We start from the raw sequence: 57,671 nt of genomic DNA on the forward strand, positions 1-57,671 counted from the left end.
TGCTGCGCCTGGACCGCGTGTACCTGCGCAATGCCGACAGCCACGCGCCGAGAATCCTCAGCAACAAGCCCTGGACCCACCTGTCCGATCACCTGCCGCTGGCGGTGGAAGTGCGGTTGTAGCAACGATTCGGCATAGCCACGCGGCGGGAAATCGCCATTGTCGATATACCGACTTAAAACTTGTCATTATTCAATAAGTTAATTGGTCAAACAGGCATTTTTCGATCCTTTCACGATTTCTTGACGCAAGTGCCGTCCTCTCCTTAGCTGAACAGTAATCACCAGATGGAAAATCTCGTGCCGGGCCTCTAGCTCGCGCCCTCGTGCGCGTTCCAAGAAGCTGGCGCGCTGGTTTGGGTCGCCCCCTGTTCTTGTCGTACAGCTCGTGACATCAGGCCAGGTCTTGGGCTGTTCATCTCATACATCAACAGGAGATCCGCCATGAAAAGCACCTCGAATCCCTCGCGCTTCGACGCTTTTTTCTGTGCGGTTTCCACGTCGCTGCTCTTGGCAACCCCGGTGGAAACCTTCGCCTTCGAATCGCAGGAGGGTGAACCCTTCGCCCCTGTCCTGGCGCAGCCCGAGGTGCCGCGATTGTCGCTCGATCCGGTCAGCGCCAGCGGCCTCAACCAGGGCCTGCTCAGCGCGTTCTCCGAGCGCATGGGTGAACGCCACGGCCAGCCCGACGGCGACCATATCGCCAGCCAGTGGGCGCAGTTCTTCCCCGGCGCGCCGCGCCAGGGCGCCCAGCCGCCGGCGCAGGTGGAGGCGCCCAGCCAGCAGATGATGATCGGCCCGGACCTGTTCGTGCGTGAAACCAGTGGCGGCAACGTGCACCGCGCGGGGATCTTCGTCGGCCACAACAACCTGCAGAGCACCTTCAACGGCATGCGCCCGCTTTTGGGCGACAAGCAGCGTGACGCGGTCAACCTCAGCGGCGAGAGCCTGGGCGTGTACTGGAGCATGACCCACGAGCAGGGCTGGCACGTGGACGCCGTGGCCATGGGCACGCGCATCGACGTCAACGGCCGCTCCCAGGCCGGCCAGCGGCTCGACGACAGCGGCCACGCGATGACCTTCTCGGTGGAAGGCGGCTACCCCATCGGCCTGGGCGCCGGCTGGGTGATCGAGCCCCAGGCGCAGTTGATCAACCAGCAGTTCTTCCCCGGTAGCCAGGTGCAGGAAGAAACCCTGCAGGCCTTCGACAGCCAGCCCAGCTGGAGCGGCCGGGTCGGCGCCAGGCTGTCGGCGCGCTACGAAGTGCGCGGCATGCCCATCGAACCCTATGTGCGCACCAACGTCTGGTACGACTTCAGCAACGCCGACCCGGTGAAGCTGGACCAGGTCGACAAGATCTCCAGCTCGCGCAGCGCCGCCACGGTTGAACTGGGCTTGGGCCTGGTGGCCCGGGTGACGCCAAACGTGGCGCTGTTCGTCAGTGCCGACTACAGCTCCGATGTGGATGACAATGACCTGAATGGGTTGATTGGTAGCCTGGGGGTCAGGATGCGTTGGTAGACGACCACCGCACTCCTGTAGGAGCGGCCTTGTGCCGCGAAAGGGCCGCAAAGCGGCCCCGGCGATCGACGCGTAAACGCTGAAACCCTGGGGCCGCTTTGCGGCCCTTTCGCGGCACAAGGCCGCTCCTACAGGGAGAGAGGAAACCATCAGGCCGGCTTCATCACCAACACCCCCAACGGCGGCAGGTTCAGCGCCAGCGACAACGGCTGGCCATGGCTGGCGATCACCTCACTGGCCACCGCCCCCAGATTCCCCACGTTCGACCCGGCATACAACTCGGCATCGCTATTGAGCAATTCTTGCCAGTGCTCGCCAAACGGCACGCCAATGCGGTAACCCTCCCGCGGCACCGGGGTGAAGTTGGCCACCACCAGCAAGGGCTCGCCCTGGCTGCTCCAGCGCAGCCAGGCATACACGCTGTTTTGCGCGTCGTCGCCGATCAGCCACTGAAAGCCCTGGGCCCGGCAGTCCTGCTCGTGCAGCGCCGGCAGTTCGCGGTACAGGCGGTTGAGGTCGGCCACCAGCTTCTGCACGCCCTGGTGCTCGGAGTACTGCAGCAGGTACCAGTCCAGTTGCTGGTCGTGGTTCCACTCGCGCCACTGGCCGAACTCGCAGCCCATGAACAGCAGCTTCTTGCCCGGATGGGTCCACATGAACGCCAGGTACGCCCGCAGGTTGGCGAACTTCTGCCAGCGATCGCCGGGCATCTTGTCGATCAGCGAATGCTTGCCGTGGACCACCTCGTCGTGGGAGATCGGCAGGATGAAATGCTCGGAATAGGCGTAGATCAGCCCGAAGCTCATTTCGTTGTGGTGATAGGTGCGGTGCACCGGGTCGTTCTGGATGTAATGCAGGGTGTCGTGCATCCAGCCCATGTTCCACTTGTAGGCAAAGCCCAGGCCGCCCTGCTGCACCGGCTGGCTGACGCCGGGCCAGGCGGTGGACTCCTCGGCGATGATCAGCGCGCCCGGCGCTTCATGGGCCGCGACGCCATTGAGGTGGCGGATGAAATCGATGGCCTCGAGGTTCTCGCGCCCGCCGTGGCGGTTGGGCACCCATTCGCCGGCCTTGCGCGAATAGTCGCGGTAGAGCATCGAGGCCACCGCGTCCACGCGCAGGCCGTCGATATGGAAGTGCTTGAGCCAGTGCAGCGCCGAGGCCAGCATGAAGCCGCGCACCTCGTTGCGGCCGAGGTTGTAGATCAGCGTGTTCCAGTCCTGGTGGAAGCCTTCCAGCGGGTTGTCGTATTCGTACAGGGCGGTGCCGTCGAAACGCGCCAGGCCATGCTCGTCGGTAGGAAAATGCGCCGGCACCCAGTCGAGGATCACGCCGATGCCGCCCTGATGGCAGGCATCGACGAAGAAGGCGAAGTCCTCGGCGCTGCCATAGCGCGAGGTCGGCGCGAACAGCGACAGCGGCTGGTAGCCCCAGGAGCCGCCGAAGGGGTGCTCCATGATCGGCATCAGCTCGATATGGGTGAAGCCCAGCTCCTGCACGTAGGGCACCAGGCGCTCGGCCAGCTCGCGCCAGTTGTAGAAGCGCGCGACTTCGCCGACATCGTCCAGCTCGCAACGCCAGGAGCCGGCGTGCAGTTCGTAGATCGACAGTGGCGCGCTGTAGGCGTGGCGCTGGGACCGCTGCTCCATCCACTGGCCGTCGCGCCAGTCGTGGGCCAGGGCCCCGGCCACCTTCGAGGCAGTGCTCGGCGGAAGCTCCGTGGCGCGGGCCAGGGGGTCGGCCTTGAGCGGCAGCACGCCGTCCGCGCCCAGCACTTCGAACTTGTAGGTCTCGCCCACGCCGAGCCTGGGCACGAACAGCTCCCACACCCCGGCGCTGTGGCGCAGACGCATGGGGTGGCGGCGACCGTCCCAGTTGTTGAAATCGCCGACCACCGAGACCCGCCGGGCGTTGGGCGCCCACACCGAGAAGCAGACGCCCGCGACACCGTCGGCAACGGTCGGCTGGGCGCCGAAACGCCCAGACAGGTCGCGGTGATTGCCTTCAGCGAACAGGTAGAGGTCCATGTCGCCCAATTGCGGGCCGAAGCTGTAAGGGTCCTCGGTGACCTGCTCGCCGCCGGCCCAGCCGATCTGCAGCAGGTAGGCCCGTGCTTCATCGAGGTGCGCGGTGAACAGCCCCGGTACGCTGCCCTGCACCATTTCGGCAAGTACCTGCCCATCGTCGCGCGCCAGCAGTCGTGCGTTCAGGGCATTGGGCAGGAAAGCGCGGACGAACAGGCCGCCCGCGCCGTCGCCATGGGGGCCGAGCACGGCAAATGGATCGGCGTGCTCGGCGCGGGCCAGGGCATCGAGGTCCCGTTGCCGAAGGCCGCCGTTGTCACGCGTGGTTGCGTTCATTTATGACTCTCCCCAGGTACTGATCAGTCCATGCAGGCCATGCAAAGGCACGGCCAGCCAGCTTGGCCGGTTTTCGGCTTCATAGGTGATTTCGTAGGCGGCCTTCTCCAGGCAGAACAGCTCCAGCGCCGCGCGCTCGCCCTCGGCCTGCTGCCAGGCGTGGGGCATGGCGGCGGTGGCCAGCCCGTAGGCTTCGACGAAGGCGTGACGCGACTGGTGCAGGTACTGCCGGGCGACCCGCTGCCGGGCCTGGCGCGCCGCGTCGGACAGGTCGACCGCCGAGGCGCTGCGCAGGATCATCGCAGCAGCATAGTCGAAGGAGCGCAGTACGCCGCTGACATCCTTGTACGGGCTGTGTTTCGCCCGCCGCTCGTCGAGCGGGCGCGCCGGCTCGCCCTCGAAATCGATCAGGTAGGCGTCGCCCTGCACCACCAGCACCTGGCCCAGGTGCAGGTCGCCGTGCACGCGCATCAGCAGGCCGCCCCGGGCCTGCCGGGCGAGGTTGTCGACGTGCTGCTGCAAGCCTTCACGCTGTTGCTGCAGGTCGTCGACCAGCGCCTGGCTGTCGCGGTCCAGGGTGTCGCGGTGCTGGGCCAGCAGGTCGAGAGCACGGGTCAGCTCGGCGCTGATCTGCCGGCTCCAGCGCTCGCTGTCCCGGGCATCGCTCGGACGAGACTGGAACGCCACATCATCACTCGGCGCGGCCAGCAGCAGGTGCATCTCGCCCAGGCGTTGGCCGAGCAAGGCGGCAAAACCTGTCAGCTCGGCCAGGGCATCGGTATGCGCCTCCGGCTCGGCGCTGCCGGGCTCCATCTGGTCGCGGATCGCCCGCTCCAGGGTGTTCTGCGTCCAGTCCCAGGCATCGCCCTGGTTGCTCAGGTAGCCCTGGGCGATCATCAGCAGATGGGGCTGGCCACTGTCATCGACACGACTGACCCAGGCCAGCAGGGGCGAGATATTGGCAAAGCCCGCGGCGGTCAGGTACGCGCTCATCTCGAGCTCCGGATGCACCCCTGGGTTCACCCGGCGAATCAGCTTGAGCACCAGGCTGCCGCCGACCACCACCGAGCTGTTGGACTGCTCGGCGCCCAGGTAGCGCACCTCGCTCTGCTCATCGAGCTGCAGCGCGGCCAAGGCCTCGGTGCGATGGAAATGCAGCTCGCCCAGGCCATCACCACAGGGCAGGCGCAGGCCCTCCTGGCAGCCCTTGAGCACGGCGCGAATGAACGGTTCAAGCACGAAGGCGTCGGTGATCAACCCCACCTGGCGGCCACGACGCACCCGCGACAGCGCCAGTTGCTGAGGCAGCGCCGCGTTGATCTGCTCTTCGGGCAGCAGGCCAAAGGGCAACTGGTAGTGAGTGACGACGCCCTCGCTGTGCACCTCCAGCTCGGCGAGCAGCACCGGCAGCGCCGTGGTGGCGAAGCGCACGCCATAGCTCAGGCGCACCTGGTCGATCGGTCCTTCCTTGCCGGCAAACCAGCGGCGCTTGGGCAGGTACTGCGGCAGGATCGCGCCTTGCAATGCCTCGCGGGCCGGCGTTTCGAGCAACTCCTCCATGCGCTTGCGCAGCACCAGGGTGGTCAACTCGGGCAGCCCCTCGGCGGGCTGGACATGCCAGCTGGGCATGCGGTCGTGGCTGGCCAGCAGGAACCAGTAGAAGCCATAGGGTGGCAGGGTCAGCAGGAACGGCAGTTGGCCGATGGGTGGGAAGGCGCTGCCGCCGAGCATCTCCACCGGCACCTTGTCGGCGTACTGCGCCAGGTCCAGCTCCGCCGCCTGGGCCGCCCGCGAGACGTTGGCCACGCACAGCACGATTTCGCCGTTGCCGTCGGCATCGGTGTATTCGCGGATATACGCCAGCACCCGGCGATTGCTCGGCGTGAGCATCTTCAGGCTGCCACGGCCAAAGGCCTTCTGCTGCTTGCGCACCGCCAGCAGCCGGCGGTTCCAGTTGAGCAGCGAATGCGGGTCGTGGGCCTGGGCCTCGACGTTGATGGTCTGGTAGCCGTACAGCGGGTCCATGATCGGCGGCAGCACCAGGCGCTGCGGATCGGCCCGGGAGAAACCGCCGTTGCGGTCCGGCGACCACTGCATGGGCGTGCGCACGCCGTCGCGGTCGCCCAGGTAGATGTTGTCGCCCATGCCCAGCTCGTCGCCGTAGTACAGGGTCGGGGTGCCGGGCATCGACAGCAGCAGGCTGGTGAGCAGTTCGATGCGCCGCCGGTCGCGCTGCAGCAGCGGCGCCAGGCGTCGGCGAATGCCAAGGTTGATGCGCGCGCGGCGGTCCTCGGCGTAGTAGTTCCACAGGTAGTCGCGCTCGCGGTCGGTGACCATCTCCAGGGTCAGTTCATCGTGGTTGCGCAGGAAGATCGCCCACTGGCAGTTGGCCGGGATCTCCGGGGTCTGGCGCAGGATATCGGTGATCGGGAAGCGGTCCTCCATGGCCAGGGCCATGTACATGCGCGGCATCAGCGGGAAGTGGAAGGCCATGTGGCACTCGTCGCCGTCGCCTTCGCCGAAGTACGGGCGGGTGTCTTCCGGCCACTGGTTGGCCTCGGCCAGCAGCATGCGGTCGGGGTAGTTGGCGTCGATCTCGGCGCGGATCGCCTTGAGCACGGTGTGGGTTTCGGGAAGGTTCTCGTTGTTGGTGCCGTCGCGCTCGATCAGGTACGGGATGGCATCCAGGCGCAGGCCGTCGACGCCGATGTCGAGCCAGTAGCGCATCACGCCGATCACCGCCTTGAGCACTTGCGGGTTGTCGAAGTTCAGGTCCGGCTGGTGCGAGTAGAAGCGGTGCCAGAAGTACTGGCCGGCGACCGGGTCCCAGGTCCAGTTGGACTTCTCGGTATCGAGGAAGATGATCCGCGTGCCATCGTATTTCTGGTCGTCGTCGGACCACACGTAGAAGTCCCGGGCCTTGCTGCCGCGCCTGGCGTGGCGGGCGCGCTGGAACCAGGGATGCTGGTCGGAGGTGTGGTTGATGACAAGCTCGGTGATCACCCGCAGGCCGCGCTTGTGCGCCTCGGCGATGAAGCGCTTGGCATCGGCCATGCTGCCGTAGTCCGGGTGCACGGCCTTGTACTCGGCGATGTCGTAGCCGTCGTCGCGCCGGGGCGAAGGGTAGAACGGCAGCAGCCAGAGGGTGTTGACGCCAAGTTCGGCGATGTAGTCGAGCTTGCCGATGAGCCCTGCGAAATCGCCGATGCCGTCGTTGTTCGAATCGAAGAACGATTTCACGTGCAACTGGTAGATCACCGCGTCCTTGTACCACAGCGGATCGTCGATGAAGGCTGCCGGGCGGGAACGCTTGGCCATGTGCGACTCCTTTCAATTGCAGATTTGCTTGCTCGGCCTTGCACGATCCCTGTGGGAGCGGGTTCACCCGCGAAACAGACACCGCGGTGCATGGCACCGGCTTTGCCGGTGTTCGCGGGTGAACCCGCTCCCACAGGGATCGCGCAAGGCCATCACTGGGCCCTTTCGATGCGCCAGATACCAAACGGCTGGTGCCACGGTTCGATGCGCATCCACTGGGTCTTGCCATGCCAGGTCCAGCGGTGGCCATTCATCAGGTCCTCGCCCTGGGTGTCGGCGTTGTCGTCCAGCCCCAGCTCCCACAGCGGCAGCTCGAAGCTGGCCTCCTGGGCGTTGTACGGGTCGAGACTGATGGCCACCAGGATCACGTTGTCACGCTCTGGCGTGCGCTTGGCGAAATACAGGATCTGATCGTTCCAGCAGTTGAGGAACACCACCCCCAGGTGAGTCTGCAGGGCGCGGTTCTGCCGGCGGATGCGGTTGAGCTGGGCGATCTCGGCGACGATGTTGCCGGGCTGGGTGAAGTCGCGCGGGCGGATCTCGTACTTCTCCGAATCCAGATACTCCTCCTTGCCCGGCAGCGGCGTGCCCTCGCACAGCTCGAAGCCCGAGTACATGCCCCACAAGCCCGAGCCCATGGTCGCCAGCGCGGCGCGGATGAGAAAGCCGGGACGGCCCGAGGTCTGCAGGAAGAATGGGTTGATGTCCGGCGTGTTGACGAAGAAGTTGGGCCGGTAGCATTGGCTCCACGGCGGCTGGTTGAGCTGCTCGAAGTACTCGCGCAGTTCCTGCTTGCTGTTGCGCCAGGTGAAATAGGTGTAGCTCTGCGCATAACCGACCTTGCCCAGGCGCGCCATCATCGCCGGGCGGGTGAAGGCCTCGGCGAGGAAGATCACCTCGGGGTGCTGACTGCGCACATTGGCGATCAGCCATTGCCAGAACGGCAGCGGCTTGGTGTGCGGGTTGTCGACGCGAAAGGTCTTCACGCCCTCCTCCACCCAGCCGACCACCACGTCGCGCAAGGCCAGCCACAGGCTCGGCACCGATTCGGGGGCGTAGAAGTCGACGTTGACGATGTCCTGGTACTTCTTCGGCGGGTTCTCGGCGTAACGGATGCTGCCGTCGGGGCGCCAACTGAACCAGCCGGGGTGCTCCGTGAGCCAGGGGTGGTCCTGGGAGCACTGGATGGCGAAATCCAGGGCGATCTCCAGGCCATGCTCGGCGGCGGCGGCGACCAGCCGGCGGAAGTCCTCGCGACTGCCCAGCTGTGGGTGGATGGCATCGTGCCCGCCCTCCGGGCTGCCGATGGCGTAGGGACTGCCGGGGTCGCCGGGCTCGGCCTGCAAGGCGTTGTTGCGGCCCTTGCGGTGCTTCATGCCGATGGGGTGGATCGGCGGGAAGTACAGTACGTCGAAGCCCATGTCGCGGATCATCGGCAGGCGCTGGTGCACATCGTCGAAGGTACCGTGGCGTTCGGCATCGTCGGTGATCGAGCGCGGGAACAGTTCGTACCAGCTGGCGAACAGCGCCGCCTCGCGGTCCACATCCAGGGGAAACTCGCGGCTGCGGGTGAGGTAGCTGCGGTGCTCGGCCTCGGCCATCAGCTGGGCCGCGTCGGGGTGCAACAGCAACATCACCTGGTCATCCACCGGCAAATCCGGCAGGCGCTGTTGCAAGGTCTCAAGCTGCTCGCGCAGCAACCCGTCGCTGCGCTCGATGCCCTGGCCCAGCAGCAGCCGGCCCTCCTCCAGTTCGAGCTTCACATCCACACCGGCGGCGTACTTCTTCTCCAGGTCGTGGCAGTAGGTGGCGAAAGGGTCGATCCAGGCCTCGATGCTGAACAGGTGCAAGCCCAGCTCGGTGGGGGTGAAGTCTGCCAGCCACAGGTCGTTACCCGGCGAGTGCATCGCCACGCAGTGCCAGCGCCGACTGTGGGCCTGGCGCCAGTTCAGGCTCACCGCCAGGCGGTCGTGGCCATCGCTGTAGACCTTGGCCGTCACCTCGACCTTGTGCCCGCGCACCGCCTTGGCGGCGAAGGTGCCACCGTCGAGTACCGGGCTTGCGTCCTCGATCACGATGCGCGGCGCCAGCAGCGCCTGGGACAGGCTGATGGCCTGGTCCGGGTGATCGTTGGCCATGGGCACGCTTTCGAACGGCTCTTTACCAGACATCGACCTGCTCCCCTGGGCTGGTGGCGGTAAGGGTTCAGAGCCGTGTTGGCGCGCGGGGGTTCAAAAAAAATGAGCGTCGGGCGCAGGCCTGGGTCAAAGCCTGCGACACCTCTTCATTCATCCCGCGAGGCCAGGCCCATGAACATTCCCATTCCACCGGAGACACCCGACCCGAACATCGACGACCCGACCTTGCCGCCGCCGGTGCCCGAGGAGGATCCGGACGAGCTGCCGATCAAGCCGACCGTGCCGCCGACCGTGGGCGACCCGCCGAGCGAGGAGCCGCCGGTGAAAGGTAGAGGATAGACAAGGTTGTGGAATGTTGACCGCCTGAACCGGCAAGCCCGCTCCCACAAGTGCCGTGTCGCCTGCGTGGGAGCGGGCTTGCCCCGCGATGAGGCCGGTCCTGACAGCACAAAGCTGCGCCCGATGCACCTGGCATTTCTGCCAGTGGCGCCCGCTCATAAAGCCACGTAAAGAGAAGCACCGCCCTCTGACGGTCACCTCCGGCATGCGCTCGCGCCTCTACATCGCCTTCCATCTGCAATGGATCCTCGCCTGCTTCCTTGAACAGAGCTTGCACCGGATCCGGCCGAACATCGCCATGGACGAACTGGGCGCCGACAGTTTCGACGTGGTGGAGCTGCAAGCCATCGTGGAGGAGACATTCGGCATCTTCATCCCCGATCAAGTCCAGACCTACACCACCTTTGCCGAACTGGTTGACCTGGTCTTCAAGGCGATACCTAGCCCCCCAGCTCCTCCACGCTGATCTCGCGCATCCGGAACTTCTGCACCTTCCCCGTCACCGTCATCGGAAACTCATCGACGAAGCGGAAATGCCGCGGTGTCTTGAAGTGTGCCAACCGCGCCTTGCACCACAGCTGCAGTTCCTCGGCACTGGCACTGTGCCCGGGGTGCAGGCGAATCCACGCCACCACCTCCTCGCCATACTTGCTGCACGGAATCCCCACCACCTGCGCCTCGGCCACCGCCGGGTGGGTGTGGAAGAACTCCTCAAGCTCGCGCGGATAGATGTTCTCGCCACCGCGAATGATCATGTCCTTGTTGCGCCCGACGATGCGCACGTAACCCTCGTCGTCCATCACCGCCAGGTCGCCGGTGTGCATCCAGCCGGCTGGATCGATGGCGTCATGGGTGGCCTGCAGGTTGTCCCAGTAACCGAGCATCACGCTGTAGCCCCGGGTGCACAATTCGCCGATCTCGCCCCGGGCAACGATGCGCCCGTCGGCGTCCACCAGCTTGGTCTCCAGCTGCGGCTGGGTGCGGCCCACGGTGGTCACGCGAAGCTCCAGGCCGTCGTCGGGTCCGGTCTGCAGCGACACCGGGCTGGTCTCGGTCATGCCATAGGCGATCTGCACCTCGGCCATGTGCATCTGCTCGATGACCTTGCGCATCACCTCGATCGGGCAGGTGGCGCCGGCCATGATGCCGCTGCGCAGGCTGGACAGGTCCAGCGCGGCGCGGCTGGGGTGGTCGAGCATGGCGATGAACATGGTCGGCACGCCATAGAGGATGCTGGCCCGCTCCTCGGCCACGGCGCGCAGGGTGAGTTCGGCGTCGAAGGCGTCGTTGGGGTAGATCAGGGTGCTGCCATGGGTGATGCAACCGAGGTTGCCCATGACCATGCCGAAACAGTGGTACAGCGGCACCGGGATCACCATGCGGTCGTGCTCGGTCAGGCCCAGGCTCTCGCCGACCATGTAGCCGTTGTTGAGCAGGTTGTAGTGGCTCAGGGTCGCGCCCTTGGGGGCGCCGGTGGTGCCGGAGGTGTACTGGATGTTCACCGGCTGGTCGAACTGCAGGCCCTGTTGCCGGGCCTCGTAGGCGGTGAGCTGCACCTGCCCTGCCCGCCCGGCCAGCGCGGTCCAGGGCAGGAAGCCCGTGGGCGGCTCGACGGCCAGGCTGATCACCCCGCGCAGCTCGGGCAGGCGCTCACTGGCCAGCTCGCCCAAGGCATGGACCGCCAGCTCAGGTACCAATTCCTGCACCATCGCGTGGTAGTCGGAGGTCTTGAAGGCATCGGCGCACACCAGCCAGCGGCAGCCGGACTGGCGCAGCACGTATTCAAGCTCACCCACCCGATAGGCCGGGTTGATATTGACCAGGATCCCGCCGACCTTGGCCGTGGCCAGTTGCAGGATGCACCACTGGGCGCAGTTGGGCGCCCAGATGCCGACCCGCTCGCCGACCTCCACGCCCAGCGCCATCAAGGCCCGGGCATGCACGTCGACCTCGGCGGCCAGCTCGCGCCAGCTGTAGCGCACTCCCTGGTGGCGCACCACCAGCGCCTCGCGCTCGCCGTGGCGGGCGACGGTGGCATCGAAGGCCTGGCCGATGGTCAGGGTGAGCAATGATTTGTCTTGACGGCCGCGCGTGTAGCTTGGTTGAGGCATGGTTGTCCCTTCTTGTGGTTGTTCTGGGCATGACTGAAGCAGGCGGCAATTACTCTGGCGCAGATTTACGTTTACGTAAAGGTGATGTTCCGATTGACAGTCCTGGAAGGCAGGTTTACGTTAACGTCAACCGCAGACATGACGGCGTTGTGGGAGCGGGCTTGCCCCGCGATGAGGCCGGACCAGGCAATACCGCTGGCCGTTCTGACGGGCATCGCGGGGCAAGCCCGCTCCCACAACGCCGCAGCAACCGCTCCCATTTCAAGAACAAGAAGGTGCCCGCACATGCATTACCCCAGCCTGAACTTCGCCCTGGGCGAGACCATCGACATGCTCCGCGACCAGGTGCGCACCTTCGTCGCCGCCGAGCTGGCGCCGCGCGCCGCGCAGATCGACCACGACAACCTGTTCCCCGCCGACATGTGGCGCAAGTTCGGCGACATGGGCCTCTTGGGCATCACCGTGCCGGAAGAATACGGCGGCGCCGGCCTGGGCTACCTGGCCCACGTGGTGTCGATGGAAGAGATCAGCCGCGCCTCGGCCTCGGTGGCCCTGTCGTACGGCGCCCACTCCAACCTGTGCGTCAACCAGATCAACCGCAACGGCACCCACGAGCAGAAGCTCAAGTACCTGCCCAAGCTGATCAGCGGCGAGCACATCGGCGCCCTGGCCATGAGCGAGCCCAACGCCGGCTCCGACGTGGTGTCGATGAAGCTGCGCGCCGAAAAACGCGGCGACCGCTACGTGCTCAACGGCAGCAAGACCTGGATCACCAACGGCCCCGACGCCAACACCTACGTGATCTACGCCAAGACCGACCTGGACAAGGGCCCCCACGGCATCACCGCGTTCATCGTCGAGCGCGACTGGAAAGGCTTCACCCGCAGCAACAAGTTCGACAAGCTCGGCATGCGCGGTTCCAACACCTGTGAACTGTTCTTCGACGACGTCGAAGTGCCGGAGGAGAACATCCTCGGCCAGCTCAACGGCGGCGTGCGCGTGCTGATGAGCGGCCTGGACTACGAGCGCGTGGTGCTCGCCGGCGGCCCCACCGGCATCATGCAGAGCTGCATGGACCTGGTCGTCCCGTACATCCACGACCGCAAGCAATTCGGCCAGAGCATCGGCGAGTTCCAACTGATCCAGGGCAAGATCGCCGACATGTACACCCAGCTCAACGCCAGCCGCGCCTACCTGTACGCCGTGGCCCAGGCTTGCGACCGCAGCGAAACCACCCGCAAGGACGCCGCCGGGGTGATCCTGTACACCGCCGAGCGCGCCACGCAGATGGCCCTGGAGGCGATCCAGATCCTCGGCGGCAACGGCTACATCAACGAGTTCCCGGCCGGCCGCCTGCTGCGCGACGCCAAGCTGTACGAAATCGGCGCCGGCACCAGCGAGATCCGCCGGATGCTGATCGGCCGCGAACTGTTCAACGAAACCCGCTGAGCACAAGGAACGGGCGCACATGGCTACCTTGCATACCCAGATCAACCCGCGCTCGGCGGAATTCGCCTGCAACAGCGCGGCCATGCTCGAACAGGTCCAGGCCCTGCGCGGCCTGCTCGCCCAGGTCAGCCAGGGCGGCGGGCCGAAAGCCCAGGAGCGGCACACCTCGCGCGGCAAGCTGCTGCCCCGCGAGCGTATCGACCGCCTGCTCGACCCGGGCTCGGCGTTTCTCGAGATCGGCCAGCTGGCCGCCCATGAAGTCTACGGCGAAGACGTGCCGGCCGCCGGCGTGATCGCCGGCATCGGCCGTGTCGAAGGCGTGGAGTGCATGATCGTGGCCAACGACGCCACGGTCAAAGGCGGCTCCTACTACCCGCTGACGGTGAAGAAGCACCTGCGCGCCCAGACCATCGCCCTGCAGAACCGCCTGCCGTGCATCTACCTGGTGGACTCCGGCGGCGCCAACCTGCCGCGCCAGGACGAGGTATTCCCCGACCGCGAGCACTTCGGGCGGATCTTCTTCAACCAGGCCAACATGAGCGCCCTGGGCATCCCGCAGATCGCCGTGGTGATGGGCTCGTGCACCGCAGGCGGCGCCTATGTGCCGGCCATGGCTGACGAAGCGATCATGGTGCGCCAGCAGGCGACCATCTTCCTCGCCGGCCCACCGCTGGTGAAAGCCGCGACCGGTGAAGTGGTCAGCGCCGAGGACCTCGGCGGCGCGGACGTGCACTGCCGCACCAGCGGCGTGGCCGACCATTACGCCGACAACGACGAGCACGCCCTGGCCATCGCCCGGCGCAGCGTCGCCAACCTCAACTGGCACAAGCAGGGCAAGCTGCAGTGCCAGGCGCCGATCGCGCCTCTGTACGACGCCGAAGAGCTGTACGGCGTGGTCCCGGCCGACGCCAAGCAGCCGTTCGATGTGCGCGAGGTGATCGCCCGCCTGGTCGACGGCTCGGTGTTCGATGAGTTCAAGGCGCTGTTCGGCACCACCCTGGTGTGCGGCTTCGCCCACCTGCACGGCTACCCGGTGGCGATCCTGGCCAACAACGGCATCCTCTTCGCCGAAGCTGCGCAAAAAGGCGCGCACTTCATCGAGCTGGCCTGCCAGCGCGGCATCCCGCTGCTGTTCCTGCAGAACATCACCGGCTTCATGGTCGGCAAGAAGTACGAGGAAGGTGGCATCGCCAAGCACGGCGCCAAGCTGGTGACCGCAGTGGCCTGCGCCCAGGTGCCGAAGTTCACGGTGATCATCGGCGGCAGCTTTGGCGCCGGCAACTACGGCATGTGCGGCCGCGCCTACGACCCGCGCTTCCTGTGGATGTGGCCCAACGCCCGCATCGGCGTGATGGGCGCCGAACAGGCGGCCGGCGTGCTGGCCCAGGTCAAGCGCGAGCAGAGCGAGCGCAGTGGCGAAGTGTTCAGCAGCGAAGACGAGAAGAAGCTCAAGCAGCCGATCCTCGACCAGTACGAGCGCCAGGGCCACCCCTACTACTCCAGCGCCCGGCTGTGGGACGACGGCGTCATCGACCCGGCGCAGACCCGCGATGTGCTCGGCCTGGCGTTGTCCGCCGCGCTGAACGCCCCGATCGAACAGAGCCGCTTCGGCATTTTCCGGATGTGACCCATGAGCGAATTCGCCACCCTTGAACTGGTCAAGGACCCTCGCGGCTTCGCCACCCTGTGGCTGAGCCGGGAAGACAAGAACAACGCCTTCAACGCGCAGATGATCCGCGAACTGATCGTCGCCCTCGACCGCCTGGCCGAGGACGCCAGCCTGCGCTTCGTGGTGCTGCGCGGCCGTGGCCGGCACTTCAGCGCCGGCGCGGACCTTGCCTGGATGCAGCAGTCGGCGCAGCTGGACTTCAACACCAACCTCGACGACGCCCACGAACTGGGCGAACTGATGTACGCCCTGCACCGGCTCAAGGTGCCGACCCTGGCCGTGGTGCAAGGCGCCGCTTTCGGCGGCGCGCTGGGGCTGATCAGCTGCTGCGACATGGCCATCGGCGCCGAGGACGCGCAGCTGTGCCTGTCGGAAGTGCGCATCGGCCTGGCCCCGGCGGTGATCAGCCCGTTCGTGGTCAAGGCCATCGGCGAGCGCGCTGCCCGCCGCTACGCCCTCACCGCCGAGCGTTTCAGCGGCGTGCGCGCCCGTGAGCTGGGCCTGCTGGCCGAGGTGTACCCGGCCAGCGAGCTGGACGCCCAGGTCGAAGCCTGGGTCGACAACCTGCTGCACAACAGCCCGCAGGCGCTGCGCGCCACCAAGGACCTGCTGCGCGAGGTGGACGCCGGCGAGCTGAGCCCGGCCCTGCGCCGCTACTGCGAGAACACCATTGCCCGCATCCGCGTCAGCGCCGAAGGCCAGGAGGGCCTGCGCGCCTTCCTGGAAAAACGCCGCCCCGCCTGGCAAGACAACAAGGAGCCGCGCCCATGAGCCGACCCACGCTGACCACCCTGCTGGTCGCCAACCGCGGCGAGATCGCCTGCCGGGTGATGCGCACCGCCAAGGCCATGGGCCTGACCACCGTGGCCGTGCACAGCGCCACCGACCGCGACGCGCGCCACAGCCGCGAGGCCGATATCCGTGTCGATCTCGGTGGCACCAAGGCCGCCGAAAGCTACCTGGTGATCGACAAGCTGCTCGCCGCCGCCAAGGCCAGCGGCGCCCAGGCGATCCACCCGGGCTATGGTTTCCTGTCGGAGAACGCCGGTTTTGCCCGCGCCATCGAACAGGCCGGGCTGATCTTCCTCGGCCCACCGGCCAGCGCCATCGATGCCATGGGCAGCAAGTCGGCGGCCAAGGCTCTGATGGAGTCCGCCGGCGTGCCGCTGGTGCCGGGCTACCACGGCGAGGCTCAGGACCTGGAGACCTTCCGCGCCGCCGCCGAGCGCATCGGCTACCCGGTGCTGCTCAAGGCCAGCGCCGGGGGTGGCGGCAAGGGCATGAAGGTGGTCGAGGACGAGAGCCAGCTGGCCGACGCCCTGGCCTCGGCGCAGCGCGAGGCGCAGTCGTCGTTCGGCGATGCGCGGATGCTGGTCGAGAAGTACGTGCTCAAGCCGCGTCATGTGGAGATCCAGGTGTTCGCCGACCAGCACGGCAACTGCCTGTACCTCAACGAGCGTGACTGCTCGATCCAGCGTCGCCACCAGAAGGTGGTCGAGGAAGCCCCGGCACCGGGCCTCTCTCCCGAGCTGCGCAAGGCCATGGGCGAGGCCGCGGTGCGCGCCGCCCAGGCCATCGGCTACGTGGGCGCCGGCACCGTCGAGTTCCTGCTCGATGCCCGTGGCGAGTTCTTCTTCATGGAAATGAACACCCGCCTGCAGGTGGAGCACCCGGTCACCGAGGCCATCACCGGGCTCGACCTGGTGGCCTGGCAGATCCGCGTGGCCTGCGGCGAGTCGCTGCCGATCACCCAGGAGCAGGTGCCGCTGATCGGCCATGCCATCGAGGTGCGGCTGTATGCGGAGGATCCGGCCAACGAGTTCCTGCCGGCCACCGGCACCCTGGCGCTGTACCGCGAGTCGGCGCCGGGCGAAGGCCGTCGGGTGGACAGCGGCGTCAGCGAAGGCGACGTGGTGTCGCCGTTCTATGACCCGATGCTGGGCAAGCTGATTGCCTGGGGGCAGGACCGCGAGCAGGCGCGCCTGCGCTTGCTGGCGATGCTCGATGAGTTCGCCATTGGCGGGGTGAAGACCAATATCGCCTTCCTGCGCCGCATCCTTGCGCACCCGGCGTTTGCCGAGGCGGAGCTGGACACCGGATTCATTCCGCGTCACCAGGACGTGTTGCTGCCGGCGCCGCAGGCGCTGCCGGCGCAGTTCTGGGAGGCTGCTGCCGAGGCGTGGCTGCAAGGCGAGCCTGCACTGCAGCGCCAGGACGACCGCGCTTCACCGTGGGCGGCCCGCGACGGCCTGCGCCTGGGCTTGCCGGCGCGCAGCAGCCTGCACTTGCAGTGCGAAGGGCATGAACAGGCGGTGGCATTGGAGCGCATCGCGCCTTCGACCTATCGGCTGGAGGGGGAGCAGCTGTGTCATGACCAGGACGGCCTGCGCCGTCGGCATCTGGCGGTGCGTCGAGGTGGCACGTTATACCTGCAGTGGGCCGGCGAGTTGCACGCCATCAGCGTCCATGACCCGATTGCAGCGGCGGAAGCCAGCCACAGCCATCAGGGCGGGCTGGGCGCGCCCATGAATGGCAGCATCGTGCGAGTGCTGGTGGAGCCGGAGCAGGTGGTCGAGGCCGGTACCGCGCTGGTGGTGCTGGAGGCGATGAAGATGGAGCACAGCATTCGGGCGCCCCACTCCGGGACGGTGAAGGCACTGTTCTGCCAGGAGGGGGATATGGTTAGCGAAGGGACAGTGCTGGTCGAGCTGGAGGCATAACGAGCTTTCAAGGTTGAGATAGGGGCGCTTTGCGCCCCTTTCGCGGCACAAGGCCGCTCCTACAGGGAAGCTCGGTTTCCTGTAGGAGCGGCCTTGTGCCGCGAAAGGGCTGCACAGCAGCCCCGGCGATCTAGAGCACCCCGTGCATCCGCACCACAACACCAAGGAACTCGCACCCCTCCTCGCACAACACCGTCGGATACAAGGTATTGAGCGGCCTGAGCATCCGCTGCCCACCCTCCTCGATCAACTCACGCAACACCGCCGGCTTACCGGGCTGCCGAGCCACCACCAGCCTGCCCGGCGTCACCTCGACCCCGGCATCCACCAGCACCCGCATCCCCTGCGGCACGCTCCTGCCACTGGCGGCATTCATCGAATCGTTCTCGACCGGCAACCAGAACGCGTTGCCCGCAGGCATGTAATCGGTCAACTCGTGAATTTCACTGGATTGCGGCAAAGGCCCGTCCAGATCGGCCCAGCCCAGCACTGGAAAGCGAAAACTGGCATGGCGCAAGGCATTGACCGATTGCGGCCGCTCTACGGCATAGACACCTCTGGTCTCGCGAACCGTGGTGTCACGCTCGACCACCATCACCCGCGCTTCGAGGCACACCAGCCCGAGCTTTTCCAGCTTCTCGTTGACTGTCACCAGGGTGGGTCTGCGCGTGCCACGCAGCCAATGGCCGACACCGCCTTGGGTCATGCCCAGGCGTTCGGCCAGTTGATGCTGCTTGAGGTTGTGCTCGCGCTGGTAGCGCGAGAGAAATTCGATCCAGTTTTCCATGGCTGTGAACGATACGGACTGGATGAACGGCATCAATACACATCCTGAATTATCTCAGAACTCAAAAATAATACAAATTGACCTAACATCAACGCTCATTGTCCTCGAAGGGATTTCACAGGAGCAGTCATGAGCAACTCGACAAAAGAAGAAACAGATCTCGACGAAGAAGCAGCCCGCCGCGCCCTCGATTTCTACCTCAACCCCACCCCCACGCCCCGCGACCTGGAGCGTTCTCTATGGACCCTGCGCGATGGCGTCAGCAACGCCCAGGCCTGCGACCATGCCATGGCCCTGCTGCGCTGCGCGTCGGCCACGGCACAGGAAACCGGCAATCATCTGCAGGGCACGACGCGGGAAGTGGTGTTTGCGCTGATGCACATGGTCAACATGGCCCGGGCCCTGCTGGAGCAGTGCCACGCCACGGAAAAGGCATCGATCTGAAGGGAGAACGTGATGGCCGACGAACGGCAAAAGCCCCGATTGCCGGGGACGAGGCGTGCGTCAGTTAGATAATTTTTTGCAAATCGCGGAAAAATCATTTGACTGGCAAATGATAACGATTATTATTGCACTCAGCAGGTCGCGAGACCCGCTGGATAACCTGCAACGTCCTCAGGTCGGACGCTCAGATTATCTCCTCATCAGGCTAATCACGGTTTTTGACCCGGCTTTTTGCCGGGTCATTTTTTTTGGCTCTTCAGGCTAATGAAGATCGTTGATGGCGGCGATGATAGCAAAACTGTGTCAGGACGTGAACGCTCATTACAAATCTTTGCGGAATCAGCACTTGAGAATCAATCTCGTTTAGCCTAAGCTGGTTTCGCGTCAAGGAAGACGCCCCCACCCCTTTCCTTCATGAGCAAGGAGCTGTCCATGACCCGCCTGCTGCTGCCCCTCGAGCATGACCCGCACACCGCCGAACAGCATGGCGAAGACGCGCTGCTGCACGCGCTCAAGCGCCTGCCGCGCCGGGTCCAGCAAGTCTTCCTGCTCAACCGCCTCGACCAACAGGGCTTCGCCGCCATCGCCGAACGCCTGGACCTGCCGCTGATCAGCATCGAGCGCCACATGAACCAGGCCCTGCAGACCGCCCGCGCCCCCGGCGACGCGCTGGCCAGCATCGCCGGCCAATGGTACGTGCGCCTGCAGAGCCCGCAGGTGACCGCCAGCGAACGCATCGACTTCCGCCGCTGGCTGGATGCCGACCCCGACCACCTGCGTGCCTTCCACGAAACCGAACTGCGCTGGCGCAGCCTGCTCGCCCCGGCGCGACAGCTCGGCCATGACGGCTGGTACCGGCAAGGGCGTGCGGCGCTGTCGCTGGGTGGCTGCTCGATTGCCGTCGGGCTTGGTGTTGCCGCCCTCGTGGCTTTGGGACTGCTGACCTGAACCCGGGGCGCAGCCCCCCGAAAATTCCTGCCCCGACCGCTCTAGCCGGTGGTTTGAAGTCATAACAGCCCTTCAAAGAGAACTTTCCTACAGCAATGTAGGAAGCCGTTGGCAAGACTTCCTCCCGCACGCCCCCTATGGTCCTAGCCTTGTGCCACGCATCGAGCGCGCTTCTCCACATTGAGGCGCCCGACAACAATGGACAGGGACCGCCATGCTTAACCATTCCGACCTGCGCTACAGGTCAAACCCCTTCATCGCTACAACCAACTGCGAGATTGCGCCTTCCTGCTATCCGCGCCAGCGACTCATGCTGCCCCAACGATACTCAAAGGGGGTACGCCCATGACCCTCAGCAAGCGAATCGCCCACGTCATCGCCGAATCCGTCCTGCCCCACGACCAGTGCCAGGCCTGCGAACGCAAGGGCCTGCCCATCCTGCCCCTGCGTCGCGCCCTGGTCCCGGACCTGCGCCCGGCCTACCGCTACCCCTTGGCCGGCGGTGACCAGGTCGCCACCCGCATGGGGCTGCGCACCCTGCGCACCGGCTACCTGTATGTCCTGCTCGACCAGCGCATCTGGTACGCCTACGAAGTCACCGACGAGGCCCACCTGCGCCGCTTCAACCCCCTCGAGCCGCCACCCGCGCCGCCGCGCCTGCTCGCCCGCCAGTGCCTGGGCGAAAACCACGACATCCCCTCTTCCTTCCTCACCGTCGACACCGAGGCCTTCTCCACTGCCTGGATCGCCTTCAGCAGCGACGCCTGGCCGCCCAGCGTGCTCAATGCCTACCGCAACGCCAAGACCCCGCCCGAGCGCTTCCAAGTGCTGGACCTCGCCCTCGCCCGCAGCGCCCCCGCCCAGGTGGGCATGGCCATGACCCTCAGCGAGCTGCAGGTGGACCGCCAGGTCTTCGAGTACAACCAGCAACTGCCCGGCGCCTTCGACAGTGTCCATGGCTTTCACAGCCGCCTCCTGCGCCAGACCGCCACCCGCGGCTACCTGATCAACGCCATTGCCCGCCACCAGCTCGAACACGGCGTGCTCGCCCTGGTGCTCGACGACACCGTCGGCCTGGTCCAGGAGTACAACCACCAGCGCCTCAACTGGATCGCCCGACGCCAGCAATGGCGCGAGGACCCGCTGCGCGCCTATCAGCTGCAGACCTCGCAGATCCTGCTGACCCTGCGCGCCATGCAATGGCCCTGGGCCGAGCAGCGGACCCCGTCCTTCGAGCCCCACAGCGGCGATGGCCCGCCGGTGTTCGTCGACCCGCAGGTGGAGCGCCAGCGCGAGGTCGAACGGCGCGCCCGGGACGGCGTCGCCCGGCTCGAGGAGCGCTACCACGAGCCCCTGCGCGCGGGTTTTCAAGCCGAGTACGAGCGCCAGGAAGCCGAGTACCAGCGCTACATCGACCTGAATACCCAGGCCTACACCCAGCTCTGCGACAGCAGCCTGTTCCACGCCATCGAGGAACACGACTACGACGGCGACGACCGCGAGTCCGGCATCGCCTACAGCAAGACCATGGCCCTGTGCCTGGCCGGCGGCGTCACCGAGGCCCCCGACGCGGACGGCGAAGCCCGCGCCCCTGACCCGGGCAGCAGCGCGGCGCTGTGGCAGCGCTGGCTGCAGGATCCCAACAGCCCGCCCTACCGCGCCGTGCTCCTGCGCGACCGGGCCGTGCTCGCCGCGCTGCTGCCCAGTTTCTCCACCACCGACCCCACCGACTGGGGCGACAGCGAGAAGCTCTATGGGGCGCTGAGCAAGGTCATCGCCAGTGACGATGCCGGCTTGAACCTGCGTGACACCCTGCGCCAGGCCATCGCCGAGACGCAAGGCGCGATCAATGGCGCCAGCCTGCGCCTGAAGCCCCTGCTGCCGCCCGGCGTGCAGCGCGCCGTGATGCGCCTGAACAGCGCCAGCCAGTGGCTGTACAACGGCGTGCAACTGATCGAGCTACAGGTGCAGATGAAGCTCAGCGAGTACTACGCCCTGCAGAGCGCCCACCTGCGCGAACTGCAGCACAAGGCCAGCGCGCAGACCGCCAAGGCCCGCGAGCGCATGCTCCTGGGCCTGCGCGAATTCGATGCCGAGGTGAGCGCGTCCAGGCGCTGGGTGCGGCCGGTCATCCAGCACGGGCTGCTGAGCCTGGCAGTGCTCGACCCGAAGCTGGCGCACAGCGTCGTCACCGTCAGCGTCTGGGTCGAGGGCACCGCCGACGTGCTGCAGGAGCGCCTGGCCCAGGAAGCCGGTCTGCGCGTCAACCAGCTCAGCGACGCCGCGCAGATCAGCCTGGTCAACCTCTCGGTCGCCGCAGGAACCCTCGACGCCAACGCCCGCCAACTGCTCCACGGTATGCGCATCACCGCGAAGCAGGCGGCGCAGCTGGTGCACACCAGCTTCACCGGCTTGCGCGGCGTGGCCGGCAGCTGGGAGCTCCTGCTGGCCCTGGGCGGCTTGTACCTGACCCACGATAGCCTGGCGAAGAATCTGGAAAAAGCGGAAATCGAGATCGGCGAGAAATCCAGGGAAGCGGTGATGGCGTTGCATGGGTCCAAGCTGGCGATTCTTGGCGGAGGGATCGAGGCACTGGGTTTAATCATCAGGACCGGCGCCACGCAGATCAACACCAGGATACCCATGACACCTGCGGGGACGGCCCGGATGGCCACTGTCATAGAAATGGGGCGGGCAACGGTCAGGGTAGGTGCCGTCATGGGAGCCGTGGCCGGAATTTACGATACGGCACAGGCAGTGTTTGCCTCAAGGCGAACATGGGCGAATGGGGATACAACCGCTCGGAATGCTTATAGTGCGACGGCATTTATATCATTAGCCGGAACAATCTATGCTATTTATGCAGTTTTCAGCCCAGCACTATTTGGCCCACTAGGTATAGCAATCACCCTTGCAATAGGTGCTTACAGCACTAAAAAGTGGGCAGAGGGCAAAGAATCAACCCCATTAGAGCGTTGGGCAAGACGGTGTTATTTCGGCAAAGCCAATGAAACCCCTGCCATCCACTGGGAGTTCCCTGAGCATGCTGACATCGCTTTTGCAGCGTTAAACGCCGCCACATTGGGTGTTGAGGCGGGCGTAAAATTCGAATCCCAAAGAGCCGACCCCACGCTCACGGCTAAAATAGGATGGATTGCTCAGGCAGCCACCGAGCAAAAACTAACATTCAAGATATTGCTGCCCAATATCAATGCTTCAAGCTACAGCTATCACTGGTCCCTGACCGTTCACCGACATGGCGATGGGGTTCCGTCCAACTACACGAGCGGCGAGATCATCGCCACAGGATCCCATGCAGTTTTACATCCATTGCCAACCTCGCAAAAAAAGCCGTCGTCGCGCCCCTCTCGCAAAGTGAAAGACTACAGAGCAGATACCCTCATCCAAAACACCAGCAAAAAATCCGCAGTGTTGCACTCCGGTGATTCCACTACCACCGAGTTCATAACCGGCCACATAGAACTCACCCCAAGCCTTGGCAGGCACAGCATACAGGCTGCAACTTTAAACGTCACTTACTGGCCAGATCGTAATTCCCCAGAGGCCTATGCAAATCTGGAAATCCTGGAAACCCACAAATGACTACCTCCAATGACGACTTACCTGAGCGTATTCTAGGCTGGAAGTATGACCTACCTCCTCCCAATGAGGAGCCCACACAGAAACTCAACGCAACCTTACTACCACCCACTCCAAACAAAATAAATAATATTTATATAGAGATCCCAAGATCAACACTAAAAATCAGGGGCATCGGCCTCATCGGTGGAAGCATCGCCATGCTGCTGGGTTTACTACCAATCTTAACCTTAGTTCATACCACATTAATCGAAGGAGAGAAAATTGGATTAGACTTCGCAATAATTCTAACCATAATTACCGCTGCCTACTGGGTAACGATACCTCTCGTACGCCTGGACATTGAGCTACCGCGCGACGAGCCAATCCGTTTTAACCGGCTCCGACAAAAAGTTTATTTTTACGAGTACAGACAAGACAGGGTTCGGGTACTCAGCAAAAAGCACTGGGGGGGTACGCCCTGTCGTTTATAACTGGAGCGACCTCATCGCCGAGGTCTATAGCCTTTATGCCCCGATGGGCAACGGCGGACTCGTTGAGAATATCGTCATCGCCGTACGCAAGACAGGTACCAACGAAATAATCGACCGCCTGTTCTTCAGTCATGACCTTGAGGATGGCAAGCAATACTGGGAGATCATCAGACTGTTCATGCAACAGGGCCCAGACGCACTTCCCACCTTTGTTCGCCCACCCCGCGATTGGGACAATGACTTCGAACTCACCCCCATTCGCCGATTAGCCCCCAGGGTGCAATGGCCGGAAGCCATAGACCGCGAATCCCGCACCGCCCCTGAGCCCTCCACCGACTCACAGGCCACGAACAAAGTGACACCCTGAACACCTTTCGCGGTGTAGAGTACCTCCCACAACAACGCCAACAGGAGGCTGGCAATGACCGTGACGCTCTCCCCGCTGCACATTGACTGCGATTTCGACTCCGGCAACATCCTGGTCCTGGACGCCAGCAACCCTGCGCATGTCCACCTGAACATCCGCCCGGACACCAACAGTGGCCACTTCCAGTGGTTCCACTTCAAGGCCAGCGGCCTGACCCCGGGCCAGGTCCATCGCTTCAGCCTGGACAACGCTGCCGAGTCCTCCTACAAGAACGCCTGGACCGGCTACCACGCCGTGGCCTCCTACGACCAGCAGACCTGGTTCCGCGTGCCCAGCCAGTTCGACGGCAAGGCCCTGAGCTTCGACTTCAAGGCTGAACAGGCGCAGGCCTGGTTCGCCTACTTCGAGCCCTACCCGCGCGCCCGTCACAACCAGCTGATCGAGCGCGCCAAGCAGATCCCGGGCGTCGAACTGCTGGCCAGCGGGCGCAGCGTGCAGGGGCGCGACATTCCGCTGCTGCGCGCGGGCAATGGCGCGGACGGCAAGCGCAAGCTGTGGATCATCGCCCAGCAGCACCCGGGCGAGCACATGGCCGAATGGTTCATGGAAGGCGTGATCGACGCCCTCGAAGCCAACGGCCCGGTCATCCGGCAACTGCTGGCCAAGGCCGACCTGTACCTGATCCCCAACATGAACCCGGACGGCGCCTTCCTTGGCCACCTGCGCACCAACTTCAAGGGCAAGGACCTGAACCGCGCCTGGCAGGACGCCAGCGTTGAACTGAGCCCCGAAGTGTTCTTCGCCCAGAGCCAGATGAAGCTGCATGGCGTGGATGCCTTCATCGATGCCCATGGCGACGAGGAGATCCCCCATGTGTTCACCGCGGCCTGCGAGGGCAACCCCGGCTACACGCCGCGCATCGCCAAACTGGAAGAGCAGTTCCGCAGCACCCTGTGCAGCCTGACGCCGGACTTCCAGACCAAGTACGGCTACACCCGCGACGAGCCGGGCCAGGCCAACATGACCCTGGCCTGCAATGCCGTGGGCCAGGCCCATGACTGCCTGTCGCTGACCCTGGAGATGCCGTTCAAGGACCACGACGATGCGCCGAACCCGCGCACCGGCTGGTCGGGCGAGCGCTCGAAGGCGTTGGCCGGGGCGGTGCTGGAGACGTTGCTGAAGATGGTCGACGATTTGCGCTGAGCAACGCGATCTCCTATCGGAAATCGCCCTGCCCTTCAGGCTGCGCTGTCGTACAGAGAGCAATGTTGGAACATCACCAGCGTGGGAGCGGGCTTGCCCCGCGATCACCGGCGTAGCCGGTGCCATACACCACATCGCGGGGCAAGCCCGCTCCCACGCTGCCCCGTTACGTTCTGTTCCGTGGAAGGCGAGGAAGCCTACTCAGAACTGCACATCCAGGATCACACTGTCGGTATAGGTCGCCGCCGGCGGCGTGGCCTGGTCGGTGTACACCTTGGCGTTGTAGTTGAACACCTGGCTCCCCGTCCCGGTCCCCGCCCCGGGGTTCACCTCGGCATCGCTGCTCGAACGCCGCGCCGCGCCCACCGAGCCCCAGCGCACCACGCCGGCGCTTTTGAAGATATCGTAGGCCAGGTAGTTGTTGGCGCTGGACTTCATCCGCCGCCGCCCGCCCGAGACGTTCTGCCCGTCATCCAGCCCTACCGTGTAGTTGCTGCCCTTGGTGCACGACACGCTCACGCTCTGGTTCACCGTGCCAAACCCGGCCACCACCGGCGCGCTGGCGAAGCTGATGTTGGGCGTGGTGATCTGGCAGTCGTTGGTCACCGTAAGGCTGACCAGCAGGGTTTGGTTACCACTGCCGATGTCACGCCCCAGGCAAATGTTGCCGATACCGATACCCGAGCAGTAGTTCCAGCTCCAGGCGATGTTCAGGGTTTCCTGGTACAGGCCGGCGGCGACGTTGGCGCCGACCACGGTCTTCAGGTACAGCGGCACGGTCCTGGGCGTACTGCCGTTGAGCAGGCCCAGTGCGTCGATGATGCCATTGCGGGCAAAGTCGAACTGCACGCCCCGGCTGATAGGGTAACTGGTGGTGTTGTTGGCGTAGATCGTATAGGGGATCACATCGCCGGTCGGCCCCACCAGGCCGCTGCTGGAAGAGGTGATGGTGGCGTAGAAATGGTCGCTGCTGACCAGCAACGACAACAGCGAACCGGTACATTGCAGGCCGGCGTTGGTGCTCGAGGCGCTCTGTACCGTGGTGCGCACCAGCGTCGAGTTGACCGAACCGAACGCCGCCGGCGCGGTGGCCACCGCCGAGCACAGCGCCCAGGCGGTCCCCGGCAGCGACAGCAACCCCGCCAGGCAACCGCTGGCCAGCCGGTTCATCGGCACACCAGCGGGCCGATCAGCGGGATCGGCCCCTGCCCTTCAGGCAGGTCGAACGCCACCTGGCACTGGCCGCCATCGGCCTTGTCCACCTGCAGGCGATTGTGCGGCGCCAGGTTCTCCAGGTAGACCAGCCCATCCCACCCCACCACCGCCTCGCCGCCGCTTTCCTGATGGCGTACCCGGCTGCCCAGCTTGAGTTCCTGCTGGTCAGCATCGACCAGCACCAGGCTCGCCGCCAGCACTCGCTTGAGCGGGAATTCCAGCAGATAGCCGCTGCCACGGCGTACCGCCACGCGCTGCTCCACCTGCGGCGCCAGCACATCGGCGGGCAGGTCCATCGGGTCGATCTCGTACTTGCCGCGGTAGTAGCCGCTGCTGTACGGCACCAACAGGTGGCCGTTGCGGTCGGTGCGGCCGATCTGCTGGTTCTCGTAGCGCACCGGCACGTCAGCGTAGCCGCTGGTGCTGACCACCACGAAAGCGTCGTCGATGCGGTTGGCGGCGAACAAGCCTGCGTCCATCAACACCAGCGAGCCGCTGGCGTCGGCCCAACGGGTCATCTCGCCGCCGCTGCCGTAGGCGCCCACCTGCAACTGCACCGACTGCAGGCGCCAGGTCAGGTCGGCCTGGCGGTAGTCGTCGCGGTTGCCGCCGGTGGCGTAGCCCAGGTTGTAGCCCACCCCGCCGCCCACCGGCACCGCCTGGCTGTAGTTGACCCGCTGCAGGTCCTGGCCGTCCTTGCTGCGCTCGGCGCTGAAGGCCAGGGTGCCGCGCAGGTCGAAGGGGATCACCAGCTGCGCCTGCACCGCCCACTGGCTGTCACCGACCTCGCGGTTGGCCGACAGGTACAGGCTGCTGTTGCGCCACAGCGGCTTGCTCCAGCTCAGGTTGATCAGCCGCGTGCGCGTGCCGTCGCCGGCGCGCACGTCGAAATAGCCGGCACCAAGGCTGCCATAGCGGTCCAGGTTGAGGCTCAGGGTGGCCTGCTCGCTGCGCTGGCTCAGGCGGGTGAAGGGGCTGTCGACCAGCGACAGGTCGGCGTAGTCGCCGTGGCGCTGCACGCGCTGGTAGTTGAAGCCGATGCGCCGGCTGTTGTACTGGTAGCCCAGCGCCACCTGCTGACCCGTATCGCCTTCGAAACGGCTCTGGGTCAGCGCCGCGTTGAGCACGCCGAAGGTGCCCAGGCGCAGGTTGCCGCCCAGGCCGCCGAGCATCATCGACTCGGCGCTCTCGGCATGGGTTTCCAGGGTGAAGTAGTCGGACACCCCGTGGCGCAAGGTCGCCGAGGCCACGCCCGGGCCATAGGCGAAATCGCGCACGGCATAGTCGCGGCGCAGGCTGCCGGCAGCCACCGAGAAGTCCGACAGCCCCTTGGCCAGCAGGCTGCTGGTGACATAGAACGGCAAGGTGGTCGACACCTGGCGGCCGAGGGCGTCGGTGGTCACCACCACCGCCTCGCCAGCGCCGTTGATGAACGGCACGTTGGTCAAGGTATAGGGGCCCGGCTGCAGCTCGGTGCTGCTGCTCTTGTAGCCGTTGATGAACAGGTCCAGCGAGGTCGGCACGGCGGCTTCGCCGGCAAAGGCCGGCAGCGGATAGGTGACCAGGTCGGGACGGGCGCCGAAGTCGCGGGACAGTTGCAGGCCGCCCACCCGCACCGAGGTGGTCCAGGGCAGCGCACCGGTCACCAGGTCGCCGGCCTCATAGGTGAGCAGGCGCTGCTCGTCGGTGTAGCGGAAGGTGGTGTCGTAGCGCAGGAAACCCTGGCGGCCCTGGGCCTGGGCGCCATTGAACGACTGGCGCCACTGCCCGGTGGTGGAAAAGGTACCCCAGTCGTCGAACAGGCGCAGCTCGTTCCAGGCGGCCAGGTAGCTGCCGCCCTCGTCGGTATCGTTGAGGTAGGCATCGTAGTTGAGCAAGGCACCGAAGCTGCTGCGCGCGTCGCTGGCCGGGTACAGGTTGCGCTCGCCGACCTGCTGGTTGGGCAGCCAGGCCGGCGGCACCTGCAGCAGCAGGCGCTGGTTCTGGCTGTCGTAGTCGCTGTGCAGGCCGGGGATCTCGTCCAGGGCCACTTCGCCCTGGGGTTCGCCCGGCAGCCTGATGCCCGCCTCGCGCAACACTTCGCTGGCCAGGTACAGGCGCCCGGCGCGCTGCTGCACCGGCACCAGCTCAGCCTTGGCCACCTGGTTCACCTGCAGGTCGAGGTACAGCGTGGCGTCGGCGATGGCGGCCTGTTCCGAGGGCGGCGGCGGCAGGTCGTCGGCCACGCCCAGGCCGGGCCCCAGCACCGCCAGGCCCAGGCACAATCGGTGCGTTGCCACCCGCACCCAGCTCACACACGACTTCCAACCATTACCGGGTCCTCCCTGGCCCCTGTGATCCGTTCAAGCGCGGCTCATTGCCCCTGTTTGATGGCCTGGGCCACCTCCTGGCCGTTGACCCGCCCCTTGAGCACGCTGGCGGCGCCCGGCGCGGCCGGTGCCGGCCAGCGCATGCTGGCGCCAGGCAGCACGTAGCCGAGCAGCCCCTCGACCAGCGGCCGGTCCTGGCCGGCCTGCTGCAACACCACGTCGGTCAGCCGCGCATGCACCGGCCCCGTGTTGCGCAGCTCGACATAGGGCTTGCCCTGCACCGTCACCGCGCGCCAGCTCAACTGCGGCTTGCCCACGCCTTCGACGCTGCGCTTGCCCTCAGGGTCGGGCTTGCCCCACAGCCCCTCGCCGTAGACGAACAGCGGCACCGAGTAGCGCATCTGCAGGCGGATCGCCGCCTTTGGCCCTTCGCTGGCGGCATCGGCCGGCAGCGGCGAAGGGATCTCGTCGATGATGATGCGGTAGGCTTGCTCCTGCCCTGCCGGCGAGCTGCCGGTGCGGGTCAGGCGGATCAGCTGCTTCTGCCCCGGCGCGATAGTGGCCACCGGCGGGCTGCCGATGATCTCGCGCTGGGCCTGGAACTGCTCCTGGTACTCGCCCTGGCGCCAGGCGAACACCCGCACCTGCAGGCTGGTCGGCGCCGAGCCACGGTTTTCCAGCCACAGTGCGCCGGCCTTCTGGTCGGCCTCCAGCACCGGGTCGATCGGCCAGATCAGCACCGAAGTGGCCGCGAAGGCCGATGCGCAGCTGGCCAACAGCAGCAGCCCGATGATCCCACGCGCCCGTTTCGCGCCTGCCCCCATGCCCCTCTCCTTCTCGGTTATCCGCAGTGGCCTGTCACCAGGTCACCGTCACTTGCACGACATCGGTATAGGTCCCGGCCGGCAGGGTGCCGGTCAGGGTGGTACGGCCATAGACCGGCAGCTTGATCGCCGTCGGGTCGCTGTAGCTCACCGCCACGCTGCTGCCGATGCCCAGGCTCTGACTGAACGCGGCGTCGCGGTACAGCTGGTAGGCCAGCAGCTGCGTGCCCCCCGAACGCTTGAGGTTGCGCGTGCCGCTGGTGCTGTTCTGGCCGCCATCCAGGCTCATGCTCAGGGCCACGCCGGGGGTGCACTGGAAGGTCACCGTGCTGCCGCCGAGCGAGGTGCTCAGGGTGGCGGTGGACAGCGCCGAGCTGGTGCCGTAGTCGAGCACGCCATAGGCCGTCACGCCGCCGACCACCAGGCAGCCGGCGACGATCTGCGCCGTCACCTGGAAGGTGCTGGTGGTGACCGCGTGGGCACCCTGGGTCAGCGCCAGGCACAGCCCGACGGCCAGCAGCCGCGCCGTGCCCGGCATGGCTCAGAAACTCAGCTCGACCGCCACCGTGTCGGTGTACACCCCGGCCGGCAGGCCGGCCTTGCCGCGGGCCTGGCCGTACAGGTTGACGGTCTGCGCCACGCCGGTGCTGGTCGGCAGGGTGATGGTGCCGTCGATCGCCAGCAGCTGAGTGTGCCCGGCGTCGGTGTAGAAGTCGTAGGGCACGAAATTGCCCGCGCCATCGGCCAGGGCCCGGGTCCCGCCGGCGGACTGCGAGTCGTGGGTACCGGCACGCACCTTGATCGTCGGCACCGTGCCTGCCGAGCAGAGAATGCTCATGGCCCCGCCACCGCCGCCGAGCACCTGGCCATTGGCGGTGGTGAACAGCGAGTCCTGAGTGCCGAAGTTGAGGCTGCCGAAGTTCAGCCCCGAGGTGCCGCCGCTGCCGTTGACCTGGCAGGCGGCGGTCAGTGTCAGGGTCGAGCTGATGGTGCCGGTCACGGTGGCGGCCTGGGCCTGGGCGGCCAGGGCCAGGCCAAGGCCGGCGAAGATGCAGCGGGTGAGGTGCTTGGGCATCGGAATCTCCTTGCGTGTTACCAGTCCAGGGTCACCCTGAGGGTGTCGCGATACAGCCCGGCAGGCAGCGCGCGCGGTTGCGCGACCACCACGCCGTAGATGGGCACGGGCACCTGCTGGGTGCCGCTGATGGTGAAGGTACGGGCCTGGCCGATGCCGTAGCGGCTGTTGCCACCGGGATCGATGGCCAGTTGATAGGGAATGAGTTCGCGGCCGTTGCTCAGGCGGCGCACGCCGTCATTGCCGTTCTGCCCGCCGTTGATGCGCACGCTGAAGGCGCGCACCTGCGGCGAGCAGCTGATCTGCAGGCTGCCCTCGCCGCCGGCCTCGTCGACCCGGCTGGTCAGCGGCTGGTCCCAGGTCGGCCCGCGGGCGCCGAAGTCCATCAGGCCCGGGTTGCCCAGGGTGGCCGGTTGCGGGTCGCTGCTGATCTGGCAGGCGGCGCTGATCACCAGCCGCGCCTGGATGAAGCCGGTGGTGGTGCCGTGGGCCGCGCCACTGGGCAGCAGCAGCGGGCCGAGGGTCAGCAGCAGGATCGAACCACGGTGCAACGCGTCCATGAGCATGCAGCCTCCCTACCAGGTGACCGTGACTTTGAGCAGGTCGGCGTACAGCCCGGCGCGGGGCGCCCAGGCCAGCGTGTCGATCCGTGCGTAGAGGGGCAGCTCCGCCGAGCCGCTGTCCGGCACCCGTGCCGATTGCGCCACGTCCACCGCCAGCGGCTGGCGCCAGGCGGCGTCACGGAACAGGCGGTAGGGAATCGGTCGGGCTTGGGCATCGGGGCTGGCGAGGTAGCGCACTTCGCCGACGCCACCATGCTGGCCGCCATCGACACGCACCTGGTACGGGGTGTCCGGGTTGCACTCCAGGCGCGGCGGGCGCTGGGCGAGCAGCACGCCGCTGGCCGGCGCACCTGGGCCGTCCAGGCGCGCCACGCTGCCCAGGTCGATGCGCCCCAGCGCCTGCGGGCCGGCCTCGCGCTGCTGGGTGACCAGCATGCAGCCGCGCTGCACGCGCACCTGCACTTCAACGAGAAAATCCGCTGCCATGGCGTTGCCACTCAACCACAGGCCCAACAGCATGGCCACTAAGCGCTCCGTCACCGGTCGATCCTTGTGCGTATGGGTTGAGCTTGAGCGTAGCAGCGCGATTGGATCCGGGCCGGGGTGGGCCTACCCCTCTTTGGCATTAATGAAAAGGACGGAGTCGGTAGCCAGGCCAGTGCACAGGCGCCCCAGAAAATTTCCCGCCCCGACCACGAAACCCTGGCGCCCATCACCTTTCAAATAACCAGACCCCGGCAAAGCGGCCGCCATTCTGATACCGTTCAGCAGCAACATCCTGTGCAAACGCATGCCCCATGCGTGGACGGACCCTACAGGAGAGTCCCGTGACGACCGACCCGACCTCGCTCGACCAGGCAATCGAGCGCTGTGCCCAGGAGCCGATCCAGGTTCCGGGCAGCATTCAGCCCCAGGGTTTCCTGCTGGTGCTGGACGAGACCGACCTGCGCGTGCTGCAGGCCAGCGAGAACGCCGAGCGCTGGCTGGGCGTGCCGGCCCGCGCCCTGATCGGCCAGGCCTTCGCCGAACTGGTCGGCGAAGGTTTCGACCTGCGCCAACAGTTGGCGAACCTGCCCGACGATGAAATCTTCCCGTTCCACATCGGCGATGCACGGCTGCACCAAGGCGCCCCCTGGCCCGCCGCACTGCGGGTGCTGGCCCACCGTCACGACCAGGTGCTGATCCTCGAGTTCGAACCCCACCGCGATTCGCCGGGCAACGCTGGCAAGGACGACTACTACCCCCTGGTCCGCGCCTTCGTCAGCACCCTGCACCAGGCCACCCGAATCGACGAGCTGTTGCAGCAGTCGGTGCGGCAGATCAAGCGCATCACCGGCTTCGGCCGGGTCAAGGCCTACCGCTTCGACAGCGAGGGCACCGGCACGGTCCTGGCCGAGGACGCCGACCCTGGCTACCCCAGCTACCTGGGCCTGTGCTTCCCGGCCTCGGACATCCCGCGCCAGGCCCGCGAGCTGTACCGGATCAACCGTATCCGGGTGATCGAGGACGCGAACTACCAGCCCTCGCCCCTGGTGCCGGCCGCCAACCCGCGCACCGGCAAGGCCCTGGACATGAGCTTCGCCGCCCTGCGCAGCGTCTCGCCGGTGCACCTGCAGTACATGCGCAACATGGGCACCCTGGCCTCGATGTCGCTGTCCATCGTCGTCAACGACCAGCTCTGGGGGCTGGTGTCCTGCCACCACGAGCAACCGCGCCCGGTGGACTTCAAGACCCGCACCGCCTGCGAATTGCTGGCCAACGTGCTGTCGCTGCAGATCGAGGCCATCGAGTCGCACGACAGCACCCGCCAGCTGCTCGACCTGCGCCAGCGCATCGTGCGCATGCTCGCCGCGATGGCCGACCACGACAGTGTCAGCGACGGCCTGCTGGCCCTGCCCGAGGTGATGCTGCAGTTCGCCGGGGCCACGGGCGCGGCGATCATCAGCGCCGAGCGCTGCGACCTGATCGGCGCCACGCCGCCGGCGGCGCAAGTCAACGCCTTGGCGCACTGGCTGGCACAGCGTGGCGGCGACGCAGTGTTCCATACCGAAAACGTGCGGCGCGACGTCGACGAGCTGCCGGAGCTGGCCCGGCATGCCGCCGGCGTGCTGGCGGTGGCGATCTCGCAGATCCATTCGCATTACCTGCTGTGGTTCCGCCCCGAGCAGGCCCACACGGTGAATTGGGCCGGCCGCCCGGAAAAGACCGTGGCGCCCCAGGGCAACCTCAACCCACGGCACAGCTTCGAGCGCTGGCAGGAGGAAGTGCGCGGCTTCAGCGCGCCCTGGGATCCGCTGATCATCGAAGGCGTGCAGGAACTGCGCGGCGCGGTGCTCGGCATCGTCCTGCGCAAGGCCGAGGAAATGGCGCAACTGGCCGGCGAACTGAGGCGCTCGAACAAGGAACTCGAAGCGTTCTCCTACAGTGTGTCCCACGACCTGCGCGCACCCTTGCGGCACATCGCCGGCTACAGCGAACTGCTCGGCGAGATCGAGGGCGCGAAACTGTCGGAACGCGGAAAGCGCTTTCTCGGCCATATCGAGGACGCCGCGCAGTTTGCCGGCACCCTGGTGGACAATCTGCTGAACTTCTCGCAGATGGGCCGCTCGGCGCTGCGCCTGACCGACGTCGACCTCAACACCCTGATCGATGCCATCCGCACGGAGCTGGCCCCGGACTACGCAGGCCGCGCCGTCACCTGGGAAATCGCCGAGCTGCCCAAGGTCATCGCCGACCCGGCCTTCATCAACATGGTCCTGCACAACCTGATCGCCAACGCCATCAAGTACACCCGTGGCCGCGACCCGGCGCGCATCGAGATCGCCGCCGTGCGCCACCGGCACGAGATCGAATTCCTGGTGCGCGACAACGGCGTGGGTTTCGACATGGCCTACGTCGACAAGCTGTTCGGCGTGTTCCAGCGCCTGCACCGCATGGACGAGTTCGAGGGCACCGGCATCGGCCTGGCCAGCGTAAGGCGGATCATCGAGCGCCACGATGGCCGGGTCTGGGCCGAGGGCCGCATCGACCAAGGCGCCAGCTTCCACTTCACCCTCCCCCTCCACCCCACGTCTGCCTGAGGCCGGACACCATGCTCAAGCCCATCCTGCTGGTCGAAGACAATCCAAGGGACCTCGAACTGACGCTGCTCGCCCTGGAGCGCAGCCAGCTGGCCAACGAGGTCATCGTCGTGCGCGACGGCGCCGACGCGCTGGACTACCTGCTGCGACGCAACGCCTATGCCGAACGCGATGACGGCAACCCGGCGGTGATGCTGCTGGACCTCAAGCTGCCCAAGGTCGATGGCCTGGAAGTGCTCAAGGTGGTGCGCGACACCGCCGAGCTGCGCAGCATCCCCATCGTCATGCTGACCTCCTCGCGGGAAGGCCCCGACCTGCGCCGGGCCTATGAGCTGGGGGTCAACGCCTACGTGGTCAAGCCGGTGGAATTCAAGGAGTTCGTCACCGCCATTTCCGACCTCGGCATGTTCTGGGCGGTGCTCAATGAACCACCACCCGGTTCGCTGCGCCTGAACCGACGCGGCAGCAATTGAGGCGAACACGATGCAGCACACCCCGCTGAAGCTGTTGATGGTCGAAGACAGCGCCATGGATGCCGAGCTGATCCTGGTGCGCCTGGAGCGCAGCGGGCTGCAGGTGCAGTCGCGGCTGGTGTTCGACCATGTGGGCGCCGAGCACGCCCTGCGCGAAGCCCCCTACGACCTGATCCTGTGCGACTGTGTGCTGCCGGGCTCCTCCGGCGCCGACGTGCTGGCCACCGCCCAGCGCATCGCCCCGCACATACCGTTCATCTTCCTCTCGGGCATCTATGGTGAGGAGCACGCGGTGGAGATGATCCGCCTCGGTGCCACCGACTACGTGCTGAAGAAGAACCTGCCGCTGCTGCCCAAGGCGGTGCGCCGGGCACTGACCGAGGTGCAGGAGCGCCAGCGCCGGCGCCGCGCCGAGGAAGCCCTGGCCGAGGCCGAGGCGCGCGCGCGCATCGCCATCGACGCCGCCGGCATGGGCACCTGGGACTACCGTCCGCAGGATGGGCAGATGGTCTGGGATGATCGCTGCAAGATGCTGTTCGGGCTGCCCAGCGACACGCGGATGAACCTCGAGGTGTTTTACGCCGGCATCCATCCCGAAGACCTGCCGCGCGTGCGCGACGCTGTGGAGCAGGCCATGCGCCCGGACAGCGACGGCCATTACCGCGCCGAGTTCCGCATTGCCCCGGCCGGCGCGCTGGAGCCCCGCTGGCTGCTGTCCACCGGCCAGACCCAGTTCGTCGACGGCCTGTGCGTGCGCTTTTCCGGCGTGCTGCAGGACATCCACCCGCAACGCCAGGCCACCCAGGCGCTGGAGCAGCTCAACGAGATGCTCGGCGAACGGGTCGAGCGTCGCACCCGCGAACGCGACCGTGCGTGGGAGTTGTCCCAGGATCTACTGGCCGTGCTCAACAAGGACCTGACCCCCGTCGCGCTGAATCCGGCCTGGGAGACGGCGCTGGGCTTCCCTCGCGAGCGCCTGGCGCAGATCTCGCTGCTGCATCTGCTGCCGGAGGCCGACCAGGAAAGCTTCCTCACCGAACTGGCCACGCTGTCCCAGGGACGCACCAGCGCTCGCTTCGTCGGCCGCATCCTGCATGCCGAAGGCCAGCAGCGCTGGCTGTCGTGGGTGGTGGTGGCGGACGACAACCTGCTGCACGTGGTCGCCCGCGACATCTCCAGCGAACGCGAGGCGGTGTTGGACCTGGCCGAGGCCAACAAGCGCCTGCGCGAGCAGATCGCCGAGCGTGAACGCATCGAGGCCGCGCTACAGCAGATGCAGCGCCTGGAAGCAGTCGGCCAGCTCACCGCCGGGGTGGCGCACGATTTCAACAACCTGCTGACGGTGATTCTCACCGGCGCCAGTTTCCTGCAGAGCGACCTGGACAAGGGCCAGCTGGAGAAGGCCAGCAAGCGTCTGCAGCATATCCGCGAGGCCGGCGAGCGCGGGGCCAAGCTAACCGCCCAGCTACTGGCGTTCTCCCGCAAGCAGCGCCTGGAACCGGTGCCGCTGAACCTCAATCAGACCCTCGCAGGATTGGAAGAGCTGCTGCGCCGCACCCTGGGCGGCAGCATCACCGTGCGCCTGGAGCTGGACGCCGGTCTGTGGCAGGCCCTGACCGACCCGACCCAGACCGAGATGATCATCCTCAACCTGGCGATCAACGCCCGCGACGCCATGCCCGAAGGTGGCCAACTGACCCTGGCCACACGCAACACCCGGGTCAGCACCCGTGCGCAACGTCCGGAAGAACCGGAGCCCGGCGACTACGTGGTGCTGAACATCCGCGACAACGGTTGCGGCATGAGCGAGGACGTGCTGGCCAAGGCGTTCGAGCCGTTCTTCACCACCAAGGACATCGGCAAGGGCTCGGGGCTGGGGCTGGCGCAGGTGTTCGGCTTCGCCAAACAGTCCGGCGGCGGCGTACGCATCGACACGACACCGGGCCGCGGTACCCTGGTCAGTGTCTACCTGCCGGCGGTCAAGGCCCGCGCCGACACCTTGACGGTGGGACAGGACGAACTGCGTCCGCTGTCCAGGCAAGGCAGCGAACGGCGCATTCTGCTGGTGGATGACGACCACTTGGTGCGCGAAATGATCTGCGACCTGCTGCAACGCCAAGGCTACGAGGTGCAACAGGCACACGACGGCAAGCAGGCCATGGCGCTGCTCGACGAGCGCATCGACCTGCTGCTTACCGACTTCGCCATGCCCGAGTTCAACGGCGCCCAGTTGGCCCTGGCGGCCCGCGAGCGCTACCCACGGCTGCCCGTGGTGTTCCTCACCGGCTACGCGCAGTTGCAGGGGCTGGAGTTGCCGGGGTGCCAGGTGCTGCAGAAACCGGTGCACGAACACGCCCTCGCCCAGACGCTGGCCGAGTTGCTGGAAAACCGGTAGGCAGAAACGAAAAAATCGCCGAGAGGCGATTTAGGGAGATGGTATAGCTTGAAAATGGCAGGGGCGGCTGGATTCGAACCAACGCATGGCAGGATCAAAACCTGCTGCCTTACCGCTTGGCGACGCCCCTGTATCGGATCTGGCGAGTGACTGATTCACCGCCTCACTGACAACCCCTTTGCAGCTCCGTGTGTTGCTGCTCGGGAATGGCCGGCACTTTAACAACCTTTTTTCGAGGTGGGAAGCTTTTTTTTGAAAAATACGCAGAAAAACAGAAGGTTAGTTATGCCAGCCCGATTTTGTGTTGTTTCTGCCGGCCCTATCGCGGGGCAAGCCCGCTCCCACGCTGCCGATGCTTTTAGCGCCATGCTCTGCGCAATATTACCCACAGCCAAAGTGTTTTGGCGTGGGAGCGGGCTTGCCCCGCGACAGTCCCCACGACAACCATTCGTCGCAATTCCCCCGCCTCGCTTCAACACAATCGCATTCCTCCCTTCCAACCAGATAGACCCCATCGGCGCATCACAAGGAGGACGCCATGCCTGTTTCCCACGACCTCTACCAGGACCTGCACTACCCCCGCGAGATCGTCCAGCAGCGACGCCAGCACGACCCGCAGCTCGACCGCCTGCTCGACGAGTACATGGACATCGACAACCAGGTGCTGGCCGCCGAGTCGATCTCGGCGGGCAATTTCCAGGACGACGACCTGCGCCACCTCAAGGAGCGCCGCCTGGCGATCAAGTACATGATCGAGCGACAGCTGGAGCACAAGGCCTGACCTATCGCATTTCACGATCATTGCCCGGCACATTCTCGATTGGTCAAAATGCCCGGCGTCGCGCAAGCTGCGCCCTGCCCCAGATCCGCCCCGAGGAGCCCGCCACTTGTCCACCTGGATTCCCGCGCCCTTGCGCCTGCTCGGCCAGCGCCTGCGCCACGAACCACCTGCGGACACCGCCCTTGCGGGCTACTTCCAGGACCGCGCGGCCGAACGCGGCTACACCCTGAGTGACGGGCAACGCCGGGTAATCGCGGCAATGGCCACGCTGTTGGCCGCACTCGCGACGGGCCAGGCACGCAGCCTGTACCTGCACGGTGCGGTCGGACGCGGCAAGAGCTGGCTGCTCGATGGTTTCTTCCAGGCCGTGCCGACCGTGGCCAAGCGTCGCCTGCACTTCCATGATTTCTTCGCCCGCCTGCACCAGGGGATGCATCGCCATCGGGCGCTGGACGATGCCCTGGAGGCGACCCTCGACGAGCTACTGGGGGATTGCCGGGTATTGTGTTTCGACGAGTTCCACGTCCACGACATCGGCGACGCCATGCTGCTCACCCGGCTGTTCGATGCCCTGTTCGCCCGTGGCGTGTTCCTGCTGGTCACCTCCAACTACGCCCCCGAGGGGCTGCTGCCCAATCCGCTGTACCACCAGCGCTTCCTGCCGGTGATCCGCCTGATCAACAGCCGCATGCAGGTGCTGGAAGTGAACGGGGACACGGATTTTCGCAGCCTGCCGGCCAACCGCGCGCATCAGCGGTTTACCCAGGGGCATTATGTCTGGCCGGGCACCCCGGAGCAGTGTCAGGCGATGGCGCTGCCGACAACTTCGCCATGCGTGCTGGAGATCAACAAACGGCCGCTGCGCGCCCTGGCCTGCGAGGAACGGCTGGTAATGTTTGCCTTCGACGACCTCTGCGAGCAGCCCACCGCGGTGATCGACTACCTGGCGCTGGCCGAGCACTATGACCACTGGATCATCGTGGGCCTGGACGACCTGGCCGAATGCTCGCTGGCGGCGCAGCAGCGCTTCGTCAACCTGGTGGATGTGCTGTATGACCAGGATCGCCAGGTGACGGTGATCGGCAAACGGCCGTTGGAGCAGAGCCTGGGCGGGTCGCTGGCCGACCTGATGCGTACCCGCAGCCGGTTGGGGCAGTTGCATCAGGTGGGGGCCTAAGCACCAGCCTTTTCAAGGGCGCCCGGCTTGGAGTTGCCAGGGCTGCTTTGCAGCCTTTCGCGGCACAAGGCCGCTCCTACAGAGGATTGCACTCCCCCTGTAGGAGCGGGCTTGCCCCGCGATGACTTCAACCTGCCCTGGGCAGGTCTGCCAGCACGCCTTCAATTTCAGCCAGCACCGCCGGATCATCCAGTGTCGAGGGCGGCACATAGTCCTGCCCATCGGCGATCTTGCGCAGCACCGCCCGCAGGATCTTGCCCGAGCGGGTCTTGGGCAGGCGCTTGACCAGGCGCACCCGGTTGAAGCAGGCCAGCGCACCGATCTGTTCGCGCACGCTGGCCACCAGTTCGCCCTGCAACTGCGCCTCGCCAATGCCCTGGCCGTCCTTGAGCACCACCAGTGCCAACGGCACCTGGCCCTTGATCTCGTCGTGCACGCCGATCACCGCGCACTCGGCCACTGCCGGATGACGCGCCACCAGGTCCTCCATTTCACCGGTGGACAACCGATGCCCGGAGACGTTGATCACATCATCGGTGCGCCCCATGATGTAGACGAAGCCGTCCTCGTCCAGGTAGCCACCGTCACCGGTGTGGTAATAGCCAGGGTAGCTGTGCAGGTACGCCTGCAGGTAGCGCTCGTGGTCGCCCCACAGCGTCTGGCTGCACCCCGGCGGCAACGGCAGGGCGATGACGATCGCGCCCTGCTGGTTGGGCCCCAGCGGCTTGCCGTCGTCGTCCAGCACCTGCACGTGATAACCCGGTACCGCGCGGTTGCTCGACCCCGGCCGCGCCGCGCTGCCTTCGAGGCCGACGCAGGGCGCGGTCACCGGCCAGCCGGTCTCGGTCTGCCACCAGTGGTCGTGCACCGGCTTGCCGCTGACCCGCTCGAGCCATTCATGGGTACTCGAATCAAGCTTCTCTCCGGCCAGGAACAGCTGGCGCAGCGAGCCGAGGTCATGACGGCGGATCAGCTCGCCTTCCGGATCCTCCTTGCGGATCGCACGCATGGCGGTGGGTGCGCAGAACAAGCCGTTGACCTTGTACTGCTCCACCACCCGCCAGTAGGCCGAGGCATCCGGGGTGCGGATCGGCTTGCCCTCGTAGAACACCGTGGTACAGCCGCTCATCAGCGGCCCATAGACGATCAGCGAATGGCCGACCACCCAGCCCACATCGGAAATCCCCCACCACACATCACCCGCCTGCATGCCGTAGACATGGCGCATGGCATAGCACAGGGCGACCGCGTTGCCGCCGTTCTCGCGAACGATGCCCTTGGGTTTGCCGGTGGTGCCGGAGGTGTACATGATGTACAGCGGGTCACCCGCGTCCAGCTCCACTGGTGCCACCGGCTCGGCGCCGACCAGCGCCTGCTGCCAGTCCAGGTCGCGCCCGGCCTGCAGCTCAGCACGCGCCTGCGGGCGTTGCAGCACCAGTACATGCCGCGGCTGATGGAGGGCCAGCTGCAGGGCGCGGTCGACCAGGGGCTTGTATTCGATCACCCGGTCGAACTCCAGCCCGCACGAGGCCGTGAGCAGCAGTGCCGGCCGGGCATCGTCGATGCGCAGGGCCAGCTCGTTGGCGGCAAAGCCGCCGAATACCACCGAATGCACCGCGCCGATGCGGGCGCAGGCGAGCATGGCCATGGCCGCCTGGGGCACCATCGGCATATAGATGATCACCCCGTCGCCCTTGCCCACGCCCAGCGAACGCAGCAGCCCGGCCAGACGCGCCACCTCGTCGCGCAGCTGGTGGTAGGTGAAGGTCTGCTGCACGCCGGTCACCGGCGAATCGTAGATCAGCGCCAGCTGTTCGCCACGGCCCTGCTCGATCTGGTGGTCGAGGGCCAGGTGGCAGCTGTTGAGGCGGCCGTCGGCGAACCAGCGGTGGGTGCCGTCGGCGTTCTGCTGCAGGGCCTGGGTCGGCTTGCGCTGCCAGGCCAGCTGCTCGGCCTGGGCCTGCCAGAAGGCGGCGGGATCGGAAATGGAATGGGCGTAGCTGTGCTGATAGGTCATTGTTTCGCAACCCGGTACTTGTTGTTATTGAAGGGCGAACCTTGAGTATGGACCGGGGTGACAGCGCCGCCATCGGACTTAAGTCGCAACCCATATGCAGATTTGCCGCACCCGAGCGCTTACAATGCTCGGCCCCGAACACAGAACAGTCCCATGCATACCCTCGACGACCTGCGCGCCGGCCGCCTGCGCGGCATCACCCGCCTGAACCTCTGCCAGGAACTGACCGATTTCCCCCGGGAGATCTTCGACCTGGCCGACAGCCTCGAGGTGCTCGACCTCACCGGCAACAGGCTGAGCGACCTGCCCGCAGACCTGCACCGCCTGACCCGGCTCAAGGTGCTGTTCTGCTCCAACAACCGCTTCACCCACCTGCCCCACGCCATCGGCCGTTGCCAGGTGCTCGAGACCGCAGGTTTCAGGGGCAACCGCATCACCCGGGTCGACGCACAGGCGCTGCCGCCCTCGCTGCGTTCGCTGGTGCTCACCGACAACGCGCTGGAGCAACTGCCCGAAGCCTTGGGCGACTGTGCTCAGTTGCAGAAACTGATGCTCGCCGGCAATCGCCTGCGCGGCCTGCCGCAAAGCCTGGCGCGCTGCGAACGGCTGGAGCTGCTGCGCATCGCCAGCAACCGCCTGCAGGCCCTGCCCGACTGGCTGCTGCGCATGCCACGCCTGGCCTGGCTGGCGTATGCCGACAACCCACTGCCGCCGGGCCTGGTGGCGCCCGCCGCGGACGGGCACTGCCCTGTGCTGCACTGGCAGGACATCGACCTTGGGCAGGAACTCGGCCGCGGCGCCTCCGGGGTGATTCACCGTGCCCACCTGCGCGACCAGGATGCCCCGGTGGCGGTCAAGCTGTACAAGGGCGCGATCACCAGCGATGGCTCGCCGCTGGCGGAAATGAGCGCCTGCATCGCCGCCGGTGACCACCCGCAACTGGTGCGCCTGGCCGGACGCATCGACGACCACCCGCAACAGCTACCGGCCCTGGTGATGCAACTGATCGACGCGCACTGGTCGAACCTGGCCGGTCCTCCCAGCCTCGACAGCTGCACCCGCGACCGCTACCCGGACAACCGCCCCCTGACCCTGCCCGCCCTGCGCCGCCTGGTCGGTGGCATCGCCTCGGTCTGCGCCCACCTGCATGAGCGTGGCTTGAGCCATGGCGACCTCTATGCCCACAACATCCTGTTCGACGACGATGGCCAGTGCCTGCTGGGTGACTTCGGCGCCGCCTCGTTCCATCCGCAGGACGGCGGCGCCCAGGCCCAGGCGCTCGAACGCCTGGAGGTGCGCGCCTTCGGCATCCTCCTGGAGGAACTGCTGCAGCAGTGCGCCGCGCAGGAGCACGTGTTGCTGGCACTGGCGCTAAGCTGCCAACAGGCCGATGTGATGGCTCGCCCGTCCTTCGCCAGCCTGGAGGCGCAATTGCGCGGTTAAGCGCCCCACAACGGTGCAAAGCCTCTAGAATAGGCCACCCCTCCCGCCACAGAACCGCCCCATGGATATCGAGCAGGCCCGCACCTTCCTGGAAATCGTCCGCTGCGGCAGCCTGGTCGCCGCCGCCGAGCGCCTGTTCGTGTCGCAGACCGCGATCAGCGCCCGGGTCCAGCGCCTGGAGCAGCAACTGGGCTGCCAGCTGTTCGTGCGCAGCCGCAATGGCGCCAGCCTCACCAGCGACGGCGAGGCGTTCGTCAGCTATGCCAACCAGCTGGTGCAGACCTGGGAAGCGGCACGCCGCGACCTGCCGCTGCCCCAGGGCTGCCAGCAGGTGCTGCACGTGGGCGCCGAGGTGAGCCTGGGCAATCCGATGCTGCTCGACTGGGTCAGCGCCCTGCATTGCGAGCTGCCCAGCCACGCCATCCGCAGCGAGGTCAGCGACGGCGAATCGCTGTTGCGCAAGGTGCAGATGGGGCTGCTCGATGCCGCGCTGGTCTACCAACCGACCTATGGCCCGGGCCTGCAGGTCGAGCAACTGATGGAAGAGAAGCTGATCCGCGTGCGTCGGGTCGATGCACCCGATCCGTATGTCTATATCGACTGGGGCGAGGCATTCCGCCGCCAGCACGATGCCGCCCTACCCGACCTGTCACGCCCGGCCTTGAGCTTCAACCTTGGGCCACTGGCCCTGCAGTTCATCCTCGACCGCGGCGGCAGCGGCTATTTCCGCACGCGAGTGGTGCAGGCCTACCTGCAAAGCGGCGTGTTCGAGCGCGTGCCCCAGGCGCCGGAGTTCACCTACCCGACCTTCCTGGTGCATGCCCGCGAGCGTGACAGCGAGGCGCTGCAGCGGGCCTTCGCGGTACTGCGCCGGCTGGTGGCCGCCGGCGAGAGTGACTGGTCACAACGCTGGGACCCGCTGATCTAAGCCCGACGCGGCGGCCCTGAGCAGGTGTCGCTTGAGGCCGGCGATCAGGTCGGTCTGGGTGATCACTCCCACCAGACGCTCGCCGTCGAGTACCGGCAGGCAGTGCAAGCCTTGTTCACTGAGCAACGGCAGCAAGCGTTCCAGGGGTTGCTCGCCGTCGACACTGACCACTTGGCGGCTCATCACCTGTTCCAGGCGCACGGGCTGGCGACGGAACAGACCACGCCAGCTGAACCGCCCACGGGCCATTGCCGCGCCGATCAGGTCGCTGAGGCTGACGATGCCGACCAGGCGGCCATCTTCCAGCACCGGCAGGGTCTTCAGGTGATGATCGGCGAGTATCCGCCAGGCCTGCTCCAGGGTGGTGGCCGGGGTGGCGGCCTGTACGTCACGGGACATCACCGAGCGCGCGGTGATGCCGCCCAGGCTGCGCTGCAGGGCATGCTGCTCGGTGGCCAGGATGATGCGTTCCAGCTCGTCGCGGGTGACGTCGACGAATTCACCGATCTCTGCCAGGGCCTGGTCCAGGTCTTCGCCACGGATACCGACCCGCTCACCTGGCAATGGATCGTGGGTATGGTGCAGGTCCTTGCGCGGCGCCGCTCCCTTGGGGTAACGAACCCCGGTCAGGCGGTTGTACAGCACAGCCACGCCCACCAGCACCAGCGCATTGAGCAGTACCGGTTCGAGCAGGTGGTCGCCCATGGCCACCAGGCCCGGATCGGCCAGCACCGCGCTCACCGCCACGCCGCCACCGGGCGGGTGCAGGCAGCGCAGCAGGCACATCACCAGGATCGCGACACCCAGCGCGGCGGCCGCCACCCACAGGCCATCACCGAAACCGTGGCGCATGGCCAGGCCCACCACGCCGGCCACGGCATAGCTGCCCAGCACCGGCCAGGGCTGGGCCAGGGGCCCGGAGTGCACGGCGAACACCAGCACCGCCGAGGCGGCCAACGGGCCAAGCAGGTGCAGGGCGATGGATGGGCCGTAGGCCAGGCTGCACAGGTAGCCGGCGAGAAACAGGCCGAGCAGCGCGCCGAGGCCAGCGCGCAGCCACTCTTTTGGGGGAATGTTCAGGGGCGCCGGAAGCAGGCGCTGCAAGCGGGATGGGGGACGCGAGGCAGGCATCGAGGTATTCGGATCGTGTTCTTGTGCGGAAAAAGAAAGCCCAGCGCGACCGGCCTGGGCCCTGTGTTGCGCAATGCAATGGCGCAAGGGACTCCGTCCATGGAGAGATGGAAACCGCAGGGTTTCGTGGGGAGGGATTGTGCCGGGAGTGGACAGTGACGGGCCAATTCAAAAAACTGCGGCTGTGCTGCAATTTTTTTGCAGGGTTGATCCGCTTATGCGCATCCCCTGTAGGAGCGGCCTTGTGCCGCGAAAGGGGCGCGTAGCGGCCCCACGATCTCTACATCATGCAAAATCGTCGGGGCTGCTGCGCAGCCCTTTCGCGGCACAAGGCCGCTCCTACAGGGCCTTGCATAGCCCGGATCAACGTCCTTTGCGCGGCAGATCAATGCTGACCCGCAGCCCGCCCTGTGGGCTTTCCAGCAGCGCAATCCGCCCGCCCCAGGCCTCGACGATATCGCGCACGATGCCCAGCCCCAGGCCATGGCCGTCGACCTGCTCGTCCAGCCGCGAGCCGCGCTCGAGCACCTGCAGCCGCTGCGTCTCGGGGATGCCCGGGCCATCGTCGTCCACCCACAGTTGGTAACCCTCGGCGATCGGCGCGATACCCAGGCGCACCTCGCTGTCGGCCCATTTGCAGGCGTTGTCCAGCAGGTTGCCGAGCAACTCCAGCAGGTCCTCACGGTCCCAGGGCAGCAACAACCCGGGCGGTACATCGCGTTCGAGCAGCAGGCCTTCGCCATGGATCATGCCCAGGGTCGCCAGCAGCCCCGGCAACTCGGCGTCGCAGTCGAACTGCGCGCCCGGCAGCGCGTCGCCGGCCAGGCGCGCACGGTTGAGCTCGCGTGCCAGGCGCTGCTGGATCTGCTCCAGCTGCTCGCGCATTTGTGCCCGCACCTCGGGCAACCCCTGCAGGCGCTCGCTGGCGGCCAGGCTGAGCAGTACCGCCAGTGGCGTCTTCAAGGCATGGCCGAGGTTGCCCAGGGCATTGCGCGAGCGGCGCAGGCTGTCCTCGGTGTGGGCCAGCAGGTGGTTGATCTGGTCCACCAGTGGTTGCAGCTCGCTGGGCACCTCGGCGTCCAGTTGCGAACGCTGGCCCTGCTGCAGTTGGGCGATCTGCTGGCGCGCCCGCTCCAGCGGGCGCAGCGAGCGGGTCACGGTGATGCGCTGCAGCACCAGCACCAGCAGCAACGCCACCAGGCCCAGGCCCAGGCCGATCTGCTGCATGTGCCGGAAGCCCTCGCGCACCGGCGAATAATCCTGGGCCACGCTGATCGAGATGTCCTGCCCCAGGCGCCGGTAATCACCACGATAGGCCAGCAGTTGCTGACCCTCGGGGCCCAGCTCGTGGCCATCGTCCAGCCCCGGCTTGCCGGGCTTGGGCATATCCATGTCCCACAACGAACGCGAGCGCCAGGTGCCCTGGTCGAAATCGATACGGAAGTAATAGCCCGAGAACGGCTGCTGATAAGCCGCCGACAGCCGTCGCTCGTCCAGTTGCAGGCCGGACGGGCCACGCACCAGCGCCACCAGCAGGTTCTCGCTTTCCTTGCGCAGGCCGGCTTCCAGGTAGCGTTGCAGGCCAGCCTCGAACAGCCACAGGGTCAACTGCGCCAGGGCCAGCCCCACCACCACCAGCACCGCCACCAGGCCCAGGCTCAGGCGCGCCTGGATCGACTTCACGCGGCGCTCCCGGCGTACACGTAGCCCTGGCCGCGACGGGTCTCGATCACGCTGCGGCCGAGTTTGCGTCGCAGGTGATTGACGTGCACTTCCAGCACGTTGGAGTCGCGCTCGGTTTCGCCGTCATACAGGTGCTCGGCCAGGTGGCTCTTGGACAGCACCTGCCCCGGGTGCAGCATGAAGTAGCGCAGCAGTCGGAACTCGGCGGCGGTGAGCTGGACATCGACACCCTCGCGGCTCACGCACTGGCGCGATTCGTCCAGGTGCAGGCCGGCCGCTTCCAGCTTCGGCTGGTTGGCCAGCCCCTTGGCCCGACGCAGCAGGGCCTGGATGCGCAGTTGCAGCTCCTCGGGGTGGAACGGCTTGCTCAAGTAGTCGTCGGCGCCTGCCTTGAGCCCCTCGATCCGCTCGGCCCAGGAGCCGCGGGCGGTGAGGATCAGCACCGGGGTGGCCAGGCCGGCCGCGCGCCACTGCGCCAGCACCTCGAGCCCCGGCAAGCCGGGCAGGCCGAGGTCGAGGATGATCAGGTCGTAGGGTTCGCTCTGGCCCTGGTACACCGCATCGCGGCCATCGGCCAGCCAGTCCACGGCGTAGCCCTGGCGTTGCAGGGCGGCGGTCAGTTCGTCGGCCAGGGGGACATTGTCCTCGACAAGCAGCAGGCGCATTCAGTCGTCTTCCTCGTCTTTGAGCAACTCGCCGGTGCGGGCATCGAGCTTGATCTCGCGCACCACGCCAGCCGGGGTCAGCAGTTCAACCTCGTACTCGTAGCGCTCGTGCTTCTCTTCCAGCTCCGCTTCCAACAGCCGCGCCCCGGGGTAACGCCCCAGGGCGGACTCGAGCAGTTGCTCCAGCGGCAGGATGATGCCCTTTTGCCGAAGGGCCAGGGCTTCATCCTGATCCAGGTCGCGCGCGGCGGCCAGCGAACACACGACCATCAGGGCCAAGGCCAGGTAGCGTGCCGTTCGCGGTAGTGCAGGCATCAGTTGTCTCGCTCGTCCTTCAGGACTTCACCGGTCTTGGCGTCAAGGTCCACATCCCATTCGACGTTCTGGGCATCGCGCAGGTCGACCTTGTAGATGTAGCGGCCATACTCGTTTTCGAGTTCCGAGTCGGTCACGGTGGCGCCGGGGTGCTTGGCGACGGCGGCGGCCTTGAGCTCGTCCAGCGACTTGATGGTCTTGGCGTTCACCAGCTTGACCACTTCGTCGGGCTGCACGTCCTTGGCGAAGGCGGCGTTGGCACCAAAAGCGAGGGCAGCGGCGGTGAACAGGGCAGTCAACGTTTTCATGAGGTTCTCTCCAGCGAGATATGTAATTTGTCTACGGGGTTAAGATTAACCACCGGTCCTTAACTCAACCTGAAAACAGCTGGCCGCATGATAGCGCAGCTCCCAGTGCCACACACATGCGCGCGCCTCTTCAGACAGTTCGCAATCCCAGCAGGTGATCGCTCAGGCAACTGTGCCCCTGTGGGAGCGGGTTTACCCGCGAAGAATCCAGCGCGGTGGATGGCACCGGCTGCGCCGGTGTTCGCGGGTAAACCCGCTCCCACAGGCACCGCGACAGTACCGGCAAAACCTCTATACTGCCCGCCTGCCCCACCCGAGACCCCGCCATGAGCGCCATCCACATCAAGTACCCCGCCCTGACCTTCAAGGCCGGCCAGCGTGCCCTGCGCCAGATCCGCGAGCGCGGCCTGCGGGCCGAAGATGTCGGTGTGCTGCCGGGCGCCGCCGGTGGCCCCAAGCCGCTGGGGATCCAGGGCCTGGACTTGGCGTTGTTCGGTGAATGGCTGCCCAGCGCGCCGCGCCAGCGTGCGCTGATCGGCGCCTCGATCGGTGCCTGGCGCTTCGCCAGCGCCTGCCTCGACGACCCGGTCGCCGGCATCCGCCGTCTGGGCGAGCTGTACACCGAGCAGGACTTCGCCAAGGGCGTGACACCTAAAGAAATCAGCCAGAGCTGCCAGCGCATGCTCGACGACCTGCTGCAAGGCCGCGACGGGCAGGTCCTGGCCAACCCGCACTATCGCCTGAACATCCTGGTGGTGAAGAGCCATGGCCAGCTCGCCCACGACCACCGCGGCCGCCTGGGCATGGGCCTGTCCTCGGTGATTGCCAGCAACCTGCTGGGGCGCTCGCGCCTGGGCCGGCATTTCGAGCGGGTCATCCTCCACGACCAACGCGCCGCCCCGCCGCTTGAGCCACTGACCGACTTCCCGTCGCGCAGCCTGCCGCTGGACCTGGCCAACCTGCGCCACGCCCTGCTCGCCTCGGGCTCGATCCCCATGGTCATGGAAGGCGTGCGCGACATCCCCGGCGCCGGCGCTGGCACCTACCGCGACGGCGGCCTGCTCGACTATCACCTGGACCTGCCCTACCAGGGCGACGACCTGGTGCTCTACCCGCACTTCACCGACAAGGTGGTGCCCGGCTGGTTCGACAAGGCCCTGCCCTGGCGCAAGGGCGACGCCACGCGCCTGCAGAACGTGCTGCTGATGACCCCGTCGCCGCAGTACCTGGCCGCCCTGCCCTACGGCAAGCTGCCGGACCGCAACGACTTCAAGCGCTTCATGGGCGATGCGCCGGGCCGCAGGCGCTACTGGTACCAGGCCATGGCCGAAAGCCGGCGCCTGGGCGACGAACTGCTGGAGCTGATCGCCACCGGGCGGTTGCAGGATCGGTTGCAAGCCTTGTAGCGGGCATGCTGGTAGACTGCGCGCATCGTTGATTCACACAGAGTTATGCCAGCGTGGAAATCTTTAAGGAATTTACCTTCGAATCGGCTCACCGCCTGCCCAACGTCCCTGCCGGCCACAAGTGCGGTCGCCTGCATGGTCACTCGTTCAAGGTCGCCCTGCACCTGACCGGCCCGCTCGATCCGCACACCGGCTGGATCCGCGACTTCTCCGAGATCAAGGCGATCTTCAAGCCGATCTACGAGCAACTGGACCACAACTACCTGAACGATATTCCCGGCTTGGAAAACCCCACCAGCGAAGTGATCGCCAAGTGGATCTGGGACCAGGTCAAGCCGCTGCTGCCGGAGCTGTCGAAGGTGCGTATCCACGAGACCTGCACCAGCGGTTGCGAGTACACTGGCGACTGATCTGCACCGGCCTTTTCGCGGGTAAACCCGCGAAGAGGCCAGCACTATCACTCCAGAGCTTCAGTCCTGCCCGCGATCCAGGGCATCACGCAAAAAGCTCGGCGCGATATAGCGCTGGTAATGCGCCTCCGACAACAGGAAGAACTCCCGGTCGATGGCATCGCGCAACTGCGGCAACTCCCAATCGCGGAACTCCGGCAGCAGCGCCATCCCGTACGCCTCCAGGTCACGGATCATCCGCGCCCCGCGGGCGATCAGCTGATACGCCCAGCAATACTCCGACTGATGCGCCACGAAGCGGATCGAACGCTGCTCCAGTTGCTGGCGCAGCAGCGCTTTGTCGAACACTTCCAGCTTGGCCATCATCACCTGCACCAGCAGTTGCTCCAGGCGCAGCCAGACCGCGCGCTTCTGCTCGTCGTCGTAACCGTTCCAGTGGATCACTTCGTGGTGAAAGCGCTTGCAGCCGCGGCACACCAGGTCGCCGTAGACCGTGGAGCACAGGCCGACGCAAGGGGTCTTGATGGATTGGTTGGACATGTAGAAACAACGGCTTGGCGGTGGAACACCGGTTCATGTTAGCCCTTTGTCTAACCAGGGTCACCCGTTAAAGTCATCTACGCCGCCTTACTTTCGGCTTATTTTTGCCGTAGAATCACTCCGCCTTTTCAAGGCAACAATGTCCGTTGGAAGCTGTTTTCAAAGCGTCACGAGCACAGTTCATCCGGTAGAACGGCGTTGGCCCTGTCCATGCAAGCGCGCATGGTCACGGCCAACCCCTCATCAGCCTTCCGTTCTACAGGCGTAAAACTTTGAAAGCAGCTTCTGTAAGGATTCTCTGCGACCCTGGCTTGCCGGCCCAAAAAGCCGTCTTGAGCGCATGGGTGCATGGGAATGCTGGATGAGCGTCCCGGACTCCCTTTAGGGACCACTGATGAGGGTAATAACTGTGCTTGAAGCCTACCGCAAACACATCGAAGAGCGTGCCGCTCTGGGTATCGTGCCCCAGCCGCTGAACGCCGAACAAACTGCAGGCCTGGTCGAGCTGCTGAAAAACCCGCCGGCCGGCGAAGAAGCCTTCCTCGTAGACCTGATCACCAACCGCGTTCCGCCAGGGGTGGACGAAGCCGCCTACGTCAAGGCCGCGTTCCTCTCCGCCGTCGCCAAGGGTGAAGCCAAGTCCCCGCTGATCGACCGCAAGCACGCCACCGAGCTGCTGGGCACCATGCAGGGCGGCTACAACATCGAGACGCTGGTCGCGCTGCTGGACGACGCCGAACTGGGCGCCGTCGCGGCCGAACAGCTCAAGCACACCCTGCTGATGTTCGATGCCTTCCACGATGTGGCCGAAAAAGCCAAGGCGGGCAACGCCCACGCCAAGGCCGTACTGGAGTCCTGGGCTGCCGGCGAGTGGTTCACCAGCCGTCCGGCGATCGCCGACAAGTACACCCTGACCGTGTTCAAGGTACCTGGCGAAACCAACACCGACGACCTGTCCCCTGCCCCGGACGCCTGGTCGCGCCCTGACATCCCGCTGCACGCCCTGGCCATGCTGAAAATGGCCCGTGACGGCATCGAGCCGCAGCAGCCAGGTTCGGTCGGCCCGCTGGCCCAGATCGAAGCCGTGAAAGCCAAAGGCTTCCCGGTTGCCTACGTCGGTGACGTGGTCGGTACCGGCTCCTCGCGTAAATCCGCCACCAACTCGGTGCTGTGGTTCTTCGGCGACGACATCCCGTTTGTTCCGAACAAGCGCGCCGGTGGTTTCTGCTTCGGCACCAAGATCGCTCCGATCTTCTACAACACCATGGAAGACGCCGGCGCCCTGCCGATCGAATTCGACTGCACCAACCTGGCCATGGGCGACGTCATCGACGTCTACCCGTTCAAGGGTGAAGTACGCCGTCACGGCAGCGACGAACTGGTCACCAACTTCGAGCTGAAAACCGAAGTACTGCTCGACGAAGTTCGCGCCGGTGGCCGTATCCCGCTGATCGTCGGCCGTGGCCTGACCGAGAAAGCCCGCGCCGAACTGGGCCAGGCCCCATCGGACCTGTTCAAGAAACCCGAGCAGCCAGCCGCTTCGACCAAGGGCTTCACCCTGGCGCAGAAGATGGTCGGTCGCGCCTGCGGCCTGCCGGAAGGCCAGGGCGTGCGTCCAGGTGCCTACTGCGAGCCGAAGATGACCACCGTCGGTTCCCAGGACACCACGGGCCCGATGACCCGCGACGAGCTGAAAGACCTGGCGTGCCTGGGCTTCTCCGCCGACCTGGTGATGCAGTCGTTCTGCCACACCGCGGCCTATCCGAAGCCGATCGACGTCACCACCCACCACACCCTGCCAGACTTCATCCGCACCCGTGGCGGCGTGTCGCTGCGCCCGGGCGACGGCATCATCCACAGCTGGCTGAACCGCATGCTGATGCCTGACACCGTGGGTACCGGTGGCGACTCGCACACCCGCTTCCCGATCGGCATCTCGTTCCCGGCAGGTTCCGGCCTGGTGGCCTTCGCCGCCGCCACCGGCGTCATGCCGCTGGACATGCCGGAGTCGATCCTGGTTCGCTTCAAGGGCAAGCTGCAGCCAGGCATCACCCTGCGTGACCTGGTTCATGCCATCCCTTACTACGCCATCCAGAAGGGCCTGCTGACCGTCGAGAAGAAAGGCAAGAAGAACGCCTTCTCCGGCCGCATCCTGGAGATCGAAGGCCTGAACGACCTGACCGTCGAGCAAGCCTTCGAGCTGTCCGACGCCTCGGCCGAACGTTCCGCCGCCGGTTGCACCATCAAGCTGCCAGAGAAGGCCATCGCCGAGTACCTGCAGTCCAACATCACCCTGCTGCGCTGGATGATCGGCGAAGGCTACGGCGATGCCCGCACCCTGGAGCGCCGCGCCCAGGCCATGGAAGCCTGGCTGGCCAAGCCTGAGCTGCTGTCGGCCGACGCCGATGCCGAATACGCCGAGATCATCGAGATCGACCTGGCCGACGTCAAGGAGCCTGTGCTCTGCGCGCCGAACGACCCGGACGATGCCCGCCTGCTGTCCTCGGTACAGGGCGAGAAGATCGACGAAGTGTTCATCGGCTCGTGCATGACCAACATCGGTCACTTCCGCGCCGCCGGCAAGCTGCTGGACAAGGTCAAGGGTGGCATTCCGACCCGTCTGTGGCTGGCTCCGCCAACCAAGATGGACGCCCACCAGCTGACCGAGGAAGGCTACTACGGCATCTACGGCAAGGCTGGCGCGCGCATGGAAATGCCAGGCTGCTCGCTGTGCATGGGTAACCAGGCACGTGTGCAGACCGGTTCCACCGTGGTCTCCACCTCGACCCGTAACTTCCCGAACCGTCTGGGCGACGCCACCAACGTGTACCTGGCCTCGGCCGAGCTGGCTGCGGTCGCTTCGATCATCGGCAAGCTGCCGACCGTCGAGGAGTACATGCAGTACGCGAAAGACATCGACAGCATGGCTGCCGACGTCTACCGCTACCTGAGCTTCGACCAGATCGCCGAGTTCCGCGAAGCGGCCGCCAACGCCAAGATCCCGGTGGTTCAGGCGTAAGCTGAGCGGCAAGTTGTAAGCTGCAAACTACAAGAAGAAGCCCCGGCAGAAATGCCGGGGCTTTTTTGTGCTGTTTGTGCTGGCTTTGCTGGCCTCTTCGCGGCTAAAGCCGCTCCCACAGGCCCATCGGAATCTTGAAGATTTCGGGTCTTCTGTGGGAGCGGCTTTAGCCGCGAAGAGGCCGGTACAGGCCAGCTCAGATCACGAACAGTTCAACAAAGCAGTGCACCGCCATCTGCTCAAGCGCCTGCTGATCCCTGCACAGTTCGGAGATTTGCTCACAGCGCTGCCGCGCAAATCGCGTCGCCAGGTTCTCGCGGAACTTGGCCTCGAGCAACGGCATCCCCTCCTCCCGCCGACGCCGATGCCCGATCGGGTACTCCACCACCACCTGCGGCGTGTGCGAGCCGTCCTTGAAGAACACCTGCACGCCATTGGCGATGGAGCGTTTGTCGGCCTCCAGGTACTCGCGACTGAAGCGCGGCTCCTCGACGATCACCATCTTCTCGCGCAGCCGGTCGATGCTCGGGTGCGCGGCATGGAAGGCATCCTCGTAGTGCTCAGCCACCAGGTCGCCGAAGATCAGCGGCACGGCGGTCATGTACTGCAGGCAGTGATCACGGTCCGCAGCATTGGCCAGCGGCCCTTCCTTGGAAATGATGCGAATCGCCGACTCATGGGTGGTGATGACGATCCGGTCGATCTCGTGCAGGCGGTTGCGCACCTGCGGGTGCAGGGTCACCGCGGCTTCGCAGGCGGTCTGGGCGTGGAACTCGGCGGGGAAGCTGATCTTGAACAGCACGTTTTCCATCACGTAGCTGCCCAATGGCTGCGGCAGGCGCAGTTCACGCAGCGGTTCGGGCTTGAGCGCCAGGTCCTTGTTGGTGTGGCTGAACGACACATCGTAGAAGCCCCACTGTCTGGCGGTCAGCGCACCGGGCACGCCCATCTCGCCACGCAGGGCGATATCGGCCAGGCGCACGCCGCGACTGGAGGCATCCCCCGCCGCCCATGACTTGCGCGAGCCGGCATTGGGCGCATGGCGGTAGGTGCGCAGGGCCTGGCCATCGACGAAGGCGTGGGACAGCGCCGACAGCAGTTGCTCGCGATTGGCGCCCATCAGCTTGGCGCAGACCGCGGTGGAGGCGACCTTGACCAACAGCACATGGTCCAGGCCGACCCGGTTGAAGGAGTTCTCCAGCGCCAGCACGCCCTGGATCTCGTGGGCCATGACCATGGCATCGAGCACCTCGCGCATGACCAGGGGCGCCTCGCCATTAGCCACGCGCTGTTGCGACAGGTGGTCGGTGACCGCCAGGATGCCGCCGAGGTTGTCCGAGGGATGGCCCCACTCCGCCGCCAGCCAGGTGTCGTTGTAGTCCAGCCAGCGGACAATGCAGCCGATGTCCCAGGCGGCCTTGACCGGGTCGAGGCGGTAGCTGGTGCCGGGCACGCGGGCGCCATGTGGAACAATGGTGCCCTCGACCAGCGGGCCGAGGTGTTTGGTGCATTCGGGGAAGCGCAGGGCCAGCAGGCCGCAGCCCAGGGTGTCCATCAGGCAATGGCGGGCGGTGCTGAGGGCTTCGGGGGAATCCACGCGGTAGCCGAGCACGTAGTCGGCGAGGGTCTGCAGGACCTGGTCGTAGTCTGGGCGGGTGTTGAGGTCTACGTTTGCGCTCATTCGTGGCTCCTTGAAAAAGGGCTGCTTTGCAGCCCATCGCGGGGCAAGCCCGCTCCCACGCCAACCGTATATTTTGCGTGGGAGCGGGCTTGCCCCGCGATGGGCCAGAAAAGCCGAGCGCTGATGGTGCGTTTAGAAGCTATCACCGGGCACGCGCACCCAGCCCTCCATCAGCACCCGAGCGCTTCGGCTCATGATTGCCTTGGTCACGGTCCACTGCCCGTCCACCTGACGCGCCTCGGCCCCGACCCGCAGCGTCCCGGACGGATGGCCGAAACGCACGGCACTTCGTTCGCCGCCACCGGCGGCAAGGTTGACCAGCGTCCCCGGGATCGCCGCGGCGGTGCCGATGGCGACCGCCGCGGTACCCATCATCGCGTGGTGCAGCTTGCCCATCGACAGCGCGCGCACCAGCAGGTCGACGTCCTCTGCGGCGACAACCTTGCCACTGGAGGAGGCATAGCCGGTCGGCGCCGCGACGAACGCCACCTTCGGCGTGTGCTGGCGTCCGGTAGCCTGGTCGATGTGCTCGATCAGCCCCATGCGCACCGCGCCATGGGCACGGATGGTCTCGAAACGCTGCAATGCCGCGGCATCGCCATTGATGGCGTCCTGCAGCTCGGTACCGGTATAGCCGATATCGGCGGCATTGACGAAGATGGTCGGGATGCCGGCGTTGATCAGGGTCGCCTTGAAGGTGCCGACACCCGGCACCTCGAGGTCGTCGACCAGATTGCCGGTGGGGAACATCGCCCCGCCGTCACCGTCATCGTCAGCGGCCGGGTCGAGGAACTCCAGCTGCACCTCGGCGGCCGGGAAGGTCACGCCATCGAGCTCGAAATCGCCGGTTTCCTGCACCTCGCCTTCGGTGATCGGCACATGGGCGATGATGGTCTTGCCGATGTTGGCCTGCCAGATCCGCACGGTGGCGATGCCATTGCGCGGGATGCGGCTGGCATCGACCAGCCCGCCGCTGATGGCGAACGAGCCGACCGCGGCGGACAGGTTGCCGCAGTTGCCGCTCCAGTCGACGAAGGCCTTGTCGATCGACACCTGGCCGAACAGGTAGTCGACGTCGTGGTCGGCCTTGAGGCTCTTCGACAGGATCACCGTCTTGCTGGTGCTGGAGGTGGCGCCGCCCATGCCGTCGATCTGCTTGCCGTACGGGTCGGGGCTGCCGATTACCCGCAGCAGCAGGGCGTCACGGGCCGGGCCCGGGACCTGGGCGCGCTCGGGCAGGTCCTGGAGGCGGAAGAAAACGCCTTTGCTGGTGCCGCCACGAATATAGGTGGCGGGGATTCTTACTTGGGGTACGTGGGCCATTGTCGTGTTTCCTGATCTTTTCGTTTCGGCGAACATCCCTGGGGCTGCGTTGCAGCCCTTTCGCGGCACAAGGCCGCTCCTACAGAGACACGCGATCACCTGTAGGAGCGGCCTTGTGCCGCGAAAGGGCCGCAACGCGGCCCCGCTCACTCAGGCCGCGCCTTCCAGGAAGTCCTGGGCAAAGCGCTGCAACACGCCACCCGCCTCGTAGATCGACACCTCTTCGGCGGTATCCAGGCGGCAGGTCACCGGCACCTCGACACGTTCGCCGTTGCGCCGCGTCACCACCAGGGTCAGCGTCGCCCGTGGCGTGCGCTCGCCGAGCACGTCGTAGGTCTCGCTGCCGTCCAGGCCCAGGGTCTTGCGGTCGGTGCCCGGCTTGAACTCCAGCGGCAGCACGCCCATGCCCACCAGGTTGGTGCGGTGGATACGCTCGAAGCCTTCGGCGACGATGGCCTCGACACCAGCCAGGCGCACGCCCTTGGCCGCCCAGTCACGGGACGAGCCCTGGCCGTAGTCGGCACCGGCAACGATGATCAGCGGCTGCTTGCGCTCCATGTAGGTCTCGATGGCCTCCCACATGCGGGTCACCTTGCCTTCCGGCTCCAGGCGCGCCAGCGAACCCTGCTTCACGCTGCCGTCGTCCTTGCGCACCATTTCGTTGAACAGTTTGGGGTTGGCGAAGGTGGCGCGCTGGGCGGTCAGGTGGTCACCGCGGTGGGTGGCGTAGGAGTTGAAGTCCTCCTCCGGCAGGCCCATCTTCGCCAGATACTCACCAGCAGCGCTGTCGAGCATGATGGCATTGGACGGTGACAGGTGGTCGGTGGTGATGTTGTCCGGCAGCACCGCCAGCGGGCGCATGCCACGCAGGGTACGCTCACCGGCCAGGGCGCCTTCCCAATACGGCGGGCGACGGATGTAGGTGCTCATCGGGCGCCATTCATACAGCGGCGCGACTTTCGGCCCCTTGTCTTCCTCGATGGTGAACATCGGGATGTACACCTGGCGGAACTGCTCGGGCTTGACCGAGGCACGCACCACGGCGTCGATCTCTTCATCGCTCGGCCAGATGTCCTTCAGGCGGATCTCCTTGCCGTCGACCACGCCCAGCACATCCTTCTCGATATCGAAGCGGATGGTGCCGGCAATGGCGTAGGCCACCACCAAGGGCGGCGAAGCCAGGAACGCCTGCTTGGCGTACGGGTGGATGCGCCCGTCGAAGTTGCGGTTGCCCGAGAGCACGGCGGTGGCGTACAGGTCGCGGTCGATGATTTCCTGCTGGATCACCGGGTCCAGCGCGCCGGACATGCCGTTGCAGGTGGTGCAGGCGAAGGCGACGATACCGAAGCCCAGTTGCTCCAGTTCCTGCTCCAGCCCTGCTTCCTTGAGGTACAGCTGCACGGCCTTGGAGCCCGGCGCCAGCGACGACTTGACCCATGGCTTGCGGACCAGGCCGAGCTTGTT

Annotated in this window: 46 protein-coding genes and 1 tRNA gene (2 of these 47 cut by a window edge); 24 read left to right on the forward strand and 23 right to left on the reverse strand. The window is 66.0% G+C overall.

Annotation, left to right across the window (positions count from 1 at the left end; all coding sequences use genetic code 11):
* Together VUG52_RS17715 and VUG52_RS17720 are read left to right on the forward strand one after the other, a co-directional pair.
* Positions 1-122, forward strand: the end of a protein-coding gene (locus VUG52_RS17715) for an endonuclease/exonuclease/phosphatase family protein (RefSeq protein ID WP_050706470.1). The gene continues 673 nt to the left of window position 1, outside the view; 122 of the gene's 795 nt are visible here — the last part of the coding sequence; the start codon falls outside the window, past its left edge; it ends in the stop codon at positions 120-122.
* Positions 123-443: 321 nt separating this feature from the next.
* Positions 444-1,520 carry an autotransporter outer membrane beta-barrel domain-containing protein gene (locus VUG52_RS17720; RefSeq protein ID WP_050706471.1) on the forward strand — a complete coding sequence of 359 codons (1,077 nt, stop codon included), beginning with the start codon at positions 444-446 and terminating at the stop codon, positions 1,518-1,520.
* Between the two features lie 149 nt (positions 1,521-1,669).
* On the opposite strand, the gene glgB is transcribed toward VUG52_RS17720, so the two are convergent.
* The 3 genes from glgB to VUG52_RS17735 form a co-directional block, all read right to left on the reverse strand.
* Complete coding sequence (glgB, locus tag VUG52_RS17725; protein ID WP_050706472.1) at positions 1,670-3,880, reverse strand: 1,4-alpha-glucan branching protein GlgB; 2,211 nt, start codon at positions 3,878-3,880, stop codon at positions 1,670-1,672.
* Positions 3,881-7,198, reverse strand: a complete 3,318-nt coding sequence (gene treS, locus VUG52_RS17730; RefSeq protein ID WP_050706473.1) for a maltose alpha-D-glucosyltransferase — start codon at positions 7,196-7,198, stop codon at positions 3,881-3,883. It lies immediately after the preceding gene.
* A 152-nt stretch (positions 7,199-7,350) separates the two neighbouring features.
* Positions 7,351-9,369 (reverse strand): alpha-1,4-glucan--maltose-1-phosphate maltosyltransferase, encoded by a 2,019-nt coding sequence (locus tag VUG52_RS17735; protein ID WP_050706474.1) that lies wholly within the window; start codon positions 9,367-9,369, stop codon positions 7,351-7,353.
* A gap of 138 nt (positions 9,370-9,507) precedes the next feature.
* Between VUG52_RS17735 and VUG52_RS17740 the strand changes: the two genes are divergently transcribed.
* Both VUG52_RS17740 and VUG52_RS17745 read left to right on the forward strand, forming a co-directional pair.
* Positions 9,508-9,675: a hypothetical protein gene (locus tag VUG52_RS17740; protein WP_177330851.1), complete on the forward strand. Its 168-nt coding sequence runs from the start codon at positions 9,508-9,510 to the stop codon at positions 9,673-9,675.
* A 205-nt stretch (positions 9,676-9,880) separates the two neighbouring features.
* Positions 9,881-10,141, forward strand: coding sequence for an acyl carrier protein (locus VUG52_RS17745; protein ID WP_050706475.1), 261 nt, complete (start codon positions 9,881-9,883; stop codon positions 10,139-10,141).
* Here the strand turns inward: VUG52_RS17745 and VUG52_RS17750 are convergent.
* Complete coding sequence (locus tag VUG52_RS17750) at positions 10,116-11,786, reverse strand: AMP-binding protein (RefSeq protein WP_050706476.1); 1,671 nt, start codon at positions 11,784-11,786, stop codon at positions 10,116-10,118. The genes VUG52_RS17745 and VUG52_RS17750 overlap by 26 nt on opposite strands.
* Before the next feature lie 285 nt (positions 11,787-12,071).
* Between VUG52_RS17750 and VUG52_RS17755 the strand changes: the two genes are divergently transcribed.
* From VUG52_RS17755 to VUG52_RS17770, 4 genes are read left to right on the forward strand one after another with little or no spacing between them, the layout of a single operon-like run.
* Positions 12,072-13,235, forward strand: a complete 1,164-nt coding sequence (locus tag VUG52_RS17755; RefSeq protein WP_050706477.1) for an isovaleryl-CoA dehydrogenase — start codon at positions 12,072-12,074, stop codon at positions 13,233-13,235.
* Positions 13,236-13,254: 19 nt separating this feature from the next.
* Positions 13,255-14,862: a carboxyl transferase domain-containing protein gene (locus VUG52_RS17760; RefSeq protein WP_050706478.1), complete on the forward strand. Its 1,608-nt coding sequence runs from the start codon at positions 13,255-13,257 to the stop codon at positions 14,860-14,862.
* 3 nt (positions 14,863-14,865) lie between these two features.
* Positions 14,866-15,675, forward strand: a complete 810-nt coding sequence (locus VUG52_RS17765) for a gamma-carboxygeranoyl-CoA hydratase (RefSeq protein WP_220689920.1) — start codon at positions 14,866-14,868, stop codon at positions 15,673-15,675.
* A complete protein-coding gene (locus tag VUG52_RS17770; RefSeq protein ID WP_050706479.1) occupies positions 15,672-17,624 on the forward strand; it encodes an acetyl/propionyl/methylcrotonyl-CoA carboxylase subunit alpha in 1,953 nt (650 codons plus the stop codon). Before VUG52_RS17765 ends, VUG52_RS17770 begins: the two co-directional genes overlap by 4 nt.
* Positions 17,625-17,754: 130 nt before the next feature.
* On the opposite strand, the gene VUG52_RS17775 is transcribed toward VUG52_RS17770, so the two are convergent.
* Positions 17,755-18,411: a LexA family protein gene (locus VUG52_RS17775; RefSeq protein WP_050706481.1), complete on the reverse strand. Its 657-nt coding sequence runs from the start codon at positions 18,409-18,411 to the stop codon at positions 17,755-17,757.
* Positions 18,412-18,540: 129 nt separating this feature from the next.
* Between VUG52_RS17775 and VUG52_RS17780 the strand changes: the two genes are divergently transcribed.
* From VUG52_RS17780 to VUG52_RS17805, 6 genes are all read left to right on the forward strand, one after another.
* Complete coding sequence (locus VUG52_RS17780; RefSeq protein WP_050706480.1) at positions 18,541-18,855, forward strand: DUF6124 family protein; 315 nt, start codon at positions 18,541-18,543, stop codon at positions 18,853-18,855.
* A 432-nt stretch (positions 18,856-19,287) separates the two neighbouring features.
* Entirely contained in the window at positions 19,288-19,803 is a 516-nt protein-coding gene (locus tag VUG52_RS17785; RefSeq protein ID WP_050706482.1) for a DUF4880 domain-containing protein, read from the forward strand.
* A gap of 345 nt (positions 19,804-20,148) precedes the next feature.
* Complete coding sequence (locus VUG52_RS17790; protein ID WP_331831832.1) at positions 20,149-23,406, forward strand: T6SS effector BTH_I2691 family protein; 3,258 nt, start codon at positions 20,149-20,151, stop codon at positions 23,404-23,406.
* 197 nt (positions 23,407-23,603) lie between these two features.
* Positions 23,604-23,876 (forward strand): DUF6708 domain-containing protein, encoded by a 273-nt coding sequence (locus VUG52_RS17795; RefSeq protein ID WP_310889556.1) that lies wholly within the window; start codon positions 23,604-23,606, stop codon positions 23,874-23,876.
* Between the two features lie 43 nt (positions 23,877-23,919).
* Positions 23,920-24,243 (forward strand): DUF6708 domain-containing protein, encoded by a 324-nt coding sequence (locus VUG52_RS17800; RefSeq protein WP_371263134.1) that lies wholly within the window; start codon positions 23,920-23,922, stop codon positions 24,241-24,243.
* 54 nt (positions 24,244-24,297) lie between these two features.
* On the forward strand, positions 24,298-25,446 hold the full coding sequence (locus tag VUG52_RS17805; RefSeq protein WP_050705098.1) for a M14 family metallopeptidase: 1,149 nt from the start codon (positions 24,298-24,300) through the stop codon (positions 25,444-25,446).
* Between the two features lie 201 nt (positions 25,447-25,647).
* Here the strand turns inward: VUG52_RS17805 and VUG52_RS17810 are convergent, their stop codons facing one another.
* From VUG52_RS17810 to VUG52_RS17840, 7 genes are all read right to left on the reverse strand, one after another.
* Positions 25,648-26,616 (reverse strand): Csu type fimbrial protein, encoded by a 969-nt coding sequence (locus VUG52_RS17810; RefSeq protein WP_050705097.1) that lies wholly within the window; start codon positions 26,614-26,616, stop codon positions 25,648-25,650.
* Positions 26,613-28,946 (reverse strand): fimbria/pilus outer membrane usher protein, encoded by a 2,334-nt coding sequence (locus VUG52_RS17815; protein ID WP_156329613.1) that lies wholly within the window; start codon positions 28,944-28,946, stop codon positions 26,613-26,615. The genes VUG52_RS17810 and VUG52_RS17815 overlap by 4 nt, the downstream gene beginning before the upstream one ends.
* A 68-nt stretch (positions 28,947-29,014) precedes the next feature.
* On the reverse strand, positions 29,015-29,794 hold the full coding sequence (locus VUG52_RS17820; protein ID WP_050705095.1) for a fimbrial biogenesis chaperone: 780 nt from the start codon (positions 29,792-29,794) through the stop codon (positions 29,015-29,017).
* A gap of 34 nt (positions 29,795-29,828) precedes the next feature.
* Positions 29,829-30,332 carry a Csu type fimbrial protein gene (locus tag VUG52_RS17825; RefSeq protein ID WP_052896426.1) on the reverse strand — a complete coding sequence of 168 codons (504 nt, stop codon included), beginning with the start codon at positions 30,330-30,332 and terminating at the stop codon, positions 29,829-29,831.
* A gap of 3 nt (positions 30,333-30,335) precedes the next feature.
* Positions 30,336-30,869 (reverse strand): Csu type fimbrial protein, encoded by a 534-nt coding sequence (locus VUG52_RS17830; protein WP_050705094.1) that lies wholly within the window; start codon positions 30,867-30,869, stop codon positions 30,336-30,338.
* Between the two features lie 17 nt (positions 30,870-30,886).
* The gene (locus VUG52_RS17835; protein ID WP_050705101.1) at positions 30,887-31,420 is read right to left on the reverse strand and encodes a Csu type fimbrial protein; all 534 of its coding nucleotides are present in this window, start codon (positions 31,418-31,420) and stop codon (positions 30,887-30,889) included.
* Between the two features lie 24 nt (positions 31,421-31,444).
* On the reverse strand, positions 31,445-31,972 hold the full coding sequence (locus VUG52_RS17840) for a Csu type fimbrial protein (protein ID WP_050705093.1): 528 nt from the start codon (positions 31,970-31,972) through the stop codon (positions 31,445-31,447).
* A gap of 257 nt (positions 31,973-32,229) precedes the next feature.
* Between VUG52_RS17840 and VUG52_RS17845 the strand changes: the two genes are divergently transcribed.
* The 3 genes from VUG52_RS17845 to VUG52_RS17855 are packed head-to-tail and all read left to right on the forward strand — an operon-like array spanning position 32,230 to position 37,380.
* Entirely contained in the window at positions 32,230-34,512 is a 2,283-nt protein-coding gene (locus VUG52_RS17845) for an ATP-binding protein (RefSeq protein WP_050705091.1), read from the forward strand.
* 11 nt (positions 34,513-34,523) lie between these two features.
* Entirely contained in the window at positions 34,524-34,985 is a 462-nt protein-coding gene (locus VUG52_RS17850) for a response regulator (protein ID WP_050705090.1), read from the forward strand.
* A gap of 10 nt (positions 34,986-34,995) precedes the next feature.
* The gene (locus tag VUG52_RS17855; protein ID WP_050705089.1) at positions 34,996-37,380 is read left to right on the forward strand and encodes a hybrid sensor histidine kinase/response regulator; all 2,385 of its coding nucleotides are present in this window, start codon (positions 34,996-34,998) and stop codon (positions 37,378-37,380) included.
* Between the two features lie 55 nt (positions 37,381-37,435).
* Here VUG52_RS17855 and VUG52_RS17860 read toward each other — a convergent pair.
* Positions 37,436-37,510, reverse strand: a tRNA-Gln gene (locus tag VUG52_RS17860).
* Between the two features lie 408 nt (positions 37,511-37,918).
* Between VUG52_RS17860 and VUG52_RS17865 the strand changes: the two genes are divergently transcribed.
* Both VUG52_RS17865 and zapE read left to right on the forward strand, forming a co-directional pair.
* Positions 37,919-38,161 carry a hypothetical protein gene (locus VUG52_RS17865; RefSeq protein WP_050705088.1) on the forward strand — a complete coding sequence of 81 codons (243 nt, stop codon included), beginning with the start codon at positions 37,919-37,921 and terminating at the stop codon, positions 38,159-38,161.
* Positions 38,162-38,267: 106 nt separating this feature from the next.
* Entirely contained in the window at positions 38,268-39,338 is a 1,071-nt protein-coding gene (gene zapE, locus VUG52_RS17870) for a cell division protein ZapE (protein WP_050705087.1), read from the forward strand.
* A gap of 127 nt (positions 39,339-39,465) precedes the next feature.
* Here zapE and VUG52_RS17875 read toward each other — a convergent pair whose 3' ends face one another.
* On the reverse strand, positions 39,466-41,355 hold the full coding sequence (locus VUG52_RS17875; protein ID WP_050705086.1) for a propionyl-CoA synthetase: 1,890 nt from the start codon (positions 41,353-41,355) through the stop codon (positions 39,466-39,468).
* 153 nt (positions 41,356-41,508) lie between these two features.
* Here VUG52_RS17875 and VUG52_RS17880 point away from each other — a divergent pair, with 153 nt between their 5' ends.
* The gene (locus tag VUG52_RS17880) at positions 41,509-42,798 is read left to right on the forward strand and encodes a leucine-rich repeat-containing protein kinase family protein (protein WP_050705085.1); all 1,290 of its coding nucleotides are present in this window, start codon (positions 41,509-41,511) and stop codon (positions 42,796-42,798) included.
* Positions 42,799-42,859: 61 nt separating this feature from the next.
* Positions 42,860-43,726, forward strand: a complete 867-nt coding sequence (locus tag VUG52_RS17885; protein WP_050705084.1) for a LysR family transcriptional regulator — start codon at positions 42,860-42,862, stop codon at positions 43,724-43,726.
* Here VUG52_RS17885 and VUG52_RS17890 read toward each other — a convergent pair.
* The 5 genes from VUG52_RS17890 to VUG52_RS17910 all read right to left on the reverse strand — a co-directional run bounded on the left by VUG52_RS17890 (position 43,700) and on the right by VUG52_RS17910 (position 47,828).
* Positions 43,700-44,857, reverse strand: a complete 1,158-nt coding sequence (locus VUG52_RS17890; RefSeq protein WP_050705083.1) for an HPP family protein — start codon at positions 44,855-44,857, stop codon at positions 43,700-43,702. The genes VUG52_RS17885 and VUG52_RS17890 overlap by 27 nt on opposite strands.
* Positions 44,858-45,220: 363 nt before the next feature.
* Positions 45,221-46,540: a sensor histidine kinase gene (locus tag VUG52_RS17895; RefSeq protein WP_050705082.1), complete on the reverse strand. Its 1,320-nt coding sequence runs from the start codon at positions 46,538-46,540 to the stop codon at positions 45,221-45,223.
* On the reverse strand, positions 46,537-47,205 hold the full coding sequence (locus VUG52_RS17900) for a response regulator transcription factor (protein WP_050705081.1): 669 nt from the start codon (positions 47,203-47,205) through the stop codon (positions 46,537-46,539). The genes VUG52_RS17895 and VUG52_RS17900 overlap by 4 nt, the downstream gene beginning before the upstream one ends.
* Complete coding sequence (locus VUG52_RS17905) at positions 47,206-47,520, reverse strand: PepSY domain-containing protein (RefSeq protein WP_050705080.1); 315 nt, start codon at positions 47,518-47,520, stop codon at positions 47,206-47,208.
* Positions 47,520-47,828 carry a PepSY domain-containing protein gene (locus tag VUG52_RS17910; RefSeq protein ID WP_050705079.1) on the reverse strand — a complete coding sequence of 103 codons (309 nt, stop codon included), beginning with the start codon at positions 47,826-47,828 and terminating at the stop codon, positions 47,520-47,522. Before VUG52_RS17910 ends, VUG52_RS17905 begins: the two co-directional genes overlap by 1 nt.
* A gap of 326 nt (positions 47,829-48,154) precedes the next feature.
* Here VUG52_RS17910 and VUG52_RS17915 point away from each other — a divergent pair, with 326 nt between their 5' ends.
* On the forward strand, positions 48,155-49,234 hold the full coding sequence (locus tag VUG52_RS17915; protein WP_050705078.1) for a patatin-like phospholipase family protein: 1,080 nt from the start codon (positions 48,155-48,157) through the stop codon (positions 49,232-49,234).
* Between the two features lie 53 nt (positions 49,235-49,287).
* Complete coding sequence (queD, locus tag VUG52_RS17920; RefSeq protein WP_023630589.1) at positions 49,288-49,644, forward strand: 6-carboxytetrahydropterin synthase QueD; 357 nt, start codon at positions 49,288-49,290, stop codon at positions 49,642-49,644.
* A 60-nt stretch (positions 49,645-49,704) separates the two neighbouring features.
* Here queD and VUG52_RS17925 read toward each other — a convergent pair whose 3' ends face one another.
* Complete coding sequence (locus VUG52_RS17925; RefSeq protein ID WP_050705077.1) at positions 49,705-50,184, reverse strand: DUF1289 domain-containing protein; 480 nt, start codon at positions 50,182-50,184, stop codon at positions 49,705-49,707.
* Between the two features lie 409 nt (positions 50,185-50,593).
* Between VUG52_RS17925 and acnB the strand changes: the two genes are divergently transcribed.
* Positions 50,594-53,203, forward strand: a complete 2,610-nt coding sequence (gene acnB / locus VUG52_RS17930; protein ID WP_050705076.1) for a bifunctional aconitate hydratase 2/2-methylisocitrate dehydratase — start codon at positions 50,594-50,596, stop codon at positions 53,201-53,203.
* Positions 53,204-53,399: 196 nt separating this feature from the next.
* Here the strand turns inward: acnB and prpD are convergent, their stop codons facing one another.
* The 3 genes from prpD to acnD all read right to left on the reverse strand — a co-directional run.
* Positions 53,400-54,884 (reverse strand): 2-methylcitrate dehydratase, encoded by a 1,485-nt coding sequence (gene prpD / locus VUG52_RS17935; protein ID WP_331831837.1) that lies wholly within the window; start codon positions 54,882-54,884, stop codon positions 53,400-53,402.
* A gap of 132 nt (positions 54,885-55,016) precedes the next feature.
* Positions 55,017-56,207, reverse strand: a complete 1,191-nt coding sequence (gene prpF / locus VUG52_RS17940) for a 2-methylaconitate cis-trans isomerase PrpF (protein ID WP_331831838.1) — start codon at positions 56,205-56,207, stop codon at positions 55,017-55,019.
* A 150-nt stretch (positions 56,208-56,357) separates the two neighbouring features.
* A protein-coding gene (gene acnD, locus VUG52_RS17945; protein WP_050705073.1) for a Fe/S-dependent 2-methylisocitrate dehydratase AcnD crosses the window boundary here: on the reverse strand, positions 56,358-57,671 show its 3' portion. Its footprint extends 1,275 nt past the window's final position; only the last 1,314 of its 2,589 coding nucleotides appear in the window; the start codon falls outside the window, past its right edge — the gene reads right to left on this strand; the stop codon is at positions 56,358-56,360.

Source organism: Pseudomonas sp. LH21, assembly GCF_036549575.1.
Lineage (GTDB): Bacteria > Pseudomonadota > Gammaproteobacteria > Pseudomonadales > Pseudomonadaceae > Aquipseudomonas > Aquipseudomonas peradeniyensis.

Bases quoted from the DNA above. Each gene is read 5' to 3' on its own strand.
- VUG52_RS17720 (WP_050706471.1), top strand. From the start codon at position 444: ATGAAAAGCACCTCGAATCCCTCGCGCTTCGACGCTTTTTTCTGTGCG.
- glgB (WP_050706472.1), bottom strand. From the start codon at position 3,880: ATGAACGCAACCACGCGTGACAACGGCGGCCTTCGGCAACGGGACCTC.
- treS (WP_050706473.1), bottom strand. From the start codon at position 7,198: ATGGCCAAGCGTTCCCGCCCGGCAGCCTTCATCGACGATCCGCTGTGG.
- VUG52_RS17735 (WP_050706474.1), bottom strand. From the start codon at position 9,369: ATGTCTGGTAAAGAGCCGTTCGAAAGCGTGCCCATGGCCAACGATCAC.
- VUG52_RS17740 (WP_177330851.1), top strand. From the start codon at position 9,508: ATGAACATTCCCATTCCACCGGAGACACCCGACCCGAACATCGACGAC.
- VUG52_RS17745 (WP_050706475.1), top strand. From the start codon at position 9,881: ATGCGCTCGCGCCTCTACATCGCCTTCCATCTGCAATGGATCCTCGCC.
- VUG52_RS17750 (WP_050706476.1), bottom strand. From the start codon at position 11,786: ATGCCTCAACCAAGCTACACGCGCGGCCGTCAAGACAAATCATTGCTC.
- VUG52_RS17755 (WP_050706477.1), top strand. From the start codon at position 12,072: ATGCATTACCCCAGCCTGAACTTCGCCCTGGGCGAGACCATCGACATG.
- VUG52_RS17760 (WP_050706478.1), top strand. From the start codon at position 13,255: ATGGCTACCTTGCATACCCAGATCAACCCGCGCTCGGCGGAATTCGCC.
- VUG52_RS17765 (WP_220689920.1), top strand. From the start codon at position 14,866: ATGAGCGAATTCGCCACCCTTGAACTGGTCAAGGACCCTCGCGGCTTC.
- VUG52_RS17770 (WP_050706479.1), top strand. From the start codon at position 15,672: ATGAGCCGACCCACGCTGACCACCCTGCTGGTCGCCAACCGCGGCGAG.
- VUG52_RS17775 (WP_050706481.1), bottom strand. From the start codon at position 18,411: ATGGAAAACTGGATCGAATTTCTCTCGCGCTACCAGCGCGAGCACAAC.
- VUG52_RS17780 (WP_050706480.1), top strand. From the start codon at position 18,541: ATGAGCAACTCGACAAAAGAAGAAACAGATCTCGACGAAGAAGCAGCC.
- VUG52_RS17785 (WP_050706482.1), top strand. From the start codon at position 19,288: ATGACCCGCCTGCTGCTGCCCCTCGAGCATGACCCGCACACCGCCGAA.
- VUG52_RS17790 (WP_331831832.1), top strand. From the start codon at position 20,149: ATGACCCTCAGCAAGCGAATCGCCCACGTCATCGCCGAATCCGTCCTG.
- VUG52_RS17795 (WP_310889556.1), top strand. From the start codon at position 23,604: ATGCTGCTGGGTTTACTACCAATCTTAACCTTAGTTCATACCACATTA.
- VUG52_RS17800 (WP_371263134.1), top strand. From the start codon at position 23,920: ATGGGCAACGGCGGACTCGTTGAGAATATCGTCATCGCCGTACGCAAG.
- VUG52_RS17805 (WP_050705098.1), top strand. From the start codon at position 24,298: ATGACCGTGACGCTCTCCCCGCTGCACATTGACTGCGATTTCGACTCC.
- VUG52_RS17810 (WP_050705097.1), bottom strand. From the start codon at position 26,616: ATGAACCGGCTGGCCAGCGGTTGCCTGGCGGGGTTGCTGTCGCTGCCG.
- VUG52_RS17820 (WP_050705095.1), bottom strand. From the start codon at position 29,794: ATGGGGGCAGGCGCGAAACGGGCGCGTGGGATCATCGGGCTGCTGCTG.
- VUG52_RS17825 (WP_052896426.1), bottom strand. From the start codon at position 30,332: ATGCCGGGCACGGCGCGGCTGCTGGCCGTCGGGCTGTGCCTGGCGCTG.
- VUG52_RS17830 (WP_050705094.1), bottom strand. From the start codon at position 30,869: ATGCCCAAGCACCTCACCCGCTGCATCTTCGCCGGCCTTGGCCTGGCC.
- VUG52_RS17845 (WP_050705091.1), top strand. From the start codon at position 32,230: ATGCGTGGACGGACCCTACAGGAGAGTCCCGTGACGACCGACCCGACC.
- VUG52_RS17850 (WP_050705090.1), top strand. From the start codon at position 34,524: ATGCTCAAGCCCATCCTGCTGGTCGAAGACAATCCAAGGGACCTCGAA.
- VUG52_RS17855 (WP_050705089.1), top strand. From the start codon at position 34,996: ATGCAGCACACCCCGCTGAAGCTGTTGATGGTCGAAGACAGCGCCATG.
- VUG52_RS17865 (WP_050705088.1), top strand. From the start codon at position 37,919: ATGCCTGTTTCCCACGACCTCTACCAGGACCTGCACTACCCCCGCGAG.
- VUG52_RS17875 (WP_050705086.1), bottom strand. From the start codon at position 41,355: ATGACCTATCAGCACAGCTACGCCCATTCCATTTCCGATCCCGCCGCC.
- VUG52_RS17880 (WP_050705085.1), top strand. From the start codon at position 41,509: ATGCATACCCTCGACGACCTGCGCGCCGGCCGCCTGCGCGGCATCACC.
- VUG52_RS17885 (WP_050705084.1), top strand. From the start codon at position 42,860: ATGGATATCGAGCAGGCCCGCACCTTCCTGGAAATCGTCCGCTGCGGC.
- VUG52_RS17890 (WP_050705083.1), bottom strand. From the start codon at position 44,857: ATGCCTGCCTCGCGTCCCCCATCCCGCTTGCAGCGCCTGCTTCCGGCG.
- VUG52_RS17900 (WP_050705081.1), bottom strand. From the start codon at position 47,205: ATGCGCCTGCTGCTTGTCGAGGACAATGTCCCCCTGGCCGACGAACTG.
- VUG52_RS17905 (WP_050705080.1), bottom strand. From the start codon at position 47,520: ATGCCTGCACTACCGCGAACGGCACGCTACCTGGCCTTGGCCCTGATG.
- VUG52_RS17910 (WP_050705079.1), bottom strand. From the start codon at position 47,828: ATGAAAACGTTGACTGCCCTGTTCACCGCCGCTGCCCTCGCTTTTGGT.
- VUG52_RS17915 (WP_050705078.1), top strand. From the start codon at position 48,155: ATGAGCGCCATCCACATCAAGTACCCCGCCCTGACCTTCAAGGCCGGC.
- VUG52_RS17925 (WP_050705077.1), bottom strand. From the start codon at position 50,184: ATGTCCAACCAATCCATCAAGACCCCTTGCGTCGGCCTGTGCTCCACG.
- prpD (WP_331831837.1), bottom strand. From the start codon at position 54,884: ATGAGCGCAAACGTAGACCTCAACACCCGCCCAGACTACGACCAGGTC.
- prpF (WP_331831838.1), bottom strand. From the start codon at position 56,207: ATGGCCCACGTACCCCAAGTAAGAATCCCCGCCACCTATATTCGTGGC.